Origin of the sequence: Phaeovulum sp., assembly GCF_047638075.1 — a bacterium.
In the GTDB taxonomy this organism is placed as follows: Bacteria; Pseudomonadota; Alphaproteobacteria; order Rhodobacterales; family Rhodobacteraceae; genus UBA6197.
The window spans coordinates 1-56,859 of sequence record NZ_JBLJBV010000064.1; the positions used below are offsets into that span (position 1 = coordinate 1).

At 61.6% G+C, this 56,859-nt stretch carries 51 protein-coding genes, 1 tRNA gene, 7 pseudogenes and 1 other annotated feature (1 of these 60 only partly in view); of the genes and pseudogenes, 24 read left to right on the forward strand and 35 right to left on the reverse strand.

What is annotated here, in order from left to right:
- Positions 1-480: 480 nt before the first annotated feature.
- Together ACM62R_RS09630 and ACM62R_RS09635 are read right to left on the reverse strand one after the other, a co-directional pair.
- Positions 481-898: pseudogene (locus ACM62R_RS09630) on the reverse strand (transposase); the annotation flags it as partial.
- Positions 484-639 (reverse strand) — a sequence feature (AL1L pseudoknot). (Overlaps the previous pseudogene by 156 nt.)
- Before the next feature lie 159 nt (positions 899-1,057).
- Positions 1,058-1,207, reverse strand: a pseudogene (locus tag ACM62R_RS09635) (acyl-CoA transferase); the annotation flags it as partial.
- Here ACM62R_RS09635 and ACM62R_RS09640 point away from each other — a divergent pair.
- The 9 genes and pseudogenes from ACM62R_RS09640 to ACM62R_RS09680 form a co-directional block, all read left to right on the forward strand.
- A pseudogene (locus tag ACM62R_RS09640) lies at positions 1,189-1,437 on the forward strand (HAD family hydrolase); the annotation flags it as partial. The pseudogenes ACM62R_RS09635 and ACM62R_RS09640 overlap by 19 nt on opposite strands.
- A 44-nt stretch (positions 1,438-1,481) precedes the next feature.
- Positions 1,482-1,877: a hypothetical protein gene (locus ACM62R_RS09645; protein WP_415183842.1), complete on the forward strand. Its 396-nt coding sequence runs from the start codon at positions 1,482-1,484 to the stop codon at positions 1,875-1,877.
- Positions 1,878-1,950: 73 nt separating this feature from the next.
- Positions 1,951-3,483, forward strand: a complete 1,533-nt coding sequence (locus tag ACM62R_RS09650; protein WP_415183843.1) for a multicopper oxidase family protein — start codon at positions 1,951-1,953, stop codon at positions 3,481-3,483.
- A gap of 106 nt (positions 3,484-3,589) precedes the next feature.
- Positions 3,590-3,715 carry a hypothetical protein gene (locus ACM62R_RS09655; RefSeq protein ID WP_415183844.1) on the forward strand — a complete coding sequence of 42 codons (126 nt, stop codon included), beginning with the start codon at positions 3,590-3,592 and terminating at the stop codon, positions 3,713-3,715.
- Positions 3,716-3,801: 86 nt separating this feature from the next.
- Positions 3,802-4,287, forward strand: coding sequence for a DUF305 domain-containing protein (locus tag ACM62R_RS09660; RefSeq protein ID WP_415183845.1), 486 nt, complete (start codon positions 3,802-3,804; stop codon positions 4,285-4,287).
- 66 nt (positions 4,288-4,353) lie between these two features.
- Entirely contained in the window at positions 4,354-4,740 is a 387-nt protein-coding gene (locus ACM62R_RS09665) for a DUF302 domain-containing protein (RefSeq protein ID WP_415183846.1), read from the forward strand.
- 1 nt (position 4,741) lies between these two features.
- The gene (locus tag ACM62R_RS09670; RefSeq protein WP_415183847.1) at positions 4,742-5,425 is read left to right on the forward strand and encodes a TVP38/TMEM64 family protein; all 684 of its coding nucleotides are present in this window, start codon (positions 4,742-4,744) and stop codon (positions 5,423-5,425) included.
- A 66-nt stretch (positions 5,426-5,491) separates the two neighbouring features.
- On the forward strand, positions 5,492-7,825 hold the full coding sequence (locus ACM62R_RS09675; protein ID WP_415183848.1) for a heavy metal translocating P-type ATPase: 2,334 nt from the start codon (positions 5,492-5,494) through the stop codon (positions 7,823-7,825).
- 37 nt (positions 7,826-7,862) lie between these two features.
- Positions 7,863-8,342, forward strand: a complete 480-nt coding sequence (locus ACM62R_RS09680; protein WP_415183849.1) for a DUF411 domain-containing protein — start codon at positions 7,863-7,865, stop codon at positions 8,340-8,342.
- Positions 8,343-8,531: 189 nt separating this feature from the next.
- On the opposite strand, the gene ACM62R_RS09685 is transcribed toward ACM62R_RS09680, so the two are convergent.
- From ACM62R_RS09685 to ACM62R_RS09695, 3 genes and pseudogenes are all read right to left on the reverse strand, one after another.
- Entirely contained in the window at positions 8,532-8,789 is a 258-nt protein-coding gene (locus ACM62R_RS09685; protein ID WP_415183850.1) for a hypothetical protein, read from the reverse strand.
- Between the two features lie 241 nt (positions 8,790-9,030).
- Positions 9,031-10,693: pseudogene (locus ACM62R_RS09690) on the reverse strand (glycoside hydrolase/phage tail family protein); the annotation flags it as partial.
- A gap of 42 nt (positions 10,694-10,735) precedes the next feature.
- Positions 10,736-11,398 (reverse strand): annotated as a pseudogene (locus ACM62R_RS09695) (TIGR02217 family protein); the annotation flags it as partial.
- A gap of 952 nt (positions 11,399-12,350) precedes the next feature.
- Between ACM62R_RS09695 and ACM62R_RS09700 the strand changes: the two are divergent.
- Positions 12,351-12,608, forward strand: coding sequence for a metal-sensing transcriptional repressor (locus ACM62R_RS09700; RefSeq protein WP_415183851.1), 258 nt, complete (start codon positions 12,351-12,353; stop codon positions 12,606-12,608).
- Between the two features lie 10 nt (positions 12,609-12,618).
- Positions 12,619-13,938, forward strand: a complete 1,320-nt coding sequence (locus tag ACM62R_RS09705) for an MFS transporter (protein ID WP_415183852.1) — start codon at positions 12,619-12,621, stop codon at positions 13,936-13,938.
- Positions 13,939-13,982: 44 nt separating this feature from the next.
- Here ACM62R_RS09705 and chrA read toward each other — a convergent pair whose 3' ends face one another.
- Positions 13,983-15,200: a chromate efflux transporter gene (chrA, locus tag ACM62R_RS09710; protein ID WP_415183895.1), complete on the reverse strand. Its 1,218-nt coding sequence runs from the start codon at positions 15,198-15,200 to the stop codon at positions 13,983-13,985.
- Positions 15,200-15,592, reverse strand: a complete 393-nt coding sequence (gene cueR, locus ACM62R_RS09715) for a Cu(I)-responsive transcriptional regulator (protein WP_415183853.1) — start codon at positions 15,590-15,592, stop codon at positions 15,200-15,202. The genes chrA and cueR overlap by 1 nt, the downstream gene beginning before the upstream one ends.
- Before the next feature lie 428 nt (positions 15,593-16,020).
- Between cueR and ACM62R_RS09720 the strand changes: the two genes are divergently transcribed.
- The 4 genes from ACM62R_RS09720 to ACM62R_RS09735 all read left to right on the forward strand — a co-directional run bounded on the left by ACM62R_RS09720 (position 16,021) and on the right by ACM62R_RS09735 (position 19,725).
- Positions 16,021-16,407 (forward strand): DUF302 domain-containing protein, encoded by a 387-nt coding sequence (locus ACM62R_RS09720; protein ID WP_415183854.1) that lies wholly within the window; start codon positions 16,021-16,023, stop codon positions 16,405-16,407.
- Position 16,408: 1 nt separating this feature from the next.
- Positions 16,409-17,080 carry a TVP38/TMEM64 family protein gene (locus tag ACM62R_RS09725; protein ID WP_415183855.1) on the forward strand — a complete coding sequence of 224 codons (672 nt, stop codon included), beginning with the start codon at positions 16,409-16,411 and terminating at the stop codon, positions 17,078-17,080.
- Between the two features lie 95 nt (positions 17,081-17,175).
- Positions 17,176-19,506, forward strand: a complete 2,331-nt coding sequence (locus ACM62R_RS09730; RefSeq protein ID WP_415183856.1) for a heavy metal translocating P-type ATPase — start codon at positions 17,176-17,178, stop codon at positions 19,504-19,506.
- A gap of 21 nt (positions 19,507-19,527) precedes the next feature.
- Entirely contained in the window at positions 19,528-19,725 is a 198-nt protein-coding gene (locus tag ACM62R_RS09735) for a heavy-metal-associated domain-containing protein (protein ID WP_415183857.1), read from the forward strand.
- A gap of 24 nt (positions 19,726-19,749) precedes the next feature.
- Here the strand turns inward: ACM62R_RS09735 and ACM62R_RS09740 are convergent, their stop codons facing one another.
- From ACM62R_RS09740 to ACM62R_RS09755, 4 genes are all read right to left on the reverse strand, one after another.
- Entirely contained in the window at positions 19,750-20,193 is a 444-nt protein-coding gene (locus ACM62R_RS09740; protein WP_415183858.1) for a c-type cytochrome, read from the reverse strand.
- A 49-nt stretch (positions 20,194-20,242) separates the two neighbouring features.
- Positions 20,243-20,698, reverse strand: a complete 456-nt coding sequence (locus tag ACM62R_RS09745) for a c-type cytochrome (protein ID WP_415183859.1) — start codon at positions 20,696-20,698, stop codon at positions 20,243-20,245.
- Positions 20,699-20,834: 136 nt separating this feature from the next.
- On the reverse strand, positions 20,835-22,331 hold the full coding sequence (locus ACM62R_RS09750; protein ID WP_415183860.1) for a multicopper oxidase family protein: 1,497 nt from the start codon (positions 22,329-22,331) through the stop codon (positions 20,835-20,837).
- Positions 22,332-22,934: 603 nt separating this feature from the next.
- Positions 22,935-23,564, reverse strand: a complete 630-nt coding sequence (locus ACM62R_RS09755) for a hypothetical protein (RefSeq protein WP_415183896.1) — start codon at positions 23,562-23,564, stop codon at positions 22,935-22,937.
- Between the two features lie 320 nt (positions 23,565-23,884).
- On the opposite strand from ACM62R_RS09755, the gene ACM62R_RS09760 reads away from it, so the two are divergent.
- Both ACM62R_RS09760 and ACM62R_RS09765 read left to right on the forward strand, forming a co-directional pair.
- Complete coding sequence (locus tag ACM62R_RS09760; RefSeq protein WP_415183861.1) at positions 23,885-25,036, forward strand: restriction endonuclease subunit S; 1,152 nt, start codon at positions 23,885-23,887, stop codon at positions 25,034-25,036.
- 2 nt (positions 25,037-25,038) lie between these two features.
- Complete coding sequence (locus tag ACM62R_RS09765; RefSeq protein WP_415183862.1) at positions 25,039-25,614, forward strand: hypothetical protein; 576 nt, start codon at positions 25,039-25,041, stop codon at positions 25,612-25,614.
- 21 nt (positions 25,615-25,635) lie between these two features.
- On the opposite strand, the gene ACM62R_RS09770 is transcribed toward ACM62R_RS09765, so the two are convergent.
- The 3 genes from ACM62R_RS09770 to ACM62R_RS09780 form a co-directional block, all read right to left on the reverse strand.
- The gene (locus ACM62R_RS09770; RefSeq protein ID WP_415183863.1) at positions 25,636-26,544 is read right to left on the reverse strand and encodes a three-Cys-motif partner protein TcmP; all 909 of its coding nucleotides are present in this window, start codon (positions 26,542-26,544) and stop codon (positions 25,636-25,638) included.
- 27 nt (positions 26,545-26,571) lie between these two features.
- Positions 26,572-27,330, reverse strand: coding sequence for a DUF5131 family protein (locus ACM62R_RS09775; RefSeq protein WP_415183864.1), 759 nt, complete (start codon positions 27,328-27,330; stop codon positions 26,572-26,574).
- 382 nt (positions 27,331-27,712) lie between these two features.
- Positions 27,713-27,802 (reverse strand) — tRNA-Ser (locus ACM62R_RS09780).
- Positions 27,803-28,334: 532 nt separating this feature from the next.
- Between ACM62R_RS09780 and ACM62R_RS09785 the strand changes: the two genes are divergently transcribed.
- The gene (locus ACM62R_RS09785; protein ID WP_415183865.1) at positions 28,335-29,444 is read left to right on the forward strand and encodes a polyheme membrane-associated cytochrome C; all 1,110 of its coding nucleotides are present in this window, start codon (positions 28,335-28,337) and stop codon (positions 29,442-29,444) included.
- 10 nt (positions 29,445-29,454) lie between these two features.
- Here the strand turns inward: ACM62R_RS09785 and ACM62R_RS09790 are convergent, their stop codons facing one another.
- The 5 genes from ACM62R_RS09790 to ACM62R_RS09810 form a co-directional block, all read right to left on the reverse strand.
- Entirely contained in the window at positions 29,455-30,378 is a 924-nt protein-coding gene (locus tag ACM62R_RS09790) for an FAD:protein FMN transferase (protein WP_415183866.1), read from the reverse strand.
- Positions 30,379-30,409: 31 nt separating this feature from the next.
- Positions 30,410-32,614, reverse strand: coding sequence for a PepSY domain-containing protein (locus ACM62R_RS09795; RefSeq protein ID WP_415183867.1), 2,205 nt, complete (start codon positions 32,612-32,614; stop codon positions 30,410-30,412).
- A 14-nt stretch (positions 32,615-32,628) separates the two neighbouring features.
- Positions 32,629-33,099 carry a DUF2271 domain-containing protein gene (locus ACM62R_RS09800; RefSeq protein ID WP_415183868.1) on the reverse strand — a complete coding sequence of 157 codons (471 nt, stop codon included), beginning with the start codon at positions 33,097-33,099 and terminating at the stop codon, positions 32,629-32,631.
- Between the two features lie 36 nt (positions 33,100-33,135).
- Positions 33,136-33,525, reverse strand: coding sequence for a PepSY domain-containing protein (locus tag ACM62R_RS09805; RefSeq protein ID WP_415183869.1), 390 nt, complete (start codon positions 33,523-33,525; stop codon positions 33,136-33,138).
- 262 nt (positions 33,526-33,787) lie between these two features.
- Complete coding sequence (locus ACM62R_RS09810; RefSeq protein WP_415183870.1) at positions 33,788-34,312, reverse strand: hypothetical protein; 525 nt, start codon at positions 34,310-34,312, stop codon at positions 33,788-33,790.
- Positions 34,313-34,573: 261 nt separating this feature from the next.
- On the opposite strand from ACM62R_RS09810, the gene ACM62R_RS09815 reads away from it, so the two are divergent.
- The 4 genes from ACM62R_RS09815 to ggt all read left to right on the forward strand — a co-directional run bounded on the left by ACM62R_RS09815 (position 34,574) and on the right by ggt (position 39,957).
- Positions 34,574-35,881, forward strand: coding sequence for a sulfite oxidase (locus ACM62R_RS09815; RefSeq protein WP_415183871.1), 1,308 nt, complete (start codon positions 34,574-34,576; stop codon positions 35,879-35,881).
- A gap of 68 nt (positions 35,882-35,949) precedes the next feature.
- Complete coding sequence (locus ACM62R_RS09820; RefSeq protein ID WP_415183872.1) at positions 35,950-36,327, forward strand: cytochrome C-552; 378 nt, start codon at positions 35,950-35,952, stop codon at positions 36,325-36,327.
- A 246-nt stretch (positions 36,328-36,573) separates the two neighbouring features.
- Entirely contained in the window at positions 36,574-38,007 is a 1,434-nt protein-coding gene (locus ACM62R_RS09825; protein ID WP_415183873.1) for a catalase, read from the forward strand.
- A 222-nt stretch (positions 38,008-38,229) separates the two neighbouring features.
- Complete coding sequence (gene ggt / locus ACM62R_RS09830) at positions 38,230-39,957, forward strand: gamma-glutamyltransferase (protein ID WP_415183874.1); 1,728 nt, start codon at positions 38,230-38,232, stop codon at positions 39,955-39,957.
- Positions 39,958-40,012: 55 nt separating this feature from the next.
- On the opposite strand, the gene ACM62R_RS09835 is transcribed toward ggt, so the two are convergent.
- Together ACM62R_RS09835 and ACM62R_RS09840 are read right to left on the reverse strand one after the other, a co-directional pair.
- Positions 40,013-40,876, reverse strand: a complete 864-nt coding sequence (locus ACM62R_RS09835; protein WP_415183875.1) for an urea carboxylase-associated family protein — start codon at positions 40,874-40,876, stop codon at positions 40,013-40,015.
- 116 nt (positions 40,877-40,992) lie between these two features.
- Complete coding sequence (locus ACM62R_RS09840; protein ID WP_415183876.1) at positions 40,993-42,498, reverse strand: MDR family MFS transporter; 1,506 nt, start codon at positions 42,496-42,498, stop codon at positions 40,993-40,995.
- Between the two features lie 428 nt (positions 42,499-42,926).
- Here ACM62R_RS09840 and ACM62R_RS09845 point away from each other — a divergent pair, with 428 nt between their 5' ends.
- Positions 42,927-43,397, forward strand: a complete 471-nt coding sequence (locus ACM62R_RS09845) for a carboxymuconolactone decarboxylase family protein (protein WP_415183877.1) — start codon at positions 42,927-42,929, stop codon at positions 43,395-43,397.
- 187 nt (positions 43,398-43,584) lie between these two features.
- Here ACM62R_RS09845 and ACM62R_RS09850 read toward each other — a convergent pair whose 3' ends face one another.
- Positions 43,585-44,406: an EamA family transporter gene (locus ACM62R_RS09850; RefSeq protein WP_415183897.1), complete on the reverse strand. Its 822-nt coding sequence runs from the start codon at positions 44,404-44,406 to the stop codon at positions 43,585-43,587.
- Positions 44,407-44,609: 203 nt separating this feature from the next.
- On the reverse strand, positions 44,610-47,606 hold the full coding sequence (gene ileS / locus ACM62R_RS09855) for an isoleucine--tRNA ligase (RefSeq protein WP_415183878.1): 2,997 nt from the start codon (positions 47,604-47,606) through the stop codon (positions 44,610-44,612).
- A gap of 813 nt (positions 47,607-48,419) precedes the next feature.
- Between ileS and ACM62R_RS09860 the strand changes: the two are divergent.
- A pseudogene (locus ACM62R_RS09860) lies at positions 48,420-49,469 on the forward strand (IS3 family transposase).
- Positions 49,470-49,863: 394 nt separating this feature from the next.
- Here ACM62R_RS09860 and ACM62R_RS09865 read toward each other — a convergent pair.
- From ACM62R_RS09865 to secD, 12 genes and pseudogenes are all read right to left on the reverse strand, one after another.
- Positions 49,864-50,337, reverse strand: coding sequence for a transposase (locus tag ACM62R_RS09865; protein ID WP_415183898.1), 474 nt, complete (start codon positions 50,335-50,337; stop codon positions 49,864-49,866).
- Positions 50,337-50,509, reverse strand: a pseudogene (locus ACM62R_RS09870) (IS630 family transposase); the annotation flags it as partial. The pseudogene ACM62R_RS09870 and the gene ACM62R_RS09865, both read right to left, overlap by 1 nt.
- 94 nt (positions 50,510-50,603) lie before the next feature.
- The gene (locus ACM62R_RS09875) at positions 50,604-51,137 is read right to left on the reverse strand and encodes an RES family NAD+ phosphorylase (RefSeq protein ID WP_415183879.1); all 534 of its coding nucleotides are present in this window, start codon (positions 51,135-51,137) and stop codon (positions 50,604-50,606) included.
- Positions 51,134-51,484, reverse strand: a complete 351-nt coding sequence (locus ACM62R_RS09880) for an antitoxin Xre/MbcA/ParS toxin-binding domain-containing protein (RefSeq protein ID WP_415183880.1) — start codon at positions 51,482-51,484, stop codon at positions 51,134-51,136. Before ACM62R_RS09880 ends, ACM62R_RS09875 begins: the two co-directional genes overlap by 4 nt.
- A 49-nt stretch (positions 51,485-51,533) precedes the next feature.
- On the reverse strand, positions 51,534-52,076 hold the full coding sequence (locus ACM62R_RS09885) for a DsbE family thiol:disulfide interchange protein (RefSeq protein WP_415183881.1): 543 nt from the start codon (positions 52,074-52,076) through the stop codon (positions 51,534-51,536).
- Positions 52,069-52,230 (reverse strand): heme exporter protein CcmD, encoded by a 162-nt coding sequence (ccmD, locus tag ACM62R_RS09890; RefSeq protein WP_415183882.1) that lies wholly within the window; start codon positions 52,228-52,230, stop codon positions 52,069-52,071. The genes ACM62R_RS09885 and ccmD overlap by 8 nt, the downstream gene beginning before the upstream one ends.
- Positions 52,230-52,958: a heme ABC transporter permease gene (locus ACM62R_RS09895; RefSeq protein WP_415183883.1), complete on the reverse strand. Its 729-nt coding sequence runs from the start codon at positions 52,956-52,958 to the stop codon at positions 52,230-52,232. Before ACM62R_RS09895 ends, ccmD begins: the two co-directional genes overlap by 1 nt.
- A gap of 64 nt (positions 52,959-53,022) precedes the next feature.
- Positions 53,023-53,679, reverse strand: coding sequence for a heme exporter protein CcmB (gene ccmB, locus ACM62R_RS09900; protein ID WP_415183884.1), 657 nt, complete (start codon positions 53,677-53,679; stop codon positions 53,023-53,025).
- Positions 53,680-53,821: 142 nt separating this feature from the next.
- Positions 53,822-54,454, reverse strand: a complete 633-nt coding sequence (gene ccmA / locus ACM62R_RS09905) for a heme ABC exporter ATP-binding protein CcmA (protein ID WP_415183885.1) — start codon at positions 54,452-54,454, stop codon at positions 53,822-53,824.
- A 37-nt stretch (positions 54,455-54,491) separates the two neighbouring features.
- Positions 54,492-54,869 carry an Mth938-like domain-containing protein gene (locus tag ACM62R_RS09910; protein WP_415183886.1) on the reverse strand — a complete coding sequence of 126 codons (378 nt, stop codon included), beginning with the start codon at positions 54,867-54,869 and terminating at the stop codon, positions 54,492-54,494.
- 1 nt (position 54,870) lies between these two features.
- A complete protein-coding gene (gene secF / locus ACM62R_RS09915) occupies positions 54,871-55,863 on the reverse strand; it encodes a protein translocase subunit SecF (protein ID WP_415183887.1) in 993 nt (330 codons plus the stop codon).
- Between the two features lie 10 nt (positions 55,864-55,873).
- Positions 55,874-56,859, reverse strand: partial view of a protein translocase subunit SecD gene (gene secD, locus ACM62R_RS09920; protein WP_415183888.1) — the 3' portion only. It continues 670 nt past the right edge of the window; only the last 986 of its 1,656 coding nucleotides appear in the window; its start codon lies beyond the right edge, outside the window; its stop codon occupies positions 55,874-55,876.

Here is a 56,859-nt window from a genome sequence, read left to right on the forward strand (position 1 = left end):
TGCGAAAACGTCTATGATCGAGCCATTGTGCGCCATTGGTTCAAGAACAATGGCGTTCCAATGGCTCGCCCCATAGCTTGTTTGGACGATCCGCCTTGAACAACCGGTTCACTTTATCGTCTGGGCAGGGCTGAGACGTGTCGGGGTTCGTGGTGATGACCTTTTTGCCTCGAACCACGCCTCTGAGGCCCAAACTGCGCATCAAGCGTTCCACGGTGCAGCCGTTGCCCGGCAGGCGATTTGCACAGCAAATCTGCCGAGAGGGGGGCAACGTCTTCGCCGCCTCGCCGGAGAACGTGCCAAACTTTCCGCGCACCGTAAAGTTTGCAGTTGTCGGTCCAAGCCTTGTCGATCTTGAGGCTCAGGGCGGCATCAGACTTGGCCCGGGGCGATGCTCGATCCGGGTCGAACAAGATGGCACGCCGGTCATAATAGGTGCCCTCTCGGCAGAATTGCTGTGCAATTCGCCTGCCGGGTAACAGAAGGGGCAAACTGCAGCGCTCTGCAGATTGGCTCGACCCCGAGTGCTTCACGGCTTTCCTCAATAAAAGCAATCATTTGCGAAATGGGCGGTCGAGCTCCCGTTGCCCGGCAGCGGTTTGCAAGCAAACCGCGAGAGGGGGCTGGGCAAAATAAGCGTTCGCCAGTGGGCTTGAACCAGTGGCGCCTTCACTGGCTCACCCTTACGCAAGATCTCATTAGCTTGGCGCAGTTCGCGCACTTCTCGCTCCAACTCTTTGATCCGTGCAATCTCAGCGCTGGTAGGGCCCGGTCGCTCGCCACCATCACGCTGGATCTGACGCATCCAAACGCGAAGGCTGTCCGGCGAACAACCCAATTTACCAGCGATCGCTGTCAGCGCCGCAGCCTCAGACTGATAATCATCGCGGTGCTCCATAACCAACCGAACCGCACGCTCGCGGAACTCACCTTCTCGTGCATTTGCAATGCACTGTCAGGCAACGGGTGAAAATGGCTTCGAGGTCTTCTTTTGATTCTGTTCCATAACGGGCAATTCTCCGAGAGTTTTGCCCTCCGGTGAACCCGGGGCGGTTCATTCCGCTTCGACCCAGTCGCAACGGCCGCCCAGCGTGCGGTCGGCGGCGAGCGCCGCACCGATGCTGGCAGTCAGCGTGTCGAATGCGGTGTCACGGTCGGCGCCTTGCACGACCGCCTCGATCTCGGCCCGGTGCTGATGATGGTACCGCCGCCGCAATCGCAGGCCAGGTCGGCATCGAGCACCGCGCCGAACTGATGCCCGAGGACAAGGTCGCCGCAATCCGCGAGATGGTGGCGAATGGCCGGGTCCTCATGGTCGGCGACGGCATCAACGACGTCCCAGCCCTGGCCTCGGCGCATGTCGGCGTGGCGATGGGATCCGGAACCGACGTGGCGCTCGAGACCGCCGATGCCGCAATCCTGCGCAACCGGGTCACTTCACGCCGAGTTGACGTTCTGCCTGAGATTCCCCGCTTCGCACAATGGACATTCTCGTGAGCAGCGCCTATCTTTCAGGCATGCTCGCGCGCCTCATCAGCATCCTTGCCATACTCGCGATCGCCGTTGTCGCCACGGTCAGTGCAGCGCATGCGGCGCGCATGGTTGGCATGCAGGCGGATCACGCGGTCCATGCGGGCGAAATGATGCACGCTTCGGCCGACGTTTATCCGTCCTGCGACGGCGGCCAGCATTGTGGATCGGCTGATGCCGGAATGTGCGAGTTCGTCTGCGCGGGCCTGTCGGTCGTTCTGACGATGCCGGGTGCTGAAACCGGCCACGCGTTCGGGCCTGCCAGCCACGATCTTCCGTCCGAGCCCAGCCATGTCAGCAGTTCGCCCGGACTGAACGAGCGACCTCCGAAACTCCGTCTCCTCTGAGCGCGCCCGGGCCGGTGCCCGTGGCGTCCCATCGGTTTTGATGAACGGGACGGCATGTCCCGAGGAGACGACCATGAATACCCTTTCGCGACGCGGCTTTCTTGCCGCAAGTGCGGCAGCCATCGCTGCGGCCCAGATGCCCCGCCTTGCCTTCGCGCAGAGCGTGGCCCCAATCTCCCTTTCGGCTGCAACCCGCACCCTCGACATCGACGGGCGCGCCGCGACCGTCTTCGGTCTTGCAGGCCCCGGCGGCCAAGGCCTGGTCCTCGACCCCAGCCAGAGGTTCCGGGTCGATCTGTCCAACGATCTCGACGTGGGGACCATCATCCACTGGCATGGTCAGATCCCGCCCAATGCACAGGACGGCGTGCCGGACATGCCGATGCCCTTGCTCGCGCCGGGCGAGACCCGATCCTACGATTTCGAGGCGCGGCCGGGCACCCACTGGATGCACAGCCATGTGCCGATACAGGAGATGCAACAACTCGCCGCACCGCTGATCGTGCGCACGCAGGAGGATCTGGCAGCAGACCGGCAGGAGGTCGTGATGTTCCTGCATGACTTCTCCTTCAAGTCTCCCGAGGAGGTTCTCGCCGAAATCGGCGGCGGACACGGCGTTGGCCATGGCGCCGATCCCGGTGCGCCAGCCGCGCAGGGCATGCCCATGGGCGGAATGGGTGCGATGCAGGGCATGGATCACAGTGCCATGGGCGGCATGCCGATGGGCAATATGCCGAGCATGGGCGGGATGATGGGCATGGGCGGCCAGATGGGCGGTATGGCCATGGACCTGAACGACTATGACTGGGACGCGTATCTCGCCAATGACCGGACGCTGTCGGATCCCGAGGTGGTGCGGGTCGAGCGTGGCGGGCGCATCCGGCTCCGGGTCATCAACGCCGCCGCGGCGACGGTGTTCTGGGTCGAGACCGGGACGGCCGAGGCACGCCTCGTCGCAGTGGACGGTCATGCGGTGCAGCCGCTTGCCGGCAGCCGGTTCGGGCTGGCGATGGGCCAGCGTCTGGACATCGAAATCGATCTGCCGAACGAGGGCGGCGCCTGGCCGATTCTTGCGCTACGCGAAGGGGCGCGGGAGCGCACCGGGCTCATCCTCGCCACGCAGGGTGCCGAGGTCCAGCGCCTAGATGCCGTCGCGCCGTCCGAAGCGCCCGCTTTCGACACCGATCTGGCGCAGGAGGCCCGCCTGATCACGCTGAATGCCCTGCCGGACCGGCCGGTGGATCGCAGCCAGATGCTGATGCTGGGCGGCTCGATGCAGCCCTATGTCTGGACGATCAATGGAGCCGTCTGGGGCCAGCACCAGCCGATCACCGCACGCAGCGGCGAGCGCGTCGTGCTGTCGTTCCACAACATGTCGATGATGGCCCACCCGATGCATCTGCACGGCCATGTGTTCCAGATCGTCGGGTTGAACGGGCGACGTGTTGCCGGTGCGCTGCGCGACACGGTTCATGTGCCGCCGATGTCTATGGTCGATGTCGCGCTCGATGCCGGCGAGGCCGCGCGCTGGATGCTGCACTGTCACCACATGCCGCACCTCGCCTCGGGCATGATGACCGAGTTCGCGGTCACTGCTTCGGTCTGACTTAGTCGGGGCGCTCGGACCGATCGCCCCGACGTCCTGTCCCATGTTGTCGCAAGGGTCAGTTACGAAGCCGATCCTGCGGATAAAAAACACGGAGAATGAAATAATGAACGGCGACAACACGGGCTCGATGATAGGTTGGGGAATGAGCTTCGGTTGGCTCTGGATGATCGTTAACCTTATGCTGGTCGATCTCGTGATTGCCGCGCTGGTAAAATATCTGCGCAAGTGAGGGCTTCCCTGCCCGGAAAAGCCATGGGCATCGTTGTTTTGCTGAATGCGCTTAACTTGCAGTAACATTCGTTCAGGAGGTGAGATATGAACTACGGACGTTTCTTTGCAATGATCGCGACTTCGACGGTTGTGATGTTTGGATTGATGTATCTGAACACCTACGCGCTCGACCACATCTTCTTTTCGCAGACGAGGATGTGGATGGCGATCTATATGGGTGCGGTGATGGCAATCATCATGCTCGCTTTCATGCTGGGCATGTATTCCAACAAGAAGGTCAATTTCGCGATCTTCGCGGGCGCTGCTGCATCCTTCGCCCTGTCGCTGTGGCTTGTCCGCAGCCAGGAGACGGTCGACGACCTTGCCTGGATGCGAGCGATGATTCCACACCATTCCATCGCCATCCTCACCAGCGAGCGGGCCAATATCTCGGACCCGAGGGTTCGGGCACTGGCCGATGCGATCATCGAGGCACAGCTCAGCGAAATTGCTGAAATGAAGAATTACATCGCAGACATCGAGGCGAATGGCGAGGCACCCGCGGGCACACCCCGCGCCGAAGTTGAATGACGCCGCAGCCCGGTGGAGAGCAGATTGCGCTGCTGGAGTAGAAGTCATGAACCGAAAGGAACAACAATGGACTACACGATCAACCGCCTGATAGCGAACGCAGAATTTGACGCCGTCGAGGCCCGCACCCGCGCGGCGTTGACCGACAACGGTTTCGGCATCCTGACCGAGATCGACGTCAAGGCGACGATGAAGAAGAAGCTCGACGTCGAAATGCCGGCCTACCGCATCCTCGGGGCTTGCAACCCGAAGATGGCGTATCAGGCCATCGGGCTCGAACCACGGGTGGGCGCGATGCTGCCCTGCAATGTCATCCTGCGCGAAGTAGAGGGTGGCGTGGAGGTCAGCGCCATCGACCCGGTGGCGTCGATGCAGGCGATCGAGAACACGGAGCTGACCGCCGTGGCGGGCGATGTCCGCGACCTTCTGGCGAAGGCCGTCGAGGCGATCTGAGATGAGCCTGCGCACCGTCATCCTCGCAGTGCTGGCGATCCTCGGGATCGTCTCGCTCGGGTTCTGGCTCTTCGCGCCTTCGGTCTTTGCCGAGGCACGCGAACTGCTAGATGGCGAGCGCCTAGAGGGGCTGGTGGAGCGCGCCGGGCTCTGGGGGCCGGTGCTTATCGTCACGCTGATGACTGTCGCGGTCGTGGCCAGCCCGATCCTGAGTGCTCCGATCGCGCTGGCTGCCGGCGCGGCCTACGGGCATGTCTGGGGTGCCGTCCAGGTCGTGATCGGCGCCGAGCTCGGGGCGCTGATCGCCTTCGGCCTCGCACGGGTGCTGGGGCATGATGTGCTGCGGCGGGTGTTCGGCGACCGCGTCGATGCCGGGTTGCTCGGTTCGCAAGCCGCTTTGACGGCAACGGTCTTCGCCAGCCGCCTGATGCCGTCCGTGTCCTTCGACATGATCAGTTACGCGGCAGGGCTCAGCCGACTACACGCCTGGCGTTTCGCGCTGGCAACGCTGGCCGGGATCATTCCGGCAAGCTTCCTACTGGCGCATTTCGGCGGCGAGGCGGTCAGCGGGGACATGGGCCGGGCGACATGGGCGGTGCTCGGGTTGGGGCTTGTGACGGGGTTGCCGCTTCTCTGGGTGGCGATGCTGCGGAGGCCTGAAACGGGCGCTCAGGATCATCATTGAAAGGGCTTGAGCCTCCAACGGCTGGAGGCCGCAAGCTGAAACGAGATACCGAAAGGCTGGCAGACCATGGAGCACGATCATCATCACACGGCGCCCGATATCCCGGCGGGGACCGAGACGGCAAAGGACCCGGTCTGCGGGATGACGGTCGCAGTCAAGCCGGACGGACGTCACGCGGAGTTCCAGGACGAGACGTTCCATTTCTGCTCGGAGAAATGCCAGGCAAAGTTCAAGGCGGATCCCTGGTTCTATGCCTCAGGCCGCGCTGCCGGGCAGAAGAAGGCAGCCCCGGCCGACGTCCAGTACACCTGCCCGATGCACCCCGAGATCGTCCGCGACGCACCGGGGGCCTGCCCGATCTGCGGCATGGCGCTCGAGCCGATGGTGCCTTCGGACGAGCCCAGCGAAGAGCTGACGGATTTCACCCGCCGAATGTGGATCTCGGCGGCCGCCGCGGTGCCGCTCATCATCCTGACTATGGGCGAACTGGTCGCCCTGCCGGTGCGCGACTGGATCGGGCACCAGACAGCGAGCTATCTCGAGTTCGTTCTCGCGACGCCGATCATTCTCTGGGCCGCCTTGCCGTTCTTTCAGCGCGGCTGGGATTCGATCGTGAACCGCAGCCCCAACATGTGGACGCTGATCAGCATCGGCGTGGCGGCGGCTTACCTATATTCGATCGTCGCGACCTTCCTGCCGGGTTTGTTTCCGGAACAGTACCGGATGGGCCACGGCGTGGGCACCTACTTCGAGGCGGCGGTCGTGATCGTGGCGCTGGTTTTCGTCGGCCAGGTTCTCGAACTTCGCGCGCGAGAACGCACCGGGGATGCGATCCGCGCGCTTCTGGATCTGGCGCCGAAGACCGCACGGCGCATCCTGCCGGACGGCACAGAATACGACGCGCCGCTGGAAAACATCATGGAGGGAGACTGGCTGCGGGTGCGCCCCGGCGATGCCGTGCCGGTGGACGGGACGGTGATCGACGGCCGATCGTCCTTGGACGAAAGCATGCTGACCGGCGAGTCGATGCCGGTCGAAAAAGGTCCGGGCGATGCGGTGACCGGGGCCACGATCAACAAGAACGGCTCTCTGGTGATGGAGGCGGGCAAGGTCGGCGCCGATACGGTGCTGGCGCAGATCGTGGCGATGGTGTCGAACGCGCGCCGGTCCCGCGCGCCGATCCAGGGGCTGGCGGACCGGGTCTCCGCGGTCTTCGTCCCGACGGTGGTGGCAGTCGCCATTCTCGCCTTCGTCGTCTGGCTGATATTCGGCCCCGAGCCGGCGCTGGTCTTCGCCATCGCCTCGGCCGTGTCGGTGCTGATCATCGCCTGCCCCTGCGCGCTGGGTCTCGCGACGCCGATCTCGATCACCACGGCGGCGGGACGCGGGGCGCAGGCTGGCGTGCTGATCAAGGATGCCGAGGCGCTGGAACGCATGGCGAGCGTCGACATGCTGATCGTGGACAAGACCGGTACGCTGACCATGGGCAAGCCGAGGCTGACGGATACCGTAGCACTCGGAGATGTGCCCGAAGCCGACCTGCTGTCGCTGGCTGCAGCCCTTGAGCGGGGCTCTGAGCACCCGCTCGCAGAGGCGATCGTCGAGGGCGCCGAGGCGCAAGGCGCCACGCGCCAGGACGCCGCCGATTTCGATGCCGTCACCGGCAAGGGCGTGCGTGGCCGCGTCGGCGGGCGCGCGGTGGCGCTCGGCAATGCCGCGATGATGAGGGAGATGCAGCTGGACACGGCTGCGGCCGAAGCCAAGGCCGACTCCCTGCGCGCCGAGGGCAAGACCGCGATGTTCGTCGCGGTGGATGGCGCGCTTGCTGGCATCGTGGCGGTGGCCGACCCGATCAAGGAGTCCACGGCCCAGGCGATCCGGGAACTGCACGCCCAGGGCCTGCGCGTCATCATGGCCACGGGCGACAACGAGCGCACGGCGAGGGCCGTGGCAGGCAGGCTCGGGATCGACGAGGTGCGCGCGGGCATCCTTCCCGAGGCCAAGAAGGACCTGATCGACCAGTTGCGCCGCGACGGCCGCAAGATCGCGATGGCAGGCGACGGCGTGAACGACGCCCCCGCGCTGGCCGCCGCCGATGTCGGCATCGCCATGGGGACTGGCGCGGATGTCGCGATGGAAAGTGCCGGGATCACCCTGCTGGGCGGTGACCTGATGGGCATTGTCCGCGCACGCAAGCTGGCCCGGGCAACCTTGCGCAACATCAAGCAGAACCTCTTCTTCGCCTTCGCCTACAACGCACTCGGAGTGCCGATCGCAGCGGGGCTGCTCTACCCCGTGACCGGCCTCCTGCTCTCGCCGATGATCGCGGCGGCGGCGATGAGCCTGTCCTCCGTCTCGGTGATCACCAACGCCCTGCGACTCAGGCGGGTCGATCTCTGACTTGCAAGCAGCCCAGACCATCAGAAAGGAAAACCAAATGACCAAAGACTTGTTCTCGCGCCGCACGATCCTGATCGGCGGGACAGCACTGCTGGCCGCGTCGCCCCTGCCTACGCTGGCACAAGGTGCGGGACCTGCAATTCATGTGCTGAAAGATCCGAACTGCGGCTGCTGCTCGGCGTGGATCCAGATCCTCGAAAACGACGGGTTCGCTGTCACGACCGAGAGCAGCCTTGGGACGCTTCTGATGCGCTACAAGCTGGACAACGGCATCCCGCAGGAGATGTTCTCCTGCCATACGGGAAGCGTCGATGGCTACATGATCGAGGGCCACGTTCCTGTCGCCGACATCCGCCGTCTGCTGGATGGGCGACCTGACGCGGTGGGCCTGGCGGTGCCCGGCATGCCGTACGGATCGCCCGGCATGGGGCCGGAAAGCGAGCGCGAGGCCTACGACGTGTTCCTGATCCGGCGCGACGGATCCAACGAGGTCTTCACCAGCTACGCTGCCGCCTGACCTCGAAGCTGTATTTCGGCTCCTGATCAGGGACGAGAACACACGCGCGTCTGATCCCGCATGACCGCGTGGTCGCTCAGCATCTCGGCAATGGCCGAGCCATCCGGCAATGAGTTCAGTTCGTCGGCCGCCCGGGCCTGAACCTCGCGGTTGTATTCGATGACGGGCGGACAGGCCCCCAGCTCACCGTTAGAACCGACCGTCGCGCAACCGGTCAGCAAGCTCGTTGCGATCGCGAGGGCGGCGAGCTGCCGCCTCCAGCATCTGGCGTTGGACATCATTGGCCTTCTCCGTTGTCTTGAGGCGTTCAGCGAGGCGTCCCGCTCGCTCGCCGGACCGCCGAAGCGCAAGCAGAAACAAGAGCACGGCGAGGACGATCGCGCCATAGCGCAACGCCGCCCGCATCCATGGGCTGGCGGCGAACCCGGTGAGGAGCGCGGCGATCATCGCAGCCCCTTTTTCCAATCGTCGAGCCGGGCGTAGATCGTGACCGCGATGCCGCCGAGTGCCACGACGATGAACACCCAGCGGAGCGTATCGAGATACGGCACCAGCGGCAGGATGGCGGTTTGGGTCTCGGCCAGGACGCTCTGCGCCACCTCGACCCCGGCTGCGCCCAGCGTCGCCACTCCGGCCGCGCCGCCCCCCTTCATGGTGCGGCTGTCGGCCAGCACTTCGCGCGCGGGCGGCGTCTCTGCCGCGACCAGCGGCCGGTGCGCGGGCTGGTCCTCGGTCAGCTGCGGCAGGTCCATCAGCACCGCATCCGGAGCGCCGAACACCACGGCCCGCGTCAGCGACGCCGCGCGGGGATCGCCGGGCGGCAGATCGTAGGTCGCCCGGTCCTGGCGGACCGACTCGATGCCGCGCGCCTCGGCGTCGGCGATGGAGACGAGCCGCAGATCCGCCGGCCGCCCGTCATGCTCCAGCCGGATCGCGTCGGCCGGATCGAGCGCGAGGCGCGAGGGCGGCAGACGGAACGCCGCCGTCTCGCGCCCCACCCACGCCTCCATCAACGCGCGGCGGCAGCGGCGATCGGCCTCCTCGGGCGGCACCGCCATGGGGAAGGACTCCGAGGCAATGCGGGTCGTGTCCACGGTGATGCGCCGCGCCTCGACGAGCGCCGCATCGTAATCCTCGTCGGCGCGGGCGACCTGCCATTTCAGCGCCTGCGGCAGCTCGGTCTCCTGGCCGCGCGTCAGTTCCAGCAGTTCGCCCTCGCGGGCGGCCACGAGATCGTCGGCACCGAGCCTGGCGACGGAGGCCCGGCCGCGCATGACGAAGCGGATCATGCCCTCGGTCTCCACCGCGTCGAAGCCGAAATGCCGCGACAGTGTGGTGATTGAGGCGCGCGGGGATTCCAGTGCGCCAATCGCATAACCTTCGATCGCGCCCCAGAGGCCGGTGACGTCGATCCGAGCCTCGGGCATTCCCGCACGCAGGCAGAGGTGGCGGACGAGCGCGGCCAACGACATCGCACCGAGCCGTCCGGTCAGCCAGTGACCGAGCCGCCAATTCGAACCGTCTGTCCACACGTCGGACAGAGCCGGAAAGAACGGATACGGCCGGGCATCCCAGGTCCAGGCGGCGCATTTGGGCACATGCACCATGCGTCCGCCATAGACGCCGGAGACGGAATTGTTCCCAGTATCACCCCACCAGAGATAGGTCGCCTCGAGATAGGCGCGCTGGATGGCGTCGTCGCGCCAGCCCCGCGAGAAATGCGGCGTGAAGCTCTCTGACGATTTCGGGTCGAAGAATACATTCGGCTGGTTGGTGCCGCGATCAATGGCGGGACAGCCGAGCTCGGTGAACCAGATTGGCTTGGATTGTGGCACCCATGCCGTCGGAGTTCCGCTCTCCACTCCGCTCGGGCGGTTGTAATGCGGGTTCGACCACCAGGCGCGGAGGTCCTTGTAACGGAAGACCCACGGCTTGACCGCCGCCCCATCCGTGATCGGCGTGCGGACCTGCGCTGAGCGGTCGGCGTCGCTGGCATAGAACCAGTCGAAGCCTTCCCCGCCCGCGATGTTCGCCTGTAAATAGGCCCTGTCGTAGATCGCGGGCCAGCCCTCTGCCGCGTCGGCATGCTCGAACCCGTCGCGCCAATCGGAGAGTGGCATGTAGTTGTCGATGCCGACGAAATCGATCTCCAGATCGGCCCAGAGCGGATCAAGGTGGAAGAACACATCGCCGCTGCCGTTGCCCGGCTGGTGCCCGAAGTATTCCGACCAGTCGGCCGCATAGCCGATCTTTGTGGCCGACCCGAGGATCGAGCGGACATCCGCGAGAAGGTCACGACAGGCCTGTACCGCCGGATAGGTGGACGCGCCGGAGCGGATCGTGGTCAGCCGTTCGAGGTCGAGCGTCACGTCGAGCGCGTCCGTGTCAAAGCGAACCGGCACGTCGAATTCGAAACCAGCGGAGATAGCGACGCCAGAAACCGGTGCGGTATCAAAGGTGACAACGCCGGTCGCGGTATCGACGGACCAGCCAGAGGGCTGCTCCACCCCGTCGAGCGCGATGCGCACGGTATCGACAACCGGCTTGGCAATGGCCCTGACCCATGTCTGGCTGCCGGAGACGTAGCGCTTCTCCAACTGGAACCCGGTTGTCGCGCCGTCGCCGATGCCAATCGCCTGATCGCTCGGCGATGGCGTGCCGGACGGAAGGCAAGATTTGTAATCGCCCCAATCCTTGAAGCGGAAGCCGTGCAGCCGTCCATTGCGCGCCTCGAAGAAGGCGACGACCGCCGCCAGATCATCGGCGCGACGGATGCCGTAGGCGACATCGTAGCGGCGGCGCGAATTGGCACAGCTCGCGTTGCGTTCCTCGTCGCCGGAGGCCAGTTCGACAATTTGTGTGCGGCGTTCCGGACCGCCGCGTGCGCCCCGACTGACATTGTGAGGAAACCGGGCTTCATGAAACGCCATCACATGCCCCTCCGACCCATCGACACGGCGCGGGCGATGGCGCACGGCAACCGACGTGCAGCGTGTCCAGCACTGCGGCCGGATCAGCAAAATGCTCGAGCGGCTCGCTGCTGCGCCGAAGCTCATCGAATGTGTGTTGAAAACCAAGAGTTGAAGAAGAAAACATGAGGTGATCACGGATCTCGTGCCACGCGATAGACATTGGACGCCTGCCTTGCGGCCAGGCGTCCAGCGCCTTTTTGTGGCCAGGTCAGGACGTCGTGCGTCTCTGCAATTTCAGGAAATTGGTGAGATGCGCGCCTTAGCGCGCAAGCGTCGGATCCAACATCAACCAAGAAGGTGATCACCTCCGGGGTGCCCTTGGCATCACAGATTTGCTTTGGTCCGGCCTATGGATAGAGCTTGCCAGAGTTCGGTTTTGTTTCCAAAAAAACGGAATGCAGGCGGCTGGAAAAACTGAACAAAAAGATAGGTCGGACGCTGTCGTCCTCCCTCGTTTGCGGATCTTGCGAGCGACCTTACCACAACGTCGACTTCTGCTCTTATTCTAACATCGTCCCAACTGGCGAGGTTTGAACCGGGTCGCCTTAATGCGGTAGAGACCGAAGTCGAAGTGCTTAGCCGCACTTTTGGTAAACCATTTTGTATCAGAGACTTACAACCTGAACACCAAATCGGCGCAGTCATGAGGTCCGGAGAATATCGGCCTGGAGAGAACGCTTCCGCGCCTCCCGGTGAAGGGGCCGGTGAATAGCCCTCCCGCATAACCCTTGAATATAACGGAAAAATCGGGCCGGGGCCGGATCGAGAGAACGCTTTCATGAGGATAAATGGCGGAGGGAACGCGACTGCCGTCGAACCTTCTCTGGGCTTCGCGCACCTCTACAACCCGCGCCTAGAAAGCGTAACCTGCTTAGAAGACTGCATTATTTCTGTTTTGATTTGAGGGTGATGTCTCGCGCTGCGTTTGTTGTCGTCAATCCAGTTGAGCAGGAAGGCCACGAAGCCACTGCAATGCGAAAACGATGGGGTCGTTCGTCGACTTGAATGATCCCCCCTGGGGGGATATTATCGTTCGATGACAAACCCGCACCAGCACGCAACCCATCCCGATCTGATCAAGCGGCTGAAGCGGGCCGACGGGCATCTGCGGCATGTGATCGAGATGCTTGAGGCCGAAAAGCCCTGCGCCGACATCGCAACCCAGTTGCTAGCGGTCGAGCGTGCCATCACGGCGGCCAAGCGCATTTTGATCCACGACCATATCGACCATTGCCTTGGGCATGGCAGCGACGGCGATATTGCCGAGCTGCGCGCGTTGGCCAAGCTGCTTTAGGAGACGCTTCATGCTTTCGGTCCTTGCCAACCGCACCTATCGGCATCTCTTTGCGGCACAGGTGATCGCGCTGATCGGCACTGGGCTTGCCACGGTGGCCCTTGGCCTGCTGGCCTGGCAGATCGCGGGCAAGGATGCAGGTCTGGTGCTGGGCACCGCGTTGGCGATCAAGATGATGGCCTATGTCACACTTGCCCCCATCGCCTCGGCCTTTGCGGATCGGCTGCCACGGCGGACCATGCTGGTGGCGTTGGATCTGATCCGGGCGACAGTGGCCGTGGCGCTGCCCTTCGTGACCGAGATCTGGCAGGTCTATACGCTGATCTTTCTGCTACAAGCCGCCTCGGCCGGGTTCACCCCGACGTTTCAGGCAACGATCCCAGACGTTCTGCCGGACGAGGCCGACTACACCCGCGCATTGTCACTTTCGCGGCTCGCCTATGATCTGGAAAACATGCTGAGCCCGATGCTGGCGGCGGCGCTGCTGACGGTGGTCAGCTTTCCGGTGCTGTTCGGCGGCACGGTGATCGGCTTTCTTGCGTCAGCGGCGCTGGTGCTGACGGTGACGCTGCCAAGCCCGCGACCTGCCGCGCCGCGTGGCGTCTGGGACCGCACGACCCGAGGCATCCGGATCTACCTTGCCACGCCCCGGTTGCGCGGCCTTCTGGCGCTGAACCTAACCGTGGCGGCGGCGGGCGCCATGGTGATCGTCAACACGGTGGTGATCGTGCAAGCCGGGCTTGGCTTGGGCGACACCCAAGTTGCGCTGGCGCTGGCCGCGTTCGGGGCCGGCTCGATGGTGGCGGCGGTGATCCTGCCCCGCTTGCTCGACCGTATACCCGACCGCCCGCCGATGATCGCAGGGGCCGCACTTTTGGCAACTGGCATGCTTTTCGGGCCAATGGTCGGATCGCTGCCCGCACTTGCCGCCCTCTGGCTGGCCTTGGGCTTTGGCTACAGCTTAACCCAAACCCCTACCGGGCGCTTGCTGCGCAGGTCCGCCCAGCCCGAAGACCGGCCGGTAATTTTCGCCGCGCAGTTTGCCTTGTCACATGCGTGCTGGCTGCTGACCTATCCGCTGGCTGGTTGGGCGGGAGCGAGGTTCGGGCTGGACAGCACCTTCCTGATCCTTTCGGGATTGGCCATGATTGGCGTCGTGGCCGCACTCAGGCTTTGGCCCGCCGATCTGGTCGATGACATGGCCCACACGCATCCAGAGTTGGCGCCGGATCATCCGCATCTGCACGAGCATGGGGTCGATCCGCATCGCCATCCAGTTATCATAGACGATCTGCATCGGGTGTGGCCCGCGCAGGCAAGGTCGGCCTAGCCAGAACCGTCGAAGCGAATGGCTGCGTTTACAAGCCGCCGCCTTTACAAAAGACCCAGTGCAACGCCCCCGGCCGCAGTCAGGGCAACCACGATCCATGGGGATGCTTTCCAGACAGTGAGCAGCAGGAAAGCGGTCAGGGCCAGCGCGAAATCCTGCGGTGTCAGGACCGCGCCTTGCCAGACCGGATCGTAAAGGGCGGCCCCAAGGATGCCGACGACAGCCGCATTCGCGCCGCGCATCGCGGCCTGTGCCAGAAGGCGTGACCGGAACGCATCCCAGAACGGCAGCGCGCCAATCAGCAGCAGAAAGCCCGGAAGAAAGATGGCCACCAGCGCAATGGCGGCACCGAGGATGCCGTTCGGCGCGGGCCCTGCAACCGCCCCGAGATAGGCGGAAAAGCTGAAAAGCGGGCCGGGAACGGCCTGCGCTGCGCCGTATCCGGCAAGGAAGGCGTCATTGCTGACCCAACCCTGTAGCACCACTTCCGCCTGCAACAGCGGCAGCACGACATGGCCGCCCCCGAACACCAGCGACCCGGACCGGTAGAAGGCATCGAACAAGGCCACGCCTTGCGACAGGTGGGCCGCCAGTGGCAGCAAGACGAGCAACAGGCCGAAGAGGGCGAACGCACCGAGGCCAACCGATTTTGGAACGCGAAATTGCAGATGTCCCACTTTAGGCGCATTGCCACTTCGACAGGCCCAAAGGCCTGCCAGACCGCCGATCACGATGGCAGCGATCTGACCCATGGATCCGCCCGCAAAGACCACGATCAGCACGGCGGCAAGCGCGATGCTGGCCCGTGTGCGGTCGGGCGCAAGGGTCCGCGCCATGCCCCAGACCGCCTGCGCCACCACCGCCACGGCGACCACCTTCAGGCCGTGAACAAGGCCAAGACCGACCGGCCCCGCGAACGCGGCGGCCCCGAAGGCGAACAGGACCAGAAGGATCGCCGATGGCAGCGTGAACGCCGCCCATGCGGCCAGTGCGCCAAGCGGGCCGCCGCGCAAAAAGCCAAGCGCGAAGCCCACCTGGCTGCTGGCCGGGCCGGGCAGAAATTGGCACAGCGCCACAAGGTCAGCGTATCCCGCCTCATCGATCCATTTGCGTCGCGTGACCAACTCGTCGCGGAAATAGCCAAGATGGGCAATCGGGCCGCCAAAAGACGTGAGCCCCAGTTTCAGGAAGGCGCGAAAGACTTCAGCGGGCGTGCCCTCGGCGCGGGGGTTGCCCTTCGCGGCAGCTTGGCCGGATGGCATCATGAACCGGTCCCCGCCAGATCGTCGAGGATCGGGCAGTCGGGGCTGGCGTCGCCATGACAGCGCCTGACCAGATCCGAAAGACTTTTGTGCATGGATTGAAGTTCGCTGATTTTCTGCTCAACCCGGCCAATATGATCCTGGGCCAGATGTTTGACATCGGCGCTGGCACGGCCCCGATCTTCGTAGAGCGACAGAAGTGCGCGACAATCCTCAATCGAAAAGCCCAGCGATCGCGCCCGGGCAAGGAATGTCAATTTGTGCAAGTCGCTTTCGCGGAACGCGCGATACCCGTTTGCCCCTCGTAGCGGCTTAATCAGCCCGATTTCCTCATAGTAGCGGATCGTCTTTGCAGGCAGTCCGCTTGCCTGTGCAATATTCCCGATATTCATGGCGCCAGCCTCCGAAAGACAGTTTCTGACCTTACAGTAACTGTAAGGATTGGGAACCCTCAACTCGGAACCCTCCTATGCTGGAACGCACATTTTGTCCGTTGGTGCCGTCTATTGCGGCGGGAAATCAATTCTTTCGTGATGTCCTTGACCTTCCAGTAACTGGAAGCGCCATGTGTATCGTAGCTCAGGCAATAACTCTGAAATGATTGGAGCTGAAATGGCTGCAATCGCTGCGGTGCTGCAAAGCCATTATTGCACGTCGCGGGGCGGCCCGTAGAGAAGGAGAGAATGATGATGAACGGATACGGTATGGGGTGGGGCATGGGTTTCGGCTGGCTCTGGATGATCGTCATTCTTGTACTGGTCGGCCTCGCCATTGCCGCGCTGGTCAAATACCTGCGGAAATAAACGGAAAGGAAAATACAATGGGCTACACAATCAACCGCCTGATAACGGACGCCGGTTTTGACGCCGTTGACGCGCGCACCCGTGCGGCACTGGCCGAAAAGGGATTTGGCATTCTGACCGAGATCGACGTCAAGGCGACGATGAAGAAAAAGCTGGATGTCGACATGCCAGCTTACCGCATTCTCGGTGCATGCAACCCGAAGATGGCGCATCACGCCATTGGAATGGAGCCGCGCGTGGGTGCGATGTTGCCTTGCAATGTGATCCTGCGCGCCGTCGATGGCGGGATCGAGGTCAGCGCGATAGATCCGGTGGCTTCGATGCAAGCAATCGAAAATTCGGCCCTTCATGCTGTCGCCGGACAGGTGCGAGACCTGCTGGCGGAAGCCGTGGCCGCGATTTGAGATGAGCCTGCGCACCGGTATTCTGGCAGCGATGGCAGGCCTTGGCCTTGTCCTGCTCGGGGTGTGGTGGTTTGCGTCTACAGTCCTGGTTGATGTCATGCACCTGATGAACCGCGAGGCGCTTGAAACATTGGTGGCGCAAGCGGGCATCTGGGGCACCCTGCTGATCATTGGCCTCATGACCGTGGCCGTGGTCGCCAGTCCGATCCCAAGCGCGCCGATCGCTCTGGCCGCTGGTGCGGCCTACGGGCATGTCTGGGGCACTGTCTATGTCGTGATTGGGGCAGAACTCGGCGCGTTGATCGCCTTCGCACTTGCGCGGGTCCTCGGGCGCGATGCGCTCAAACACCTGTTCGGCACATCGGTGGATGCCGGACTGCTTGGATCGCAGAACGCTCTGACAGGGACCGCGTTTGCCAGCCGATTGATGCCTTTCGTATCCTTCGACATGATCAGCTATGCGGCAGGCCTGAGTTGCCTGCATGCTTGGCGGTTTGCGCTGGCAACACTGGCTGGAATCATACCTGCGAGCTTCCTGCTTGCCCATGTTGGCGTCGAGGCGGCCAGTGTAGACATGAGCCAAGTCACCTGGACGGTCCTCGGCCTTGGCCTTGTCACCGGATTGCCTCTGCTCTGGATCGCGATCAGGCCCAAGGCCAAAAAACCAACCTGATGGCCGAGGGCTATACGGGGGACATCTAAAACAGCTTGAGCTTCCAGTCACTGGATGCCTCACGGTGAGATAATTCAAAAGAAAGTTGGCAGGACATGGAACACGATCATCAGCACGCAAAATCCGATAGTTCGGCTGGTGAAACGGTCAAAGATCCCGTTTGCGGGATGACGGTCGCGATCAAGCCCGACACGCGGCACGCCGAATTCGGGGACACCACCTTTCATTTCTGTTCCGAGAAATGCCAGACCAAGTTCAAGGGCGACCCGTGGTTCTATGCGTCGGGCCGAGCCGCCGGGCGCAAGAAAACAGCTCCTGCCAACACCCAATATACCTGCCCGATGCACCCTGAGATTGTCCGTGACGCGCCGGGGGCCTGCCCGATCTGCGGCATGGCGCTAGAACCAATGCTGCCGTCGGATGAGCCCAGCCATGAGCTGACGGATTTCACGCGCCGGATGTGGGTCTCGGCGGCGGCAGCGGTGCCGCTGATCGTGCTGACAATGGGCCCCATGGTGGGTCTGCCTATCCGGGACTGGATCGGGCATCGGACGGCGGGCTATCTGGAGTTCGTGCTGGCGACGCCAATCGTCCTTTGGGCGGCACTGCCATTCTTCAAACGCGGCTGGGACTCGGTCATGAATCGCTCCCCTAACATGTGGACGCTGATCTCGCTCGGCGTGGCTGCAGCTTATATCTACTCGCTTTTCGCGGTGTTCCTGCCGGGCCTTTTCCCGCAGGCCTACCAGATGGAGCATGGCGTCGGCACCTATTTCGAGGCGGCGGTCGTGATTGTGGCTCTGGTCTTTTTCGGCCAGGTGTTGGAATTGCGGGCGCGGGAACGCACCGGTGACGCGATCCGCGCGCTCTTGGACCTCGCCCCCAAGACCGCGCGGCGCATCCTGCCGGATGGCACGGAATACGACGCACCTTTGGAAAACATCATGGAAGGTGACCGGCTTCGCGTACGCCCCGGCGATGCGGTCCCTGTGGATGGCGTGGTGATCGAGGGGCGGTCCTCCTTGGACGAAAGCATGCTGACCGGCGAGTCGATGCCGATTGAGAAAGGACCGGGCGATACGGTGACCGGGGCCACGATCAACAAGAACGGCTCTTTGGTGATCGAGGCGGGCAAGGTCGGCGCTGATACCGTGCTGGCGCAAATTGTGGCTATGGTGTCGAACGCCCGGCGTTCGCGAGCGCCAATCCAAGGCATGGCCGACCGGGTCTCGGCGATCTTCGTGCCGACTGTGGTCGGCACCTCGATCTTTGCCTTCATTGTGTGGATGATCTTTGGGCCCGAACCTGCGCTGGTCTATGCGATTGCCTCGGCGGTCTCGGTGCTGATCATCGCTTGTCCCTGCGCACTTGGCCTTGCCACCCCGATCTCGATCACCACGGCGGCCGGGCGCGGGGCGCAGGCAGGCGTGCTGATCAAGGATGCCGAGGCGCTGGAGCGCATGGCGGGCGTCGATACGCTGATCGTCGACAAGACGGGCACCCTGACCATGGGCAAGCCAAAGCTGACCGACACGGTGACCTTTGGTGATATCGCCAAGGCCGACATCCTGTCGCTGGCTGCGGCCCTTGAACGCGGATCCGAACACCCTCTGGCCGAAGCCATCGTCGAAGGCGCCGAGGCCCAAGGGGCCGCGCGGCAGGACGCGACGGACTTTGAGGCCGTCACCGGCAAGGGCGTGCGCGGCACCATCGGCGGGCGCGTTGTCGCTCTCGGCAACACCGCCATGATGCAGGATATGGGCTCGGACACGACGCAGGCTGAGGAAAGGGCTAATACCCTGCGCAGGGAGGGCAAGACGGCGATGTTCGTCGCGGTTGATGGCGCGCTTGCGGGCATCGTGGCGGTGGCCGACCCGATCAAAGACAGCACCGCTCAGGCGATCAAGGAACTTCATGCCCAAGGGCTGCGGGTCATCATGGCGACGGGCGATAATGAGCGCACGGCACAAGCGGTGGCGGCGACGCTGGGCATCGACGAGGTGCGCGCCGGTGTTCTGCCGGAAGACAAGAAAAAGCTGATCGACGAGTTACGCAAGCAGGGACACAAGATCGCCATGGCAGGTGACGGAGTTAACGACGCCCCCGCACTGGCCGCCGCAGATGTCGGCATCGCCATGGGCACAGGGGCCGATGTGGCGATGGAAAGTGCTGGCATCACCTTGCTGGGTGGAGACCTCATGGGCATCGTGCGGGCACGCAAACTCGCCCGCGCCACGCTGCGCAACATCAAGCAGAATCTGTTCTTCGCCTTCGCCTACAACGCGGTTGGCGTACCCATTGCGGCGGGCCTGCTCTATCCGGTCACCGGATTGCTGCTGTCGCCGATGATCGCGGCGGCAGCGATGAGCCTGTCTTCGGTCTCGGTCATCACCAACGCGCTGCGTCTGCGGCGAGTAGATCTATAAAATCAACAAAAGGAGATACACATGACAACCTTCAGCATTCCCGACATGAGCTGTGGCCATTGCAAAGCGACGGTCGAACAGACAATCCACGCCCTCGATCCGGCGGCCGAGATCGAGTTCGACATGACGGCGCGGCGGATATCGGTCAAAAGCAGCGCTGAGGCGGCAAGTGTCCAGGCGGCGCTAGTCGAGGCCGGATATCCTGCGACCCCGGTCTGAGTTGCTTTGGCCAGAGCAGCCCCGTCATCCGCCGTCGGATGCGCTTCGTTCCGCCTGGAACTGGCGCGCGCGGTCGGGCCAGCGCGATTTGATATAGGCAAGGATATCCGCGATCTCCTGCGTGTTCAGCACGCCGCCGAAGCCCGGCATGGCGCTGTCGAACCTCACCCCCATCCGCGCCAGTGCCTCCTCTCCGCCCAAGGTGATATAGTCGATCAGGGCGGTGTCGGAATGATGCCAGGTATGGCCGGCCGCGTCATGTGGTGGTGCCGGGAAACGCCCGTCTGGTCCGGGGCTGCGCCAGTCCGGCTGGCCTTCGAGATTTCTGCCGTGGCACGCGGCGCAGTTCGCGTCATAAAGAACGAGACCGCGTGTCGCGGCTACATTGTCGGGGGCAAAGATATGAAAAGCGGCCCCGATGGATCCCAGAAGGACCGCCGCCATGAGAATGAGGATGCCCGACCTCATGCCGGTTGGTCCGATGTAGTTCCGAGAAAAGGGCGAATACTCCACCCCATCAGTTGATCCCGTTGGCGCGCTGCAACTCGCGAACGTAGGCAACGATCGCACCCAGTTCACCATCCGTCAGGCGCTCTTCGACCGGCGGCATGTCGCCGAACGGCCAATGATGCGCCCGCACCCCGTTCCGCGCGGCCAGAACGAAGGCCATGTCCCCGTGATGCGAGGGCTCGTAGATGCGATGCACCAGCGGCGGCGCAACGCCGTCTTGCCCGGCGGCATTCGTGCCGTGGCAGGAGGCGCAGACCGCGTTGAAATATGTCTCCCCCTGCCGGGCCTGAGCCGAAAGCGCCTCCGGTACGATGACGTCCGCCATTGGCGCTCCGACCAGGACCTGTGAGGCGTCCGGCGCCGCGGCGGAAACGGGTTCTTGGGTGGTCCGGCCTTGGGTCCAATACCAGCCCGCTGCTGCGATGAGGGCGAAAAGCAGTGCTCCAATGAGGCTCTTATTCATGATAGGATCTCCAATCTGACTTCGCCGACTGTGCGGCGCTGGCGCTGTCCAGCCGTCGGCCTTTGGCCGTTCGGGTCAGGCGCGCCGATGAATGTGGTTGCCACCGGAGGGACGTCCCGCTCCGATGGCGGATGTCTCAGGCCGACACGGCAAGCTCGGTCATCATGCCGGTGGAAAGATGCGGCATATGGTGGCAATGCAGCATCCAGCGCGCGGCCTCACCGGCATCCAGCGCAACCGTCACCATGGACATCGGCGGCACATAGATCGTGTCGCGTATCGCACCATCAATGTTGCGGCCGTTGATGTTCACCACCTGGAACACATGTCCGTGCAAGTGCATCGGATGCCCCATCATCGACATGTTGTGAAACGACAGATGCACCCGCTCGCCGGTCTTGGCGGTGAGCTGGGTGTGATTGCCCCAGACCTGTCCGTTTATGGTCCAGAGGTAAGGCTGCATCGTGCCGCCGAGCATGATCATGTGTGAACGATCAACCGGACGCGGTGCCAGCGAAGGCGCGCCTTCCGTCCGTGCTGCCCGCAGCAGCCCCTCTTGCGCGAGATCGATATCAAACGCGCCGCTGTCGGTCTCGGCCAGATCGTCGATCCGGCGCACTTCGGCACCTGCAGTGGCCAGAATGATGCCCGTGCGCTCGCGTGCGCCTTCGCGCAGGGCGAGGATCGGGAAGGCCCCCGATTCCGGCAAGTCGATTTCCAGATCAAGACGCTGCGCCATGGCAAGCCCGAAGCGTGTGCCCGCGACCGGCTCGACGCCGTGGCCGTCCACCGCCACCAGACGCGCAGGGATTCCGCCCATGTCGATCCAGAAGGACGTCGCTGCGGCGGCATTGATCACCCGCAACAGGATGCGGCCGCTGCGTTCGACAGCAATCACCTCGGGGTCGGCGAGCGTGCGGTCATTTGCAAGATAGGCGTCGAAGTCAAAGTCGTTCAGGTCCATGACCATTCCGCCTGCGCCCATCCCGCCCATGGTCATCCCGGGCATGGACATGCCGGAATGATCCATCCCCGACATCCCGCTCAGGTTCTGCGCCGGAGTGTCCATGCCGCTCATGTCGTGATGGGCAGCGCCTTGCGTGATCTCGGCCAGCACCTCGGCTGCGGGGCGGAACGCGAAGTCGTGCAGGAACATCACCACTTCCTGCCGATCTGCCGTCAAATCTTCAGGCCGCCGCACGATCAGCGGGGCGGCGAGCAGGCTCATCTCCTGCACCGGCACATGGCTGTGCATCCAATAGGTGCCGGGCGTCGCCGCATAGTCGTAGCTGCGTGTCTCGCCCGGCTGCAACAGCGGCATCGGCAGGTTCGGCACCCCGTCCTGCACATTGGGCGGGATCTGGCCATGCCAGTGGATGATCGTCTCCTCCGCCAGCGTATTGGTCAGATCGACGCGGAACCGCTGACCGGGATCAAGGATCAACCCTTGCCCGCCCGCTCCATTGGTCAGGCCCATGACGGTGGCGGCGCGGCCGCCAACCTCGATCACCCGCGTCGCAGCGGTCAGAGTAAGCGGTGTGGTTTGCGCGAAAGCCAATCGCGGCAAGGCGGTGGTGGCAGCCAAGGCTGCGGATGCGGCCAGAAAGCCGCGGCGAGTCAGGTCTTGTCTCATTTTGAATTATTCCATCAACCCCTGAAGGGGCGCGTCGGTCTGGAGCCGCAGGGCAGCTCCGCTCATCAACCGTTCAGAGGAATTTCGGGGGGCGGTCGGCCGTCTCGCCCGTGCGTCCGCGCAAAACGAGGGACATGGTGGCCCGGTGCGCAACCGGGCGAAATGCCATTGGCGCGGGGTCCGCAGAGGTAAACCAGGTTGCAATCGATCCAAGACAGGCGATCGCACAGGCGCCTGACATTGCATGATCAGAACCGCCGCAATGCTTCATCGCGTCGGCATGCCCGTTCATGACGGTTTGTTCATTGTGACAGGGTGCCGCCGTTGTCTGCATCTCCCCCGCCATTGCCGCATGCGGAAGGACGCCGAACCACGCGACGGCAACCACCAGCAAGAGGGAAAAAAGAAATCTCGGCATTGAACCCGGCAGCATGAAGATGGCGAATATCTATGATCCGTCGCTGATTTTCGCAAGACACGATGCCGTTTGCGAAATCACTTCAGGGATTTGCGCCCCACCCTGTCTGCTACATTTGCGCCAGACCCGATCAGTTCGTGCGAATTCGAACTGATGGAACAAGAATTCTTTAAGTATCATCAGGATCAGTAGTCGGTTTCCACATACACCCCAGAGCAGTCGTAGGCGACTGCCGCCGCTGTGGCCCCATTGTTCATGTAGTTGCGCGGACTGAGCAACTGGGTTGCGGCGGGAATGTCGGTGGTGAGGGTGAACTCGGCCACCGCGCCGCTGACTTCCTCGACAATTCTCACGCCGATATCCGCGTCGTTTGGCGATGCAGCAATGGTCAGCGTCAGCACGTTGGTCATGCTGTTCACCGGGAAACTGGCGCCAAGGTCGGTCAGGCTCGGCGCTCCGGAACCGTCGTTGGTCACAAGTTGCCAGTTCGCATGGGTCCCGCGCTGGAATCCGATGCCGATGCAGTTTATGACGGCCGAAAGCGTCAGGGTCGTCGCCAGTGCTGCGGTTGAGCCGTAAAGGCCGAAAAAGCCCATCCCGGTCGCCTGAATCGTTGTCAGGGAAAGTCGGTTCACATAGGTCCAGCCGCCCAGGCCATCCGCATTGCCGCGCCAGCACACCCAGCCAGCGGAGCGTTCCTCGGCCGCAGCATCAACAGTCGCTGCGCTGGTCACGCGCCAGCGGCGCATACTGGTCGAGAGATTTGTAGTCGCCAGTGTCGGCGTCGCGACCGTTCCTACAGCGGTGCGCGGCATGCCGTTGGTGTTGACTGTGGTGCCTGTGGATGGAGCCCATGTCGCGATCCGGTTCACCCCGAAATGCGGCTGCAAGGGGAAGAACCGGCCCGAGGGGCGCTGGACATCGAGCCATCCCGCTCCTGCGCGATCGCGGGCATAGAGCGCGAGCTTGCCTGCGGGCGGAGGTGCGGGAACGGACGCCAGGCCAGGCATGACGATAGGTTCCGGCAACTCGACCATCGTGCGCCAACAGAGATTGTCGACGCGATCATCGCGCAGGAAGAGCGGATTCTTGGTATAATGGACGAGATCAAGGCCGCTCTGGCAGAGCGCCTGTGATGGCGCGAACGATCACCATCGACAGGTTCCTGACCAAGTCAGAGGACTGGGTCCCAGTCGCACCAGATGTGCAATATAAGCAGATCACTGCACGCCTTTGGGGAAAGGGTCTGACGCTTCGCGGCGAAGTACCGGGGGCGGCAATTGCAGCCCCGCGTCAGTTTTGTGCCAAGGCTGGTCAGTTTCTGATTTCCCGGATCGATGCCCGTCATGGCGCTTTTGGTATCGTTCCGGTCGAGTTGGACGGGGCATTAGTCAGTAATGATTTCCCGTGCTTTGACATCGACGATTCAATTGTGCTGCCGCATTACTTCGAGTGGTATTCGCGCACTCCTGAGTTCGTCGACCTATGTCGCAGAGCAAGTGCGGGATCAACGAACCGCGTGCGGATGAAGGAAGAGAAGTTCCTTCAGATGATTGTGCCGCTACCGTCTCTCGAAGAACAGCGCCGGATCGTCCAGCGTCTCGACGCAGTCGCGGCACTTGTGGACGAACGCCGTCGCGCCATCGAAGCCGCCGAACGCGAAACGCAGGCCATGCTGCTGAAGGCCTTCCAGCGCGCCATCGACGGCGCGCTACTGCGCCCCATGTCGGAAGTCGCCCCCCTGGTCCGCCGCCCGGTCGCGGCGGACCTTGATGGGACCTATCCGGAACTAGGCGTCCGTTCCTTTGGAAAAGGCACGTTCCATAAACCTGATCTGCCTGGGGCTGAGGTCGGCAACAAGAAGCTGTTCAGCATCAATGCTGGAGACCTGCTGTTCAACATCGTCTTCGCTTGGGAAGGCGCGGTGGCAGTCGCACAGGCTGAAGACAATGGTCGCGTGGGATCGCACCGCTTCCTCTCATGTGTGCCTGCACCGGACACGGCAACTGTGGAATTTCTCCGCTTCTATTTTTCAACACGCGAAGGCCTGCAAAAGCTGGGCGAAGCATCGCCCGGCGGGGCGGGGCGAAACCGAACGCTCGGATTGAAGAAGCTCGAGGGCTTGGAAGTGCCCGTCCCCTCAATCGAGCGTCAGCACTGGTTTGATCGTCTTCAGACAATGGCCTGCGAAGCCCGCGACATCCGCGCCAGCACTGGAAAGGACGTAGAAGCCCTGATCCCGGCCATGCTGCACCAGATTTTCGTTGACCAGTCGAAGGCCGCGTAACGATGAGCGGTGACGATCATCCTGACATCTTGTCAGACCTGTCGGATCTGGACTTCGTCCGCCACCTTCTGGCCGACCTACATGACGACTTGCCCGAGAAGGTCGGTCGTTTCCGAATGCTGACAGATCTTGGCGGCCAGATGGGGCGCTCCGGCACGATGATCTACGGTGGGTATGCGTCGTACCATGCTTGGGTGGAGGCGCGCTCTTCATTCGTGCACGGCAATTTCGTGGCTACGATCCTGCTGTGCCAAGGGCTGGCAGAGCACTTGCTTGCCGCCTATCTGCACGCGGGCCTATTGGTTGAAAACATCCCCGAACGCATCCAGTTCGCCGACACGCTACGCCGCTGCAGGGAGCGGGACGTGGTATCTGACCATGATGTCGCGGACCTTCGACGCATGATGGATCTGCGGAATCCGCTGTCGCATTTCCGGCATGTCGACGACGGCAGCAATCTTGACCGCCGAACTATAGATACGGGCGCATCTGCCGAGGAGCTGCTGCGCCGTGACGCTGTCTTTTGCATTGGCCTCGTCGTGACCATCCTCGCGAAACCTGCCTTTCGGCTGGGTTGACCGGCAGGACCGCATCGGGTTTTACCGCTCCGCCCGCTTTTTTGGTGGAGTGATGCGATCACCCTTGATGAGAATGTGGTCGGCGATCTTGTAACCGAGCGGGTGAGGCCCGGCCCAAAGCATGTAGTAGATGGGAACGCCCCGTGTGTTCCGAACGATGCTTGGCGTTGCCGCGTGGCCAAACAGGGTCTTCAATCGGCTGACATAAAAATCAAGAAGCCGCTTGGCAGCGTCATCGACCTTGTGGCGGGTCGTGTCACCGAAAAGATCCGTCCGGTCAGCGTAAACAAGGCTCTCCCAAGCAGTCCCGCCGAAGCAACCATTAAGTCCGGCGCGCCAGTTGTCGGGTATGTCGCCAGAGCGGGTGATCAGCCTGTTTATCGCCATGCCAAGGGGAAAGTTGATGATGACCTCGAACTTCTTGGTCCCTCCAAGTGCTTCGAGGGTTTTCCAGTCGAGGTGCGGGCCATAAGGATCAAGGAAAGCGACGCCCTTGGTGTTTCTGCCATTCAACCGCGGCGCCAACTCCTGAATCAACGCGTTGGCGTCCCCGACCTTGACGCTGATTTTGCGGCCCGGATATTCGGCCCGAAGGTCTTCGAGAAGTGCAGCCCGCCCAGCGTCTGCATCAAAGAAATGGTATTGAGAGAACGGGTTCTGCAAGGCGAGGGCCCTGTGCGGCGAGCCTTCGATGAACTGCTGCTCAGCTTTTACGAATTCATCGTCGAGGAGCTGCAAATCCTCTTCATCCGCGCCTTCCCAGGCAGTGCGGACCTTCGACCGGCCCGCACCAGCGAACGCGTCGATGTAGATCAGTTCGAACGGCTGCTTCTTGAGCGCCAAGGTATAGGCATGAAGATAGGCTTCAAGACCATCGAGCTTTTGTCGTGCCCAAGGTCCTACAGTGTTCTCAATATGAGATTTTTTCAATGATCACGGCGCTCCATCGCAATTGGGTCATGCTGAAATCTGGTCGAGGATTGGTTTTGGGACGATCTGCCAGGGAAAGCCGTTCCACTCTTCGCCGTCGAGCAAACGCCCACCTGACTTCGGCCGTGCGCCGCCCCACTGTTTGAAAAAGAACGCCACCTCGTCACGGTCGCAGATGTCTCGCAGCTCGCGAGCCCAAACTTCCTCCATGGGCCGCGCCCGGGGACCGCTTTCACCTCCGACGATGGCCCACGCGATCCCTCGCAGATTGACATCGCCGATCGCCCCGAGCAGCGGTTCAAACGAGATGAAGCGGGCATCAGAGTTGATCTGTTTCAGATGTTCGATACGGCTGGTGTGTGCGGCGTCCTCAACCGAGACGCCTAGCCAGATGTGGCGTGGGACTGGCCCGCCGTCATACCGCGTCCGGATATAGTTGCGCATGAGCGAACTGCGCTTGGTCAGAACCTGATAGACATGCCAATCCGCGTGCTCCATGGCGTCGAACACTTGGTCTATGTATGCGCGATCGATTTCCTTGTGGAAGAGGTCGCTCATCGAGTTCACGAAAATCATGCGCGGCTTTTTCCAAAGCGCTGGCTGTCGTAGCCTTGATGGCCACAGTTTCAGGTCGAAGCCTTGTTCGTACGGATGCCCCGGAATTCCACGCCAGCGCTCCGCGAAACGCTCTGCGTAACAGTTGTCACATCCCGGACCAACTTTGGTGCAGCCCGTGACCGGGTTCCAAGTTGCGTCTGTCCACTCGATCTCCGACTTCTGCGCCAACTGCTCGCCTCATGCTTTTTCGACATCGTAGCACGAGCTTGGCACAGCACAAAGCGCGAACGGATGTAGCGTTGTCATTTGGAAGCCAGAGTGGATTCACGGCCAACGCAGCTCTACTGTTCGATCTCGGTTCCGTCCGGCATCCGGATGACCTTGCGAAACTATCGAGACGCACTGTTCCAATTAATGTTGCCACGCCAATGCTTTAACGCTGATAACCGGAATGGCTGCGGTTAACAGGTCCGGAGAATAGCGGCCCGGAGAGAACGCTTCCGGGCCTCATGCAACCTAAGCCGGTTAACAGCCCGACCCGCATAACCCCCGAAAACAACGGAAAAATCCGGCCGCAGCCGGATCGGGAGAACGCTTTTGGGATGGCAAGTGGCGGAGCCGAAGGGATTCGAACCCTCGAGACCCTTCCGGGCCTGCACCCTTAGCAGGGGTGTGCCTTCGACCACTCGGCCACAGCTCCGCCGATGGGTATATCCGGGCCGGTTACGGGTTTACAAGGTCAAATCCGCATCAAAACGACCTAACCATCAGGGAGAGCGCCCCAGGGCGTGTGGTTTGTGGCGGTGACGCATGCAACTGGGTGAAAGACAGCGATTCGCTGTCACCGTGAACGTTACCGGAAAGATCCATTTTGCTGGCTTCGGCAACCTTGTCAGACGGACCCTCAGGGGCAGATGTTTGCCTACCGCGCCGCTTTGCGGTCGCCCCGATCATACGTCATTGGCGGCCAAGAAGCGGCAAGGTCGCACCTGTCGCGTTTGGGGGGGCGTCAATGCCGCGGGGTCATCGAGCCTTACCGACCGCCAGTTTGGGCAGGGCGGCCGGGTTGCGCCTTTCGTGGCAAGCCGATCCGACCGATGAGCGCCGGATTGTACGGGGTTAGCAGTATCAGTCTGGGGGCTGCAATGATCTGCCTCAATGACAATGCAAATTCTTCCGTTCATCCTTTTGCAAACCCAATACCTAAAAGTCGTTTCTCATGGGGGATCAGTATGCGTTGGCCAACCGGAACTTCAGTGCTTTTTATTGTCTTGTGCGGCTTTGTTGCGGGCGGGCAACCTACGACCGCACAAGAAAGGAAAAAGCCCGATCTGGCAAAGATCACAGAGGCGTGGCTGGCATCGCCCCACGCTGACCGAAGCGCGGAAGCCTTCAACCACTGGAACGACGAAGAGGCGCGCGTGGTGCCGGGTGAATGTGCGACCTGCCACACCAGCCGCGGAATCATCGACTATCTGGGCACGGATCTGCGTGCGGTAAATGTGATCGACCAGCCGCAACCCCTTGGCTCGACAGTGGACTGTGTCACCTGCCACAACCCCAAATCCATGGCGCTGCAAAGCGTGGTTTTTCCCTCTGGGGCACATGTCGATGGTTTGGGCAAAGAGGCGATCTGCTCTACCTGTCATCAGGGTCGCGCCTCGGGGGCGGACGTTACGGCGGCGGTTGCGGGGCGCGAGGATGACGTGGTTGCAAGTGATCTGAGCTTTATCAACATTCATTACCGGGCCGCGGCGGCAACCCAGATGGGAAGCGTGGCGGCCGGTGGCTATCAGTATGACGGCAAGGCTTATGCCGGCAAATTCATCCATGTGAAGGATGAACCCTCTACCTGCCTGTCATGCCACAGCCAGCACAGCCTTAAGCCCAAACCTGTGGATAGCTGCGCAAGTTGCCACAAGGGGGCTGCCAAATACTCTGACATTCGCAGCACCGCGCTTGACGTGACGGGCACGGGCGACACGGGGCAAGGCATCGCCCATTCGGTCGCCACATTGCACGGCATGTTGGGCGTGGCGATACAGAAATACGCGGCCGAGGTGGCGGGAATGCCCGTTGTTTACGACCCTCACGCCTTCCCCTATTTCTTTATCGACACAGATGGGGACGGCCTGGTGACCCCCGGCGAGGCGATCTTTCCAAACCGCTATCAAAACTGGACGCCGCGGCTGCTGAAAGCGGCCTATAACTACCAGTTCATCGCCAAGGATCCCGGCGCCTATACCCATAATCCGCAGTACGCGATCCAGTTGTTGCAAGACAGCATCGCAGATCTGGGCACTGCGGTTGCGCTGGATATGACAGGGATGGCTCGGCCCTGAGCGGACGCAATCAAAAGCCGTGGGCGATGTCCGCTTTGGGGGCAAACACACCGCCCGCGGCCACGGCATGGGCAAGGCCGGTATCATCGCGCACCAGAAATAATGCGTCGATCCCCAACTGTCGCGCCAGGGCCGCCCCGGCTTTGGCGCCCAAAACCAGCAGTGCGGTGGCCCAGGCATCGGCCTCGGCGCAGGTCGGGGCAATGACGCTGACCGAGGCAGGCGGCGCCAGCAGCGGCGCGCCCCTGCGCGGGTCCATCGTATGCGACAGGCGGTGGCCGTTTATGGTGACCCAGTGGCGATAATCCCCAGACGTCGCAACAGCGGCGTCATGCAGCGCAAGGATGGAGTGCGGCGCGCGGCGTGTTCGGTCGGGTGCCTCGATGGCGATGATCCACGCCGTGCCGTCGGGCCGCAAGCCCAAGGCGCGCATCTCTCCGTCAATGCCGACAAGGGCAGAGGTGATGCCGAAACCCCGAAGGCTCGCGGCCAGTCGGTCGGTGCCATAGCCCTTGGCGATCCCGTTCAGGTCTAGCGTGATGGGGCTGCGTTTGCAGACCCGCCCCGCCGCATCAAAGGCCAGCACCTCATGGGCGGGCGCGCGCCGCGCCATCATCGCCGCCCCGATCGCGTCGGGCACCGCCGCATCAGGCCCAAAGCCCCAGGCCCCGACGGCATCGCCCATGCCAATATCAAAAGCCCCCCCTGACGCCTGCCCTATTTTCAACGCAAGGTGCAAAACCTCACTCAAGCGCGCCGGAATTGCCACCCATTCACCGATGGGCGCCGCATTGAGGCGCATCAGGTCGCTGGTAGGGTTCCAAGTGGACATTTGCGCATCCACCTCGTTTACCGCCGCCTCCAGTGCGGCCTGAACCGGCACAGGGTCAAACCCCGGCGCTGCGTAAAACCGCGCTGACCAGCGTGTGCCCATGGTGGGACCGTTTAGTGCAATCTGTAGCGGCTTAGTAGACATCTTCAACGTAGCGCCCCTCTGCTTTCAGCATGATCGGCGTCAGCCCGACGGGGGCAAGAATATCCGTCAACGCCTCAGCGACGCCGGCGGCCATCTGTCGCCCGCCGCAGACCATCACCCGCGCACCATTACAGATCAGCGCCGCCACCTCGGCCCTTTCGGCGCGCAGGGCGTCTTGCACATAATGCGGCCTGGCACCGCGTGAGATGGCCGTGACCAGCCGGCTCAGGCGACCCCCGGCCTGCCAACCGCGAAAATCCCGCGCATAAAGAAAATCGCTTTGCGGATGGCGCATGCCAAAGAACAAAAGAACCGGGCGTTTTCGGGCATTGGCACGAATGAACCCCGCCAGCGGGCCAACACCGGTGCCCGCGCCGATCAAGATCAGCGGCTGACGGCCGGGCCCCGCGTGGAAGGTGGGGTTGGCACGCACGAAGGCCGCGACCCTGTCGCCCGGCTCAAGCGCCATAAGCTGGCCTGAACAAAGACCACCGGGCAGCTTTCTGACCACAATTTCAATGAAACCATCCCCCTGCCCCGACGCCAGCGAATAGAACCGCGCCAAGCTGGACCCTTGGGGAAGGATACCCAAAAGATCACCCGCCTGATAGCGCCCAAAGCCGCGCCCAGTCAGGCGGTGCCATAGCGAAACCTGCGGCAAGGCAAAGCGCAAGATTGCGGTGGGCGCCTGCACTTCGGCCCCGTAGTCGCGGCGGCTGATCAGCGTCAAGGACCGCGATTGCGGCACTACGGGTTGGTGGGTCAACTCAAGCCCGATCCCCAACGCCGCACCAAGCGCATGGCCCCAGCGCGCAAAATCCTGGGGGGACTGACGGTCCACCGTATCGAAGGGCAAAAGCTGTTGCCAGCCCTTGGCCTCGGCCGCGGCGCAGACCATTTTGGCAAAGCTGCAATAGGCGGGAAAACTACGATCCCCAAACCCAAGCACCGCCAGCGGCATTGCCGGGGCGCTGGCAAACCGCGCGAACCGGTCCAGAAAACCCCTGGCCGAGGCGGGCGTATCCCCATTGCCATAGGTCGCGGCCAGCACAATGATGCGTTCGGCGCGGGTGTAGCGTTTTGGATCAAAAGCCGACATCGGGGCGGCATGAACGCTTTGCCCGGCTCGTGTCAGGGCGCGGTGCAGCGTTGCGGCAAAGCCCCAAGTGCTCCCCCCCTCAGAGCCGATCAGCAGGATGGTTTGCGCCTGCCCGGCAGGCCGGTTGCCCCGGATTTTCGGCCTGCCACGCCGTCCGGTCACCCAGATCAAAACGCCCGTCACCCCCAAAAGCGGCACCGCAAGCGCCATCAGCCCCAGCACCAACCCCAGCGTCGCAGCCCCCTGCCCCGTATGCAGCATCTGCATGGTTTGCGACGCCCGCGCCCACCCCGTCAGATCAGCCCAGCCCAACAGCGCACCGGTGCCTTGATCAATATATCCGGTGCCGCGGTCGGTCTTGAGCGTAAAGATGTCACTGGCATCCCCGGGATAGGGAAAGCTCAGCGCGCGTAGCGCTGTTGCAGGGGTCTGGGTCAGCAGCGCAATGGCGGCAGGGGCCATGCCGCTTTGGCCGCTTGGCTCTGCGTATGTCGGAGCGCCGTTGTCATCGGGCAAAAGATCAAAGGTAGAGGCGGTCATCCACAGGGCTGTGAGCGATGAAAACATAAGGCCGATAACGGCGATGCGCGCGATTTCCACATGCAATCTGGCGTGGGTCGACCCGCGCACCGGCGCAAACCAGTGCCGCAACCCGCCCATGCGCCGCGCCACAAGGACCGCCCCGGACCCTGCCAGCACCAGCATCAGTGCCGCGGCAACAGCCATGGCAATTCGACCGCCATCGCCCAAAAACAGAGAACGGTGCAGGTTCGTCAGCCAGCGCTCAAACGGGTCTGGATCTGCCGAGGCAACCCCCCGACCCGTCGCAGGGTCGATGATCGCCGCCCCCGGCGTGCCGTCCACAAACCAATAGGCTGTGATCTGCCCTGAGGGCGCGCGGCGGATCTGCTCGACCCCCGGATAAGCGGACTGGATACGCGCCACAAGATCAGCCACGGACAGGTCCACCGCAGCCTGCGGTGCCGATAGACGCTCTGCTGCGGCAAACACCGATAGTGCCGCCCCGCTAAGCGCCAGCACGGCAAGCAGGGCCAGGACCAGCAACCCTGGCCAGCGGTGTAAAAGTCGGGTCATGGCCCTGCCCTTCCTTACATGTTGTAACTGAAGTTGGCGATGTAGCGACGCCCGCGCACCACGGCCCCTGCCCCGGTGGTCGTCAACGGCACGGCAATCTCATTGGGGCTGTCGCGCATCTCTTCAACCGCGGCGTCGATATGAAGCGTATAGCCCGCATCAAACAGCGCATCGGCCAGATCCAGCGTAATCTCCAACGTTCGGCCCGCGCCCACACTGGCCCCGGTAATACCGTTGATCTGGGCCGGATCCCCACCGGTGGCACGATACCAGTCGCTCATATGTTCGTAGTATTTCGACTTTTCACCCGCCACCCAAAGCGTGCCCGCATAGGCCCCCGATGGACCCGTGACATAAAGCGCAAGATAGGCGCCATCGCCACCATAGCCCTGCAATTGGGTGGAAAGCGTGATTGGCCGCGCAATGGCCAAGCCAGGAAGGGTCAGCGCCGTTGTCAGCGCCAAGGTTGCAAGAAGCGTTTTCATTGGGTCTGCCTTTTTAATCCGGGATGGTGTTCAGGATCATTTCACCTGAACCTTTGGCGGCGCACCGTTCCCCAAAAGCGGGTCAGGCGGGGTTGCAGGGGTCAGGGCGCCCGCATCATTCTTGCGGTCGCGGCTTCGGTGATCCCTGTCACCGTCGTCATCCTTGTATTTCATCTTGATCACCCGAAGCGTTGCCGGGTCGATCTTGGCCTTGATCTCGCGGCCAGTGGCATCGCGGCCCTTGATCTCATAGCAGCCATCGTCAATCTTGATCCGGCGCAGGGTCCAACCCTTATCGCGGGCCAATTGCTCTACCGCCGCGCGCGGCTGCCAGTTTGCCAGCGGCACCGAGCAATCATCATCGGCAAACGCCATACCCGCCGGAATGGCCGCGATGAGGGCCAAAACAGTCAGTGTCTTTTTCATTGGGGTCTCCTTTCCAATTGATCCGGTCAATCTATCGGCAGCACCTGATGGATGGCTGACGTTGCGATATTTTTTGCGTCAGCCTGCTGTCAGGAAGCGCGCAAACAAAAGGCCAACAATCACAGTCGGCCTCAGGTTGATGTGTCTGCGCGGCAAGGTCGCCCGTTTCACCCTGCCGTTTTCAGCTCTGCCGTCGGCTTTAGACGCGGTGCCACCCCGATCATCGGATGGCGCCAGGGCCAGAACGCAGCCCCGGACCATTTTACGGACCCACGGAATTGACGGTGTTCATCTGCGTCTGAAGCGAGGCTCCGACCAAAAGTGCTGCGGGGTAAAGCACATTGACGTCGCTTACCTCGTGCCAGATCATCCGCTCGGCAAGACGTGTGATGTCGGGCTGCCCAGCTTCGTCCGCTGCGGCGTAAAGTTCGACAAGCGCGATGACGAGGTTCACGTCACTGTCGTTTATCTGTGCCAACTCGGCCTTTAGCGCCTGCAACCGCCCGGCCATTTGCGGGTCTGACACGATGCGCCCCCCCGTCGCGGTTTCCGCCAACCCAAGGATCGGCAGGATCAGCCGTTCCTGTGCCGCATTATGCGGCCCCATAAGGTCGGCGGCGATGCGGGCGGTGGTGCCAACCGTGCCCGGGTTTTGCGCAGTCTGTTCAAGCTGCGCTTGAAAATCCGCGTGAACGGCACTTAGCGAATAGGGTGCCTCAAAGGGCGCGGCCGTTGCGGTGGCGGCCAACAGCGACAGGGCCACGGCAACGATAGGTTTCTTATGCATGACATTCTCCTTTCATTCGATGCAACCAATCTGCGCGCAAAGGCTGAAAGGTTCCTGACGCGGCGGCCGCGCGTGCGTCAGCCAGCCGTCAGCAAGAAAGGCGCCCCGCCATCAACCGGCAATGCTTGGGGGCATGCACGGCGCTTTCCCGAACCCCGCATCAGGGAAGTTCTGGCCCCGATACCAATGGTTGACAGGTGCGCCTTGGGGCGGGTCTACTGATTGTCTCTGAAATTTGGAATGTGGCGAGAGGAGAGTCCCATGGCGGATTTGAATGAACCAGTCCGGAACAAGCAGAACCCGGTCGCGCACGAAGATGGGTCCCGTGCAGAGCGATCGCCCTTACCAAGCCGCCGCGCCTTTTTGAAAACCACCGGGCTTTCGACCCTGGGGGCGATGGTTGGCATGACCATTCCCTTTGAAGGCAATATGCCCTTCGGTGTGCTTCCCGCGATGGCGCAAGAGAGCGGTCAGGAATTCATGTCAGACAAACCCGGCCTGACCCTGATGAGCGACAGACCACTGAACGCCGAGACACCCGCGCATCTGCTGGACGACGATATAACGCCCTATGCGCGGATGTTCGTACGCAACAACGGCTTGGTGCCACAGACCGCAATCGCGCAGAACGCCCAAGGCTGGACCCTGACGGTGGACGGAGAGGTGGAAACACCTTTGCACCTGACGATCGACGATCTGAAATCGCAGTTTGAAACCGTAACCAACCGTATCGTGATCGAATGCGGCGGCAATGGGCGGGCGTATTTCAACCCCGGCGCCTCGGGCAACCAATGGACTACGGGCGCAGTCGGCTGCCCAGAGTGGACCGGCGTGCGTCTGGCGGATGTGCTGAACGCGGCCAAGGTAAAAAACAGCGCCGTTTATACCGGCCATTTCGGGAATGATGTGCATCTGTCTGGCGACCCTGACAAGACGGCTATTTCGCGCGGCGTTCCCATCGAAAAGGCGCTGGCAGAGGGCGGCATGATCGCGTGGGCGATGAACGGCGAGCCGATTCCGGCACTGCATGGATTCCCGCTGCGCGTGATTGTGCCCGGCTATCCCGGCTCGGCATCGCAAAAGTATCTGACCCGGATCTGGGTTCGCGACCGCGAACATGACGGTGCAAAGATGACCGGCTATTCATATCGGGTGCCGGCCAACCCCGTCGCGCCAGGCACCGAGGTGCCAGAGAAGGACATGGTCGTGCTGACCGAAATGCCGGTCAAGTCCTTGATCACCTTTCCCCAATCGGGAACCGAGGTCACCGCCGGCACCCCGGGCGAGGTGCGTGGCCATGCCTGGGCGGGCAATGGCGATGTGCAGGCGGTAGACGTGTCCATTGATTTTGGTCAGACATGGCAGGCGGCCGAACTGGAACCCGCCCCGAACCCGTTTTCATGGCAACGCTGGCGCGCCAATATCACCCTGCCGGAAACGGGTTATTATGAGGTCTGGGCACGGGCGACCGACAAAAATGGCGTCAGCCAGCCTCCGGTTGTGCCGGGTTGGAACCCAAGGGGCTATGGCAACAACATGCAGCACCGCATCGCGCTGATTGCGATGTAAGCCGACATTTCCAACCCGGAGAGACAAATTTGCCCGGGTTGGAGTTCATCAACCAGACAGGACGGATCATGGCCTCTTTCAGCAATGCGGTCGGCTGTCTCGCAACCGCAATCCTTCTTTTGGGTGCCGCTTCGGTATTCGCCCAAACCTATGACCCCATGGCAGCAGCGCGCAAACCGGCAAGATCGCTGCTGGGGGCCGAAAATGCCGCCGCGCCAAACCCCGAATTTGGCGGGCTGCCCGATAGCGCAGGGGCCGAAGAGACATTTTATCAATGCACGGCCTGCCACTCTACCGAGATCATCAAACAGCAGCATCTTACCGATGCCAGATGGGATTATCTTTGGGATTGGATGGTCAAGGAACAAGGGATGGTTGAACCGGATGAGGAGACCAAGGAATTGATCCTGTCCTATCTCAAGGGGAATTTCTCGGCAGGGCCATAAGCGGTTTTCATCTGGAATAGCGGAGTAGGACCGGCTGAGTGGGGTGCGGCCCGGATCCTCCGAACAAAAAGCTTTGGCCAACGCCTTTGCCAAAGCCAAAAGCCTGCTCCCTTGCAAAAGCCGGGGGCTTCATTACCTTGAGCCCGACATAAGCCAATACAGCCTGCGGCGACGATGATCAAAGCCGGGCGCAAAAGCCAAACGGGAGGAAAGAGAATGGGCAAGACACACGGCACAGGATCCACGATGAGCACCGGTGCCCCTGCGGCAAGTGACCGCAATTCGCTAACGGTCGGCCCGGATGGCCCTATCGTGCTGCATGATGTTCATTTTCTTGAACAAATGGCGCATTTCAACCGTGAAAAGGTGCCAGAGCGTCAACCTCACGCCAAGGGATCGGGGGCCTTTGGTGTGTTCAAAACAACCGCAGATGTTTCCGCCTACACCAAGGCGGCCCTGTTCCAGAAAGGCGCCAGCACCGATATGCTCGCACGGTTTTCCACCGTCGCCGGCGAGGCAGGCAGCCCCGACACCTGGCGCGATGTGCGCGGCTTTTCCCTCAAATTCTATACCGACGAAGGCAATTACGATCTGGTCGGCAACAACACTCCGATCTTTTTCATCCGCGACACGATGAAATTTCCGCACTTTATCCGCAGCCAGAAACGCCTGCCCGATTCAGGGCTGCGCGACAGCCATATGCAGTGGGATTTCTGGACCAATAACCCCGAATCCGCCCATCAGGTGACTTATCTGATGGGGCCGCGCGGCCTGCCACGGACGTGGCGCAACATGAATGGCTACGGTTCGCATACCTATATGTGGATCAATGCATCGGGCGAAAGGTTTTGGGTAAAATACCATTTTCACACCCATCAGGGGATGGAATTCTTTACCAACTCCGAAGCTGCGGCAATGTCGGGGGCGGATGCTGATTTCCATCGCCGGGATCTGTTCGAGGCAATCGCGCGCGGCGACCATCCCAGCTGGACGCTCTCTGTTCAGATCATGCCCTATGCCGATGCAAAGACCTACCGCATCAACCCGTTTGATCTGACAAAGACCTGGCCCCATGCCGACTATCCGTTGATCGAGGTTGGCACCATGACGCTTGACCGCAACCCCGAAAACTTCTTTGCGCAGATTGAACAGGCCGCCTTTTCGCCGGGTAACACAGTGCCCGGCATCGGGCTATCCCCAGACAAGATGCTGCTTGGCCGCGCATTTGCCTATAACGATGCGCAGCGCAACCGGATCGGGACGAACTTCCATCAGTTGCCGGTCAACCGCCCCAAGGTAAAGGTCAACACCTATATGTTCGACGGTCAAATGGCCTATGAACATAGCGGCAATGCACCGGTCTACGCCCCCAACAGCGGCGGCCGTAGCTGGGCCGATGAGACTGGCCCCGTGGCGGACGGCTGGGAAGCCGATGGCGAGATGGTCCGTAGTGCCTATACGCTGCGTGCCGGTGACGACGATTTCACCCAAGCGGGTATCCTGATGCGCGACGTTTTTGACGATGCGCAACGTGCGCAATTGATTGAAACGGTCAGCGGCGCGCTTTTGGCAGGCGTGCGGTCACCGGTGCTGGAGCGGGCCTTTGAGTACTGGAAAAACATTGATGCGGAGGTGGGGCAGCGCATCGAAGACCGCGTGCGCGCTGCGGGCAAATCCTGATTGATCAGGGCCGCAGACCAGTGCGGCCCGCTTTTGGCGGGCCAGGCACAGGGCCAGTATCTCGCGCCCTCGCCGCGGTAGTGTGCGGGCGCGGGATAAGGCTTTGCGGCTGCTTGCGGCGCGCCTGACCCAACCCCGAATTGGGGGGCATGACGCGGGTTGCCGCAACAATTAACCAAAGGTAAGCTTTCCCTGCGTTGAACAACCAATGGGGGAGTTACAATGAGACGAACATTAGCAGCCGTGGTCAGCGGCGTCCTGGGGCTGGCGCCAATCTGCGGCACCGCCCAAGAGGCGGCAATCTACAGCGGAATGGACCGCATCCACCCCGCCTGGGCCCAGAATGGCATGGTCGTAGCACAAGAAGAGATCGCCGCAGAGGTCGGGCGTGACATCCTGAAATCCGGCGGCAACGCGGCGGATGCTGGCGTGGCGGTGGCGTTCGCGCTTGCCGTTACCTTGCCACGCGCGGGTAACCTGGGAGGCGGTGGCTTCATGATCGTGCATGATGCCAAGACCGGCGAAACGAAGGCTATCGACTACCGCGAAATGGCCCCGATGCACGCCGACCGTGATATGTTTTTGGATGACGCAGGCGACGCCGACAGCGAAAAATCGCGCTACACCGGTCTTGCAACGGGTGTGCCCGGAACGGTCGCGGGAATGCAGATGGTGCTGGATCAATACGGCACGATGAGCCTTGCCGAGGTGCTGAAACCGGCCATCGGGCTTGCGCGTGACGGTATCGTGGTCACTGCCGATCTGGCCGACAGCCTCAAGGCATTGGAAAAACGGCTGAAAAAGTGGCCCGCATCCGAGGCGATCTTCTTCAAGGAAGGCGGTGCGTTCTTTGAACCCGGCGATCTGCTGGTTCAATCCGATCTTGCGGCAACATTGCAACGCATTGCCGATGAAGGCCCCGACGGATTTTATCAGGGCCAGACGGCCCAGAGTATTGTCGATGCGGTGCAAGCCTCGGGTGGCCGTATCACCATGGAGGATATGGCAGGCTATAAGGCAATCAGCCGCGATCCGGTCAAGGGCACCTACCGCGGTTATGAAATCGTGTCGATGCCGCCGCCCTCATCGGGCGGGATCCACATCATCCAGATCCTCAACACGCTGGAAGAATACCCGATTGGTTTTCTTGGCCACAACTCTGCCGATACGATCCATCTGATGGCCGAGGCGATGAAGCGCGCCTATGCGGATCGCTCGGAATATCTGGGCGATCCGGATTTTTACGACGTGCCACAGGCGCAACTGATCTCCAAGGCGTATGCGGCCGACATCCGCAAGGGCATCACGCTTGGCCGCGCGACACCGTCCGATCAGATCAAGCCGGCGGATCTGACACCCTATGAAAGCGATCAGACGACGCATTATTCCATCGTCGACAAAGATGGAAATGCTGTCTCCAACACCTACACGATCAACTTTTCCTACGGGTCGGGAATGGTTGCAGACGGAACCGGCGTGCTGATGAACAATGAGATGGACGATTTCGCCGCCAAGCCCGGCGTGATGAACGCCTACGGCCTGATCGGCGGCGACGCCAACGCGGTTGAACCGGGCAAGCGGCCCCTATCATCAATGAGCCCGACCATTGTGATGAAGGACGGCAAGGTCTTTATGGTCACCGGCAGCCCTGGGGGGTCGCGGATCATCACAACCGTCACCCAGATCATCATGAACGTGATTGACCATAGGATGAACGTGGCCGAGGCGACCATCGCCCCGCGTATCCACCACCAGTGGCTACCCGAGGTTTTGCGCGTAGAAGAAGGCCTAAGCCGCGATACCGTCGCCGCGCTGGAGGCCAAGGGCCATGTTGTCGAAGTGATGGAGACCATGGGTTCGGCGCAGTCAATCGTGGTTGACGCCGAAGATGGCCTGCTGCTGGGGGGCGCGGATACGCGGCAAACCAGTTCGGCCGCGCGAGGCTATTGAACAACCCTGGGCGGGCAAGGTCAGTCTTGCCCGCCCAGGGCTCTTGGATGCGGATTTACAACCCGTGGCTTCGGTCATAGCGGTTTTGGCCCGGCGATACCCATCCTGCGGGCGGTGCCTTGGGGCGAAACACCTCAACCAGCAAAGGATGGCATGCGGCCTTATCCGAGGAATGCACCGTCGAGCAGTCGCCACCGGGACAGGCCGAAAGCCCCCCCAACAGGTCGATCTCAGCGAAAAACTCCAGATAATCGCCGGGCTGCACGGGGCTGGCCTTCATGAAATACTGGCCGGTATCGCGGGTGAACCCGGTGCACATGAACACATTCAGCACATCATGCACCAGCGCCTCGGCCTCTTGCAACGCCAACCCCCGCGTCTTGGCCAAAGCCCGCGTCAGATTGGAATGACAGCAGTGGTGATACTGATCGCCGCCTGACAGCAAGCAATGGGTATAGGGGTCGCAGCGCGTGCCAATCACGTCATGTACCGCACCGCCGTAGGTATCAAACCCATACCAATCCAGCGTATCATCGCTGATCACCGCCATCGACCGCAGCGCCGGAAACGAGGACCACATCCTGTCCCCCGTGCTCAGATGCGTGCCATGAAGCGCCCGCGTCTTGCCCGAATAGAACCTTTCAGTCAGATCCGCCGCGTTCCACAGGTTCAAATCGCCCACCTGTGGCCCCTCAACCGAGCGGATCCGAAAGAACCAACCCGCCGGCACCTCAAAACAACCCGCCTCACGCGGGGGTATCAAGACCTCGCGGACCTTTTCCCAGCCGTCGCGGGCCGCACGGATCGCGGCCATGTCGGGGGCGGGCAACCCCTCGACCGGGTAACAAATTACGGGCTGTACTGCCTTGCGGGCGGCAGCATCGGCGGGGGCGGCGTGTTCGGGGTAATCGGGTTTCATCATTCCTCCTCGGGCTTGGCGTCAGAATGCCCGATACGCCCAAAAAGAAAAGCCCAATCTGTTCAACTGCCCTTGGCACCCTGCATCCCCAAAGGCAGGCCGGAACCCGTGTGCCCTTACCGCACCTCATGCGACAGGATTGGAAAATGACGCGGCGCGACCATCAAAACGGCGATCATCAATACTGCAATTGCGGCCATGCCCAGATACAGATCATGTGTCGCCAACGCGATCGTATCACGCAGATAGGACGCGGTGCCTGACTGTGCGTGCGCTGAATGCAAGGCTGCGATGACCCCGTTCACATCAGGCGGCAGCGCATCCGCGATTGCCGCGGGGGCCTTGGCCAACCGTTTTGACACAACCGCATTGAAAATGGCACCAAACAGCGCCGCACCCAGGCTTTGCCCCAGATAGCGCGAAAACATGCTGGCCCCGGTCACCACGCCGCGCCGATCCCATCCAACCACCGACTGCACCCCCACCAGCAAGGATGTGGAAACAAGCCCAAGGCCAGCGCCCAGCGTCACCTGAACCACAACTACCTGCCATACGGGTTGCGGCGCCCGGATCAGCAAAAACCCGATGGCCGCAATCAAGATCAGGGCCGCCCCCGCCGATGCCGTGTCCCGAAAACCGATCCGCATGTAAAGCCGGCTGGAATAGGCCGAGGCAACAGGCCAGCCGATGCTCATGGTTGCCAGCACCAGCCCTGCGGCAATGGCGCCAAGCCCTTGGACAGACTGCGAAAAGGTCGGCAGGTAGGCGCTTGGCGCCATCATCAGCGCCCCCATGCCCAGCATGGCCAGATTTGACACCGCCAGATCGCGCCGGCGCCACAACCAGCCCGGCATCACCGGGTCGGATGCTTTTCGCTCTACATAGACCGTCAGCGTCAACAGTACCGCGGCCGCCGCAAAAATCGCAGCACTGGTGGCGGACAGCCATGGCCACGCCTGCCCGCCCTGCAAGAGACCAAATATCACCGTCCCAACCGTCGCAAGCACCAGCGCAGAACCGGCATAATCAATCCGCGGTTGGCGCGGTTCAAACTTTTCATGCAAGAGCGTGCCGATAAGCCCCAGCGCCAACGCGCCGATGGGCAGGTTGATCAGGAATATCCAACGCCATGACACATATTCCGCCAGCGCCCCGCCCAAAAGCGGCCCAACGATCGCCGCAACACCCCAGACGCTTGACAACCAGCCCTGAACCGCACCGCGTTCACGAACCGAATAAAGATCGCCCGCCAGTGTTGAAACCGTCGCCATGATGGCGCCGGCCCCCAACCCCTGCAAACCGCGAAACACGATCAGCGAAATCATGTCCCAGGCCAGCGAGGACGCCGCCGAGCCGGCCAGAAATATCAACGTCCCCGCGATCAGCACCGGTTTGCGGCCAAACAGGTCCGACAGCTTGCCATAAATCGGGATCGTCACGGTTTGGGCCAGCAGGTAGATCGAAAAGACCCAACTGAACAACCTGAACCCGCCCAGATCCCCCACGATCTGCGGAATGGCCGTCGACACGATGGTGGTATCCATCGCCGCAAGCATCATGGTGCACATGAGCGCCGCCAGAATCAGCCTGCGGGGGTCGGTATGTCGCTCTTGCTTTGCCATCATCCAACCTCTTTAATGAGAACCGTTCTGAGATAGTCGACGACGACGCTTGATTGCAAGCGCATTGGCGGCTTTATCCCTGCGGATCAACCGCCCCCTGATACGCTGAATCCTAACCCCGAAAGCTGGCTTAACGGGGTTTTTCAAGGGGTAATCCCTGCCCGGTGCTTTTTCACGATTATGCGAGCCTGCCTGCCATGCGGCATCTGCCGGCCATGGCAGGTGTTCAATATGACACTTTCTTGAACCATAGGATCACCTCTATAGACGGGCGCATCGGGCGAAAATCGTAGCATCGTTTTTGCACGACTTCGTGTGCCCCCGGTTTTGCCATTTGCAAACAGCTCGGCAACGCGCGAAGCAGATCCGCAGGGCTGAAAAACGCACCGCGACGCGCCGGCCCTCGCTCAACACAAAGGAAGACGACAATGAACGCAAGATTGATCCCCGCCAAGGTTGCCCCAGGCGTCTACAAGGCCTTGGCCGGGTTGCAGGAATATGTCAACAATTGCGGGCTGGAGCCAAGCCTTGGCGAATTGGTCAAGCTGCGCGCCTCGCAGATCAACGGCTGTGCCTGGTGCATGGACATGCATACCAAGGACGCGCGCGCCGCTGGTGAAACCGAACAACGGCTCTATCTGCTCAGCGCGTGGCGGGAATGCGCTTTCTACACCCCGCGCGAACGCGCAGCCCTTGCCTGGACCGAGGCTGTGACCTCCATTTCCAGCGGTGATGTGTCCGACGAAGTTTATGACGCCGCCCGCGCCCAATTCAGCGAAGAAGAACTGGTCAATCTTAATGCGGCAGTGATTGCCATCAACAGCTGGAATCGCATGAATGTGGCGTTCCAGGTTCCGCCGGGCGACTACAAACCCGCCACACACAAGGCCGCCAAGTGATTGGCCCTCTTTGTGGCAACGCTTTGAGGGGCAAGAACACCTGAAAACGCCAGTTGATTGCGCGGCCGGGGTCGTCAGGTTCCGGCGCGCGCACGACCCTTGGGCAAGGGCTTGTGTGCAAGGACCGGGCAGGCACCGTTTACCGGACGGCATTGGCCGGGGTCAGGTGCGGTCAGGCGTCTGCCGCCTAAAGCCGGGTCAGGATCACACCCGCCACGATCATGACCGCGGCCATTGCCTTGGTCGGGGTCATCCGTTCGTGAAACACCAACCACCCGATCAGCACCGCAAACAGGATTGAGGTTTCGCGCAGCGCCGCGACCACCGCAATCGGCGCCACCGTCATCGCCCAGACCGATATCGCATAGGCCCCATAAGACGCCGCCGAGGCAAAACCGCCCAATGCCCAGCCGCGCAGGCCACCCGACAGCATTCCGCGCCCCTTCCACGCCACCATGCCCACCGAAAACAGGATCCCATCCAAAATGAAAATCCAGCCAACATAGGCCACCGCATCGCCAGACACGCGCGCGCCCAGCCCGTCAATCAGCGTATAACTGGCCGTTGCCGCCGCCGATCCCAACGCAAAAGGCAGCATCCGGCGCGACTCTCCGGATGTGAAAATTCCGCGGGACATCAACAAGATACCAAGCCCCAGCACCGCAATACCCGCATATTGCCCGGCGCTGACCGCATCGGCCAGAAATAGCGCGCCGATCAGCGCCACCGCCATCGGGGCCGCCCCGCGCGCGATCGGATAGACCCGGCTCAGGTCGCCCTGCTCATAGGCGTAGGTCAGGAAAAACTTGTAAGCAAAATGGGTACAACCCGCCGCAAGAACCCAAGGCAGCACCGCCACATTCGGCCAGGGCCGGGTCATCACCACGGCCAGCCCAATCGGGATTTCCATCACCGACAGCACCACCATCGAGCCGACTTTTGACGCCCCGATCTTGATCAGCGCATTCCAAAGCGCGTGCAGGAAAGCCGCCCCCAGAACCGCCAGCATTACCCCGACTGTCACCGCCTGCCCGCCCCCTGCCCCTGCTTTGCGCCTATCGGTAAACCGGCGCCGGGTTCACGGCAAGGGCCACCGGGGCCTGTGCACAACGCTTATGACATAGCGGCATGGCTCTGCTGGCCGCCCGCCCCCCCGTGGTCGCCCTGGTTTGATGGGGGCGCGGCCACGGGGGGCAGGCGGTCAACCAAAGATCAGCCCAGTGCCGCGTTGCAGCGCGCGCAGGTGCAGGGGTGGGCGTGGGTGCCCACGTCGGGCAGGATCTTCCAGCAGCGGTCGCATTTGTCGCCCGGCGCCAATTCAAACACCACGCCGATGCCGGGGATCTCGGGCAGGCGGAAGGCCTCGTTCGGGGCCGGGTCGGCGGTCAGCACCAGATCCGAGGTGATGCACAGATCGGCAAAGGGGACCGATTTGAGCGCCGTCAACAGGCCCGCATCCTCGATGTGGACCACGGGCGCGGCCTCAAGGCTGGCACCGATGACCTTCGCGGTGCGCTGCACCTCAAGTGCTGCGGTGACAACGCGGCGGGCGCGGCGGATGCCGTCCCATTTCGCGGCAAGGGCATCGTCCCGCCACCCCTCGGGGGTTGCGGGCATATCCAGCAGATGGACCGACGACTCTTCGCCCGGAAAGCGCGACAGCCAGACATCTTCCATCGTGAACGCCAGGATCGGCGCCAGCCAGGTGGTCAGCCGGTGGAACAGCAGGTCCAGCACGGTGCGCGTCGCCCGCCGCGCGGCACTATCCGCAGTATCGCAATAGAGGCTGTCCTTGCGGATATCAAAGTAGATCGCTGACAGATCAACTGTGCAAAAGTTGAACAGCGCCTGAAACACGCCCTGGAAATCATAGGCAGCATAGCCCTTGCGAACGGTCTGATCCAGTTCCGCCAGACGGTGCAGCACCCAGCGTTCCAGTTCCGGCAAATCGGCGGCGGCGACGCGTTCGGCCTCGGAAAAATCAGCAAGGTTGCCCAGCATGAAACGCATGGTATTGCGCAGCCTGCGGTAGCTGTCGGCCACGCCTTTCAAGATTTCCTTGCCGATCCGCTGGTCATTGGTGAAATCAACCTGCGCCACCCAAAGCCGCAGAATATCGGCGCCGTATTCCTTGACCACCGCGTCAGGCAAGATCGTATTGCCCAATGATTTGGACATTTTCATGCCCTTCTCATCCAGCGTGAAGCCATGCGTGACCACGCCCCGGTAGGGCGCGCGGCCCGTGGTGGCGCAGGCTTGCAGCATCGAGGAATGGAACCATCCGCGGTGCTGGTCAGTGCCTTCCAGATAAAGGTCGGCTATTCCGTCGGGCGCCCCATCGGCCCGGTCGCGCAGCACGAAGGCGTGGGTAGAGCCGGAATCGAACCACACATCAAGCACGTCAAAGACCTGCTCGAAATCGTCGGGGTCATAGTCGGGGCCCAGCGCGGTTGCCTTGAAGTCGGGCTTATACCAGACATCGGCACCGTCAGTTTCAAACGCGCGCACGATACGGGCGTTGACATGGGCGTCGCGCAGCAAGAATTCGGGGTCGGTCGGGCGCGCACCTTTTTTGACGAAACAGGTCAGCGGCACGCCCCAGGCGCGTTGGCGCGACAAGACCCAATCGGGCCGCGCCTCGATCATCGAGTAAAGCCGGTTGCGCCCGGTCTGCGGCGTCCACTGCACCAGTTGGTCGATAGAGGTCAGCGCGCGGCTGCGGATCGTATCGCCGTAAGTGCCCATGCCGTCGTCCAGCTTTTTGTCGATGGCGGCAAACCACTGCGGCGTGTTGCGGTAGATCAGCGGCGCCTTTGAGCGCCAGCTATGCGGGTAGCTGTGCTTCAACTTACCCTTGGCCAGAAGCGCGCCGCAATAGGCCAACTGCTTGATGACGCTGACGTTTGCCGGGCCCTCCTTACCCTCTGGGGTGATGATCTGCTGGCCGCCGAACAGCGGCAGATCGGCGCGGTAGCTGCCATCAGGCTCAACGTTGTAGGTCATCTTCAGGTCGGGGTGGCTGGGCCCCTGAAATTTCAAAAACAGCTGATAGTCGTCATCGCCATGGCTGGGTGCTGTGTGCACAAAGCCCGTGCCCGCATCGTCGGTAACATGATCGCCGGGCAGCATCGGCACGGGATAATCCCATTCGCCGCTCGCACCCGCAACGCCACGGAACGGATGGGCGAGGGTCATTTCCGAAAGGCTGTTGCTGTCCAACTCGAACAGGCGCACCGCCTTGGCCTTGGCCTTTTCAAACGTCTCCTCCGCACGCGACATGGCCAGAACGACAACCTCGCCCAGGTTTGCGGTGGACCCCTCGCCCGTCTCGGTGATTTCAAAGGCCGCGTAGGCGATGTCCGGGTTGAACGCGACGGCCCGGTTTTGCGGGATTGTCCAAGGGGTTGTCGTCCAGATCAGAACGCTGGCCGACTTAAGGATTGACGCATTCTTATGGTGCGCATCAGCAGGCGCCCCGGTTGCAGGAAGGGTGCCGCCCTCGTCGATACGGCCCACGAAATCCGCCTGTACCACCGGAAACCGCACCCAGATCGTGTGGCTGGTGTGGTCATGATATTCGACCTCGGCCTCGGCCAAAGCGGTCTTTTCCACCGGCGACCACATCACCGGCTTGGAGCCCTGATAAAGGCTGCCGTTCATCAGCAGCTTCATGAATTCTTCGGCGATCACCGCCTCGGCATGAAAATCCATCGTGAGGTAGGGCGCATCCCACTTGCCGGTGACGCCCAGGCGCTTGAATTCGTCGCGCTGGATATCGATCCAACCCTCGGCGAACTTGCGGCATTCCTGCCGGAAAGCGACGGTGTCAACGGTGTCCTTGTCCAGACCCTTGGCGCGGTACTGTTCCTCGATCTTCCATTCGATCGGCAGTCCGTGACAGTCCCAACCGGGCACATAGCGCGCGTCCTTGCCCATCATCTGCTGCGAACGGACGATGAAATCCTTGAGGATCTTGTTCAGCGCGTGGCCGATATGCAGATGACCGTTGGCATAGGGCGGCCCGTCATGCAGCACGAAGGGTGCGCGGCCCTTTTGCGCGCGCAGCCGGTCATAAATGCCGATCCGCTCCCAATGCGCCAGCCATTCAGGCTCGCGTGCGGGCAGGCCAGCACGCATCGGAAATTCGGTTTGCGGCAGAAAGACGGTGCTGCGGTAATCTGGGCTGGAAGCGGGGGTATCGGCACACATCGGGAAAGTCCTTGATAGGGGAAAGGGCGCGGCGCGCGCCCGGGCATGGCATCACGTCCCGGCGGCTCTGCGGATTGAGAGCGCCGGGCCAGTAATTCGTGCAGGTATGAAGGCCAGCCAGATCATGCCGCCTTATAGGATCGGCTCGCAGGCGCGTAAAGTAGGGGCTTTGAGGGCATATGCGCTTCTTTTTGGCGAAGTTGATTTTGAAAGGTGAAAATGCGGTCGAGGGGGGCATCGGGATCCATGACAGGAGCCTCCGGCAGGAGTATTTTTACCAAAAAAAAGCCGAAAAACTATGAGGGGCGGCAAAGAGTACGCGCCCCATTTTTCTTTCAATTACCCACAAGTTGTCTTGCCGCTTCGCTCAGCCGCCTTGAATCCGACAAGAAGGTCAGCGAGGGGGGCTGGCTGCGCCAAAGGATGGTTGTTCCTGGCGGTAGGTCATGTCGTCGGGCGAGGTAACCGCCAAGCCGTGCGACGGCGTTCGGGTAAAAGGCGAGATCGCGCGTGTAGCCCGGGCGCGGTGCAGGGGGTGTGCGGTCAAGTAGGTCCAAATTCGGCATCGGTGAAAACAGCAGCCGAGGCACCCGCTGGTTCGGCCCTTCCGAGCCAAGTCATCCATGAGAGCCTCCAGGCAGTGTCGCAGGCAAGGGCGATGCAATTGGCCAAGCGGTCTGTGGTGGGCAGGCGAATATCCTCGATCCGGCGGCCGGTCATGAGGGTCTTGAAGAAGGTCTTGATGCAACTTGGTCTCGTCGCGGTTTGGTTCCGGTCTCTTTCGAGCAGTGTTTGCGATGAAGGAGATATGAAATGGCAACGAGATATACGGACGAGTTTCGGCATGATGCGGTGCGTATCGCGATCACAAAGGGACTAACACGGCCTCAAGTTTCATCATATTTGGGTGTTGGACTGTCGACATTGAACAAGTGGGTTCAGCAACATCAGCACGACGATCTGATGTCAGGGCCGGATGAAGACGTTGAGAAGGAGAACAGTCGCCTTCGCAAAGAAGTCCGACTTCTGCGCGAGGAGAGGGAAGTGTTGAAAAACCGGCGATCTTCTTTGCGGGCCAAAGCCCCCTCTCGCGCATGCAAACATGCGCTGCCGGGCAGCGGGCGAGGTTTGCTTTCACCGATGCCTGGAAAGAAAAGTGGTCTGTGGAGCTTCTTTGCCAGATAATACGGGTCACACCGCGTGGGTTCCGTGCGTGGCGGGTGCCCCCAATAAGCCAACGACAACGCGATGGTATGGTAATCTTGGCTCATATCCGTGAAGAGCATCGTTCAAGCCTGCAAAGCCATGGGCGACCTCGGATGACCGAAGCGCTACAAGAACTTGGATTGAAGGTGGGGCACCGTAGGGTCGGACGTCTGATGGGCGAGAATGGCCTCAAGACCATCAGAACGCAGAAATACAAGTCCACGACGGACAGCAATCACACGGTCAACATCGCGCCCAACCTGCTGGATCCGCTGCACGGCAGTCGAATGTTTGTATTCGATGAGAGTGAGGATTTTTCAGCGGATGGGCCGAGCCAGAAGTGCCCTGTCATGGTTTGCAGGCAAACCATTGCCGGGTAACGGGATCTCGCTACTGTTCCAACGAGTATCACGAACGCTTGCCCAAGTACGGCTTCAAGGTATCAATGAGCGGCAAGGGCAATTGCCATGATAATTCCATGGCTGAGGCGTTCTTCAAATCCGTCAAGGCTGAGCCGGTCTGGCGGACCCGATGGAAGACACGTCCGTCAAGCCGCGGGCGCGATCTTCCCATATATCAACGGCTTTTATAACCCGCGCCGACGCCATTCATACTCGGCGGGAAAAGCCCTTGGCATTTGAGCGAAAGGCCGCATGAATGAGTTGAGAGGCCGGAACGCAAGCGTGACAAGACCACAACGCCGCAGCCACCGATCCGCGCCGAATTTACAGAGCGCCCACCGCCGATCAGGCTGCCGCCGAGTTGGACGCTTTCGAGGGAAAATAGGTCGGGCAATACGCCTCGTATCGCTCCGGTCTGGCGGCGGGCAAGGCAAGAGGTGATCCCGTTCTTCGCCTTTGATCCGTTGTGCGCTACAAACGATTCTCCGGATCGTTTGCCTCACGCTTCAACTTCGCAAGATCATCTACATGACGAATGCCATTGAGAGCTTGAACCGGTTGATCCCGTAATCAATCAGGGCGCCCGGCTCGTTCCGACCGAAGAGGCCGCGACCAAGCTGATCTACCTGGTGTTCCGAGTCTGACATTTCCTACCTGTTTCCATCTATTTCATCCAGTGCGTCGAGTGCGCGGCGCTCTCGGATGAGGATGTCCTCTGTGCTTTTGGTCCACCTGAAGGGCTTTGGCTTTTCGCTCTGCTGGGCGAGATGGTCGGAGATCGCGGTTTCCAGATCACCGACGCTGGAATCGCTGCCGCGTCGGATGCGTTTTGAGGTGATCTTGGCAAAGAAGCGCTCCACAAGGTTCAGCCATGATGCGCTGGTGGGCGTGAAATGCAGCTTTAAGCGCGGGTGCTTGTCCAGCCGGGCTTTCACCTCAGGCGTCTTGTGGGTGGCGTAATTGTCGAGCACCAGATGCACATCGCGACGCGCGGGCACGGCCTTGTCGATCTGCGCCAGGGATTTCAGGAGCCTTTTCGCCCCCCTCTCGTGGTTCGCGGGCAAACTACTGCCGGGCAGCGGATGTCGCGGCCTGCAATCAACGATTACCGCGCCCGATTTCACATCCGGCGCGGCGAAAAGCGTGGTCGTGCCGTGACGCTTGAAGTCGTACGTCATGATCGCGGCGCGGCCCTATCTTGAGCGGTAGACCAGGTTGAATGCGGCCGAGTGCCTGGATCTGTGACTTCTCATCAACGCAAAGAACAACCGTCCGGTCCGGTGGGGCGAGGGAAAGGTAACAAACGGACCTGCACCTAAACGTCAAACGGTGACAACGGGCCTGCTAGATTATGACGGAGACCAAAGCCAACGTAACGCTTGAGAAAAGCTCAGCCAAGCCGGTGGTCGCTATCATTCAATGTCAGTCGCGTCTGCCCGCCGCCCCAACGCCATAGTACGAGGTTGGTGGCACTGGCTGGCGCCCCACGGGCATAGCTTGGCGTCAACATCCCGGCATAACCCTCGGAAATCATTTCCTCGGCAAGGGCTTGGGTAGGGGCCACACCCTCTTTCAACATCCCCAGCCGCCAATCATCGGCGGCCAGCATATCAGCCGCCACCCCCCGGCTGGCAAGCGCGACAGGATCGGTTGCGTCAAAAATCGGCCATAAATCGGCATCATAAGACACCAGGGTTGTGGGTTGCAGCGGTTCGCCCACCTGCCCCGCCTCGCGTAACGCCGTCAGAATATGTGTTGCAGTGTAAAGCGCCGACCGACCGGGCCGATTGAAGCGGCCGCCATGGCGGCGCGCCCCCTCGCCCGACAATGGCTCTGCCGCCCAGCGGGGGTTCAGCGCACGATACAGCAGCCCCACCCAATGCAGGGCTGGTGCGGGCGCCCGATCACCAATAGGCGGCGTCATGCAAAGACGCCGTCATCCACCGCGTCAAGATAGTCCATAACCGCGCCTGCTTGCCCGTCGCGCACCAGCGCCATGGCACTTTGCCCGCCAAAACCCGCAAGCGGTTCCGAGCGAAACCACGCATAGGCCAGCAGCGACGAGCCAAACCGCGGCTCAATCCGGTTGAGAATTTCCACCAGTTCGCGCAGCCGGGTCTGGGTCTTGGCGGACGCCAGCCGATCCTTGCGCGCGATCGCGTCACGGCCAAGGCCCAGTGTGCGCGCCACCTCTTCTTGCGAGGTGCGCAGCTCTGCGGCCAGAAGCCGTGGCGAAAACAGCGCGTTTTCAGAGAATGCAGCAATGTTCATGATCCACCCCACACCTAGTGACGTTAATATACGTCAAAAATCGTGGAATTCAAGGTTCGACAGAGGTGATTTCGCCCAACAGCGGGCGCAGATCCTTGTCGATCACACGCTGCGTGACAGGCCCGGCAAAGCGGAAAAGTATCTTGCCGTCCCCATCAACAACAAAGGTTTCCGGCACACCGTAAACGCCCCATTCCAGCCCCATCCGGCCAGACCTGTCAGCGCCCTTGGCGGTGTAGGGATCCCCCAGTTCCGCCAGAAACCGAAGCGCCTTTGCATCGGTATCCTTGTAGTTCACGCCGTAGATCTGAACCCCCTGATGGGCAAGCGCCGAAAGGTTGGGGTGTTCAACGCGGCAGGGCGCGCACCAACTGGCCCAGAAATTGACCAGCTTTACCTGCCCGTCGCGTAAATTGACGTCGGTAAAAGGCGCCCCGTCGCCCAGGGGCGTCATCTGCACCGCCGGGGCCTCTTTGCCAGCCAGGGCCGAGGGCAACTGCCGCGGGTCATCACGCGTCATTCCCCAAAGAAACATCCCTGCCAAGCCCGCAAAAACCAGCGGCGGCAACATCATGAGCGAAACTTTAGCCATTATTATTGCGCCCCATCCGGGCCTCCTGCGCCTCGAGCGCGCGCTTCACGCGGGCCGAACGCCAAAGCGACAGCGCCACCAGTGCCAAAATCAATACAATGGTGACCCCATAAGCCCCCATCACCGAACCCGCGTATTTGCCAAGATCGGGCATCATGCCATCCTTTCGCGCGCTTCCAGCGCCGCCAGACGGCGGGCACGAATTTCGGTTCGCGTGCGGATCAGTACCAGTGTCAAAAACAACAGGATGAACCCGGCGATACACAGCAAAAGCGGGTACCAAAACACATCTGCCACATTCTCCTTCTCGTCCAGCGACAGGCTGGCGCCTTGATGCAGCCCCTGATTCCAGAAGTTCACCGCATACCGGCTAAGCAGCGCAAAGACCGACCCGACAAGACACAAAACCCCGGTCAGATCCGCCGCGGTGTCAGGGTTGTCGATCGCTTCCCAAAGCGCCATGTAGCCCAGATAGAATAAAAACAGGATCAGGAACGAGGTCAGACGCGGATCCCATTCCCACCAGGTGCCCCACATCGGCTGCCCCCAGATTGCCCCGGTAAAAAGCGCGATCAGCGTCATCACCATGCCCACAGGTGCCGCGGCCTTGGCCGCCAGGGCAGATACATGGTGCCGCCGGACCAACCAGATCAATGAGGTCACAAGCATCATTACCCAGATATTGATCGCCATCATCGCCGCAGGAACATGGATATAAATGATCTTGACGGTCGAGCCCTGCTTGTAATCGTCCGGGGTAAAGAAAAATCCCCAGATCAAGCCCCCCAACAGGGCCGCAATCGCCAAACCCGTCACCCAAGGCAAAGCCCAGGACGAGGTCTGCATGAATTTCTTCGGATTGGCATATTCCCAGATCGACATGGGTACTGGCTACTTTCTTTCTGTTCGCGCGATCAACTCACTATCACGTCAGCGATCAAATTCCTTAGCGCAGATTGACGCGGATGGCAGCAGCCGACGCAAAAGGCACCAGCGCCACGGTCGCCGCAGTAATTCCCGCCAACATCAGCAGCGCGGCACTGGTCTCCATTCCATCGGCGCCCCTGCGCACAAGCTCTGCCCCGAAAATCAACGTGGGAACATAAAGCGGCAAAACCAGAAGCGACAGCAAAAGCCCGCCCCGCTTCAACCCCACCGTCAACGCCGCCCCAAAAGTGCCCAGCACCGATAACGCCGGCGTCCCAACCATCAGCGACACCACAAGCCAAAAATAGCCCGTACCCGGCAAATGCAGCAGCACCCCGAAAATGGGCGCCGCCAGAACCAACGGCAGCCCCGTAGTGATCCAATGCGCCAGCGCCTTGATCGTCACCACCCCCTCCAGCGGGATCGGCGCGGTTGCCAGCAGATCCAGCGACCCATCCTCGAAATCCAGCGCAAAGATCCGGTCAAGCGACAAAAGGCACGCCAAAAGCGCGCCCACCCACAATATCCCCGGCGCAATCCTTGCCAAAGTGCCCCCCTCAGGCCCTACACCAAAGGGCACCAACGTGGTGACAATCAAAAAGAACGCAAGCCCAAGGCCAAAGCCACCACCCGCGCGGATGGCCAGTCTCAGATCCCGTATCAACAAGGCTATCATGCCCAGCCCCCGGCAAAGGCAGATCTGCCCCTACACCCGCCTGACGAATGTGCCGTTTGACAGGACTCACAAACCCGCAGGGCTTTTTTTTGGCAACAATACTCCCCGCGGAGCGTCCCGCACCCGTAGCCCTCACCCCATATCATGTGAAGGCCTCATCAAAGCCGCCGACGATTCCACCCGCTTGCGGAGAACGCGCCCTGAAGGGGCCAAGATCCAGGATCTCGGCCTCGTCTATTCCAAGGTCGATATGCGTCGCCATCAGGGCCGCACCACCCGCCGCCAGATGCGCGCGAACAGCCGCCACGAACAACGCGACAGAGGCCACATCAAGCGAAACCGTCGGCTCATCCAACACCCAAAAGGGGCGGTCCGTAACCAATAATCTCGCAAGGCCCAACCGGCGCTTTTGACCTGCCGACAGGCTCATCGCGGCACGATCTGCCAGCGCCTCGAGATTCATCGCGGCCAGCACCGGGGCGACATCGCCCGAGCCGTACACCGACGCCCAAAACCGAAGATTCTCGCGTACCGTCAGGGTGGATTTCAACCCATCCGCATGGGCCGCATAGGCAATGGTTTCGGGTGGCATCGAAATCTTGCCTTTCAGGGCGGGTTGCAAACCGGCAAGCGTGCGAAGCATCGTTGTTTTGCCAATGCCATTCGGGCCGCGCAACACCAGCGCACGACCCGCTTGCAGGCTGAAACTCACCCCCTCAAGGACAGGCACCCCCCCGCGCGACACCGCAAGATCAGAAACCGAAAGCACATTCATGCGGCCATCCACCCCAATGCCCTGCGCGGCGCAAGGCTCAGCATGCTGTTTCGCGACGCCCCGGCATCGGCAACAATGCTGCCGCCACGCGGCGGCCCTCAGACAAGAGCACATTATAGGTGCGTGCCGCCGAAGGGGTCGACATCGGCTCGGCCATCAGCCCCCGACTTTCCAGTGCTGCGATCAGATCGGGCGGCAGATGTGCAATCTCGGCCCCGGTGCCGATGAACAGCACATCAATCGCCCCCGCAAGAGACAACAGCGGCGCGCGGTCCGCGTAGCCCTGCCAACCGGTCAACCCCTCGGCACGAATGACAATACCGCCGGGATAGACGATACCATCCACACGAAAGAACCCCGGCCCATAGCCGTCAATCGGTAAAGCCGAACCAAAGCTGGTTTCAATCAAAGGCATATCAGGACTTGGACCCGTTATCAGGCATCTTTTCGGTAAAGAATTTATCGGCGCCGTCCGCCTTCTTTTTCGGATCCCGGTTCAATCCCAAAAACAGCACCACGTTCTTGGCCACGAAAACCGATGAGTAGGTGCCGACCACCACCCCCCAGGTCATCGCAAACACGAAGCCGCGAATAACGTCACCCCCCAGCACCAACAGCGCAATCAGCGCAATCAGCGTCGTCCCCGAAGTCATCACCGTGCGTGACAGAGTTTCGTTGACCGACAGGTTCATCACATCTCGCAGCGGCATGGTCTTGTATTTCATCAGGTTTTCGCGCAGTCGGTCAAAAATCACCACTGTATCGTTGATCGAATACCCCAAAATCGTCAGCAGTGCCGCGATGATCGTCAGGTCGAACTTGATCTGGAACAGCGCAAATATGCCCACTGTCACCGTGATATCATGGACCAGCGCAATCACTGCCCCAACTGACATCTGCCATTCAAAGCGTAACCAGATATAGGCCAGAATTGCCAGCGTCGCCCCCAGGACAGCCTCTATCGCCGTCTTGATCAACTCACCCGAAACCTTGGGGCCAACGGATTCCACCGATTGGAATTTGATAGATTTATCATACCCTTGCAAGGCCGTCTCAACGCGGGCGATCACCTCGGGGCTTATGCTCTCCGCGCCCTCTTGCGCCTGGATGCGGATCATTGCGACGTGTTTGTCAGCCGCAAAAGTCGGGTCGAACACCTCGGAAATTGCAACATCGCCCAGATCCAGCGGCGTCATCACCGCCCGGTATGCCCCCACATCCACCGCGCCGGTCGATTCCGTGCGGATCGTGGTGCCCCCCCGAAAGTCGATACCAAAGTTGAGGCCCATGGTAATGGTCACGATGATCGAGGCCACAACCATCAACACGGAAAAGCCAAAGGTCGCCCACGCGTGGCGGAAGAAATCCCAATGAGTAACCTCGGGGACCAGTTTCAGACGGAATGCCATGTCTATCCCCTTACACAATAACGGTTTTTGGGCGGCGGTAGCCGTACCACACCACGATCAGCACCCGCGTTACATATATCGCGGTAAAGACCGAGGTCAGAATGCCGATCACCAGCGTCACCGCAAAGCCCCGCACCGGGCCAGAGCCCGCGATGAACAGGATCGCCGCAGTGATGAAGGTGGTGATATTGGCATCGACAATCGCTGACATAGCCTTTTCATATCCCAGCTCAATCGCGCGGGCGGGGCCACGGGCGGTTTTCAGCTCTTCGCGGATACGCTCAAACACCAGCACATTGGCGTCGACGGCCATGCCAATCGTCAAGACGATCCCGGCAATACCCGGCAAGGTCAGCGTGCCGCCGATCATCGACAGAATGCCAAAAATCAGTGCAATGTTCACCCCCAGCGCCACCGAGGCAAAGACCCCAAAGAGGCCATAGCAGGCGATCATGAACACAACGACCGCGACCAGGCCCACAAGCGCGGCAACGCGACCCGCGTCAATGCTGTCCTGACCCAGTTCCGGGCCGATGGTGCGTTCTTCCAGAAAGGTCATTTTTGCCGGAAGCGCACCCGCGCGCAACAGCACCGCAAGATTGGTCGAACTTTCAACCGTGAAATTACCGGTGATGATGCCGGACCCGCCGGGAATATGGCTCTGGATTTCAGGCGCTGAGATCACCTCATTGTCCAGAACGATTGCGAAAAGCTGGCCGATATTGGCAGCGGTATAATCACCGAACTTTCGCGCGCCGGTAGTATTGAACCGAAACGCTACCGCAGGGCGGCCATTTTGGTCAAAATCGGGGCGCGCGTCGACCAGGTCATCACCGCTGACAACCGGGGTTGCATCCAGCGTATAGTAGACGTCCTTCTGGTCGAGCGATGGATAGATCACATTGCCGACCCCCGGATTGGCGTCGGGGTTGGAGCCACGCGCCAGCACCGGATGGAAACTGAGTTTCGCCGTAGTGCCGATGATCGCCTTCAATT

Bases quoted from the DNA above. Each gene is read 5' to 3' on its own strand.
- ACM62R_RS09760 (WP_415183861.1), top strand. From the start codon at position 23,885: ATGGCGCGAACGATCACCATCGACAGGTTCCTGACCAAGTCAGAGGAC.
- ACM62R_RS09645 (WP_415183842.1), top strand. From the start codon at position 1,482: ATGGACATTCTCGTGAGCAGCGCCTATCTTTCAGGCATGCTCGCGCGC.
- ACM62R_RS09700 (WP_415183851.1), top strand. From the start codon at position 12,351: ATGACAAACCCGCACCAGCACGCAACCCATCCCGATCTGATCAAGCGG.
- ACM62R_RS09740 (WP_415183858.1), bottom strand. From the start codon at position 20,193: ATGAGGTCGGGCATCCTCATTCTCATGGCGGCGGTCCTTCTGGGATCC.
- ACM62R_RS09675 (WP_415183848.1), top strand. From the start codon at position 5,492: ATGGAGCACGATCATCATCACACGGCGCCCGATATCCCGGCGGGGACC.
- ACM62R_RS09840 (WP_415183876.1), bottom strand. From the start codon at position 42,498: ATGGCAAAGCAAGAGCGACATACCGACCCCCGCAGGCTGATTCTGGCG.
- ACM62R_RS09725 (WP_415183855.1), top strand. From the start codon at position 16,409: ATGAGCCTGCGCACCGGTATTCTGGCAGCGATGGCAGGCCTTGGCCTT.
- ACM62R_RS09685 (WP_415183850.1), bottom strand. From the start codon at position 8,789: ATGATCGCCGCGCTCCTCACCGGGTTCGCCGCCAGCCCATGGATGCGG.
- ACM62R_RS09815 (WP_415183871.1), top strand. From the start codon at position 34,574: ATGGCGGATTTGAATGAACCAGTCCGGAACAAGCAGAACCCGGTCGCG.
- ACM62R_RS09670 (WP_415183847.1), top strand. From the start codon at position 4,742: ATGAGCCTGCGCACCGTCATCCTCGCAGTGCTGGCGATCCTCGGGATC.
- ACM62R_RS09750 (WP_415183860.1), bottom strand. From the start codon at position 22,331: ATGAGACAAGACCTGACTCGCCGCGGCTTTCTGGCCGCATCCGCAGCC.
- ACM62R_RS09765 (WP_415183862.1), top strand. From the start codon at position 25,039: ATGAGCGGTGACGATCATCCTGACATCTTGTCAGACCTGTCGGATCTG.
- ACM62R_RS09835 (WP_415183875.1), bottom strand. From the start codon at position 40,876: ATGAAACCCGATTACCCCGAACACGCCGCCCCCGCCGATGCTGCCGCC.
- ACM62R_RS09895 (WP_415183883.1), bottom strand. From the start codon at position 52,958: ATGTCGATCTGGGAATATGCCAATCCGAAGAAATTCATGCAGACCTCG.
- ACM62R_RS09800 (WP_415183868.1), bottom strand. From the start codon at position 33,099: ATGAAAACGCTTCTTGCAACCTTGGCGCTGACAACGGCGCTGACCCTT.
- ileS (WP_415183878.1), bottom strand. From the start codon at position 47,606: ATGTGTGCCGATACCCCCGCTTCCAGCCCAGATTACCGCAGCACCGTC.
- ACM62R_RS09655 (WP_415183844.1), top strand. From the start codon at position 3,590: ATGAACGGCGACAACACGGGCTCGATGATAGGTTGGGGAATGAGCTTC.
- ACM62R_RS09825 (WP_415183873.1), top strand. From the start codon at position 36,574: ATGAGCACCGGTGCCCCTGCGGCAAGTGACCGCAATTCGCTAACGGTC.
- ccmD (WP_415183882.1), bottom strand. From the start codon at position 52,230: ATGCCCGATCTTGGCAAATACGCGGGTTCGGTGATGGGGGCTTATGGG.
- ccmA (WP_415183885.1), bottom strand. From the start codon at position 54,454: ATGAATGTGCTTTCGGTTTCTGATCTTGCGGTGTCGCGCGGGGGGGTG.
- ACM62R_RS09730 (WP_415183856.1), top strand. From the start codon at position 17,176: ATGGAACACGATCATCAGCACGCAAAATCCGATAGTTCGGCTGGTGAA.
- ACM62R_RS09845 (WP_415183877.1), top strand. From the start codon at position 42,927: ATGAACGCAAGATTGATCCCCGCCAAGGTTGCCCCAGGCGTCTACAAG.
- ACM62R_RS09680 (WP_415183849.1), top strand. From the start codon at position 7,863: ATGACCAAAGACTTGTTCTCGCGCCGCACGATCCTGATCGGCGGGACA.
- ACM62R_RS09880 (WP_415183880.1), bottom strand. From the start codon at position 51,484: ATGAACATTGCTGCATTCTCTGAAAACGCGCTGTTTTCGCCACGGCTT.
- ACM62R_RS09705 (WP_415183852.1), top strand. From the start codon at position 12,619: ATGCTTTCGGTCCTTGCCAACCGCACCTATCGGCATCTCTTTGCGGCA.
- ACM62R_RS09875 (WP_415183879.1), bottom strand. From the start codon at position 51,137: ATGACGCCGCCTATTGGTGATCGGGCGCCCGCACCAGCCCTGCATTGG.
- ACM62R_RS09850 (WP_415183897.1), bottom strand. From the start codon at position 44,406: ATGCTGGCGGTTCTGGGGGCGGCTTTCCTGCACGCGCTTTGGAATGCG.
- ACM62R_RS09805 (WP_415183869.1), bottom strand. From the start codon at position 33,525: ATGAAAAAGACACTGACTGTTTTGGCCCTCATCGCGGCCATTCCGGCG.
- secF (WP_415183887.1), bottom strand. From the start codon at position 55,863: ATGGCATTCCGTCTGAAACTGGTCCCCGAGGTTACTCATTGGGATTTC.
- ACM62R_RS09795 (WP_415183867.1), bottom strand. From the start codon at position 32,614: ATGACCCGACTTTTACACCGCTGGCCAGGGTTGCTGGTCCTGGCCCTG.
- ACM62R_RS09820 (WP_415183872.1), top strand. From the start codon at position 35,950: ATGGCCTCTTTCAGCAATGCGGTCGGCTGTCTCGCAACCGCAATCCTT.
- ACM62R_RS09720 (WP_415183854.1), top strand. From the start codon at position 16,021: ATGGGCTACACAATCAACCGCCTGATAACGGACGCCGGTTTTGACGCC.
- ACM62R_RS09910 (WP_415183886.1), bottom strand. From the start codon at position 54,869: ATGCCTTTGATTGAAACCAGCTTTGGTTCGGCTTTACCGATTGACGGC.
- chrA (WP_415183895.1), bottom strand. From the start codon at position 15,200: ATGCCATCCGGCCAAGCTGCCGCGAAGGGCAACCCCCGCGCCGAGGGC.
- ggt (WP_415183874.1), top strand. From the start codon at position 38,230: ATGAGACGAACATTAGCAGCCGTGGTCAGCGGCGTCCTGGGGCTGGCG.
- ACM62R_RS09755 (WP_415183896.1), bottom strand. From the start codon at position 23,564: ATGCCGCGCACCGCTGTAGGAACGGTCGCGACGCCGACACTGGCGACT.
- ACM62R_RS09660 (WP_415183845.1), top strand. From the start codon at position 3,802: ATGAACTACGGACGTTTCTTTGCAATGATCGCGACTTCGACGGTTGTG.
- ACM62R_RS09810 (WP_415183870.1), bottom strand. From the start codon at position 34,312: ATGCATAAGAAACCTATCGTTGCCGTGGCCCTGTCGCTGTTGGCCGCC.
- ACM62R_RS09650 (WP_415183843.1), top strand. From the start codon at position 1,951: ATGAATACCCTTTCGCGACGCGGCTTTCTTGCCGCAAGTGCGGCAGCC.
- ACM62R_RS09785 (WP_415183865.1), top strand. From the start codon at position 28,335: ATGCGTTGGCCAACCGGAACTTCAGTGCTTTTTATTGTCTTGTGCGGC.
- ccmB (WP_415183884.1), bottom strand. From the start codon at position 53,679: ATGATAGCCTTGTTGATACGGGATCTGAGACTGGCCATCCGCGCGGGT.
- ACM62R_RS09885 (WP_415183881.1), bottom strand. From the start codon at position 52,076: ATGGCTAAAGTTTCGCTCATGATGTTGCCGCCGCTGGTTTTTGCGGGC.
- ACM62R_RS09735 (WP_415183857.1), top strand. From the start codon at position 19,528: ATGACAACCTTCAGCATTCCCGACATGAGCTGTGGCCATTGCAAAGCG.
- cueR (WP_415183853.1), bottom strand. From the start codon at position 15,592: ATGAATATCGGGAATATTGCACAGGCAAGCGGACTGCCTGCAAAGACG.
- ACM62R_RS09790 (WP_415183866.1), bottom strand. From the start codon at position 30,378: ATGGGCACACGCTGGTCAGCGCGGTTTTACGCAGCGCCGGGGTTTGAC.
- ACM62R_RS09745 (WP_415183859.1), bottom strand. From the start codon at position 20,698: ATGAATAAGAGCCTCATTGGAGCACTGCTTTTCGCCCTCATCGCAGCA.
- ACM62R_RS09665 (WP_415183846.1), top strand. From the start codon at position 4,354: ATGGACTACACGATCAACCGCCTGATAGCGAACGCAGAATTTGACGCC.